Raw genomic sequence first — 57,671 nt, forward strand, 5'->3', positions numbered from 1 at the left:
CTATGTCTCGCGCTACAACATCAGCAGGCCTCACAGCTATAACGACTACAGGTCGCCGGTCGTGAAGGAAAGGTTGGCGGCGTGAACCGTAATCGGTGTCCAAGATTACTTGACCAGTTCAGCTTGCCCCCGATTGCAGTGTGACAGCCACAACTGCATCAGCTGACACACCGCCATCGAGAGCAAGCCAGCTCTTACACGTACCTGCTTTTGATCCAACCACTCAGGTCGGCTACTAGGCCGCCGTGCTCTTGCTTTTGATCTTGATCTTGATCTCAGGCGCCCCGTCAAACACGCTGGCCGAACGCAGGCTTGAATCCGTGGGTAACCCGGCAGGACGCCGGGTTAGCCGCCCCGCGCCATGGATGGCGCGTGGCGGCGGCCCACGGATTCAAGCCTGCGTTCGGGCACACCGAGCCTAAGCGAGGTGCCGAGTGTTGGGGCAAGAGCGCTTTGGTTACTTTCGCGCTTTTCGAAAGTGACCCGCCGTAAGGGCGGAACCATAAGCCGCCGTTACCCAAATAACGGATATGTACCCACATCCCCAATTGACTCCCCTCCCACCCCCATGCTCTCCTACACATCTTGTTTCGGGTGCCCTGCAAAGGGTGAAACGGGAAACCGGTGACTCATGCACACACGCATGACAGTCCGGTGCTGCCCCCGCAACGGTAAGCGAGCGAAACGTCATATCCACTGTGCCAGCCGGCATGGGAAGGCGACGTTTTCAGGCATTGAGCCCCTCGCAAGCCCGGAGACCGGCCCGAAAAAATCAGATAACAAACCCGCGGTGGGCGGGCGCTGTTCAGAACTCTGCGTGCCTGGCTCACGGGGTTTTCATGCGCTCGTTTCACCCTGACACCTGAAAGGGACGCGCCATGTCGATCATCAGCAGCACCTCGCACTCCGCCAGCAGCACCTCTACGTTGAGCCAACGCCTGACCGCCGCCATCGGCGCGTCGATCCTCGGCGCATGCCTGGTGTACTTCGCCGGTTTCTCGCACATCGAGGCCGTGCACAACGCCGCCCACGATACCCGCCACAGCGCCGCGTTCCCGTGCCACTGAGACCTGCCGACATGATCAAGCGTATTGCGCAAACCGCAGGTTTCACCGGTCTCCTGGCCGCCCTGCTGCTCACCCTGCTGCAAAGCTTCTGGGTCGCCCCGCTGATTCTGCAGGCGGAAACCTTTGAAAAGGCCCCAGCCGTCACTGAAGTGACGCATGAACACGCTGCCGGTGCTGCCGCGCATACCCACGACGCCGAAGCCTGGGAGCCGGAAGATGGCTGGCAGCGCGTGCTGTCCACCACGGGCGGCAACCTGGTGGTCGCCGTCGGTTTCGCCCTGATGCTGGCCGGCCTGTACACCCTGCGCGCACCGACCCGCACGGCTCAAGGCCTGCTCTGGGGCCTGGCCGGTTATGCAACCTTTGTACTGGCGCCGACAATGGGCCTGCCGCCCGAGCTGCCAGGCACCGCCGCCGCCGACCTGGCGCTGCGCCAGACCTGGTGGATCGGCACCGCCGCCTCTACCGCTGCAGGTATCGCTTTGATCGTGTTCGGTCGCAACGGGTTGCTGAAAGTGCTGGGCGTGGCGATCCTTGCAGTGCCGCACGTAATCGGCGCGCCGCAGCCTGAGGTGCATTCGATGCTGGCACCGCAAGCCCTGGAAGCACAGTTCAAGATCGCTTCGCAGTTGACCAACGTCGCGTTCTGGCTGGCCTTGGGCCTGATCAGCGCCTGGCTGTTCCGCCGCAACCGCGACGATCAATACTCCGCATGACCCTGGTGGTCGGCCTGGGCTGCCAGCGCGGCTGTGATGTTCATACCCTGCTGGGCCTGTTTGATGCCGCCCTCGCCGAGGGCGGTATCGAGCGCCAGCGCATCACCGCACTGGCCAGTATCGCGCGCAAACAGGATGAATCGGGGCTACTGGCACTGGCCGCGGCCCTGAACCTGCCGCTGCGTTGTTTCAGCGCAGAACAACTGGTGCCTTTCGCAGACCGCCTGAGCCACAAATCCGCGATCGCCTTTGCCCATACCGGCTGTTACGGCATCGCCGAAAGCGCCGCCCTAGCACTCGCCGAACACCTTGCTGACGCCCCTGCCCGCCTGCTGATCACGCGCAAAAAAACCGCGCAGGCCACCTTTGCATTGGCTTGCGCCGGCTGAAATCCCGATAATCGCCCTTCCCGATCATGAACAATATTCATGCTCGCCCGTTTTTCGACAGGAATCACCATGACCGTCTACTTCATCGGCGCAGGCCCCGGCGACCCGGAATTGATCACCGTCAAAGGCCAGCGGCTGATCCGCAGTTGCCCGGTGATCATCTATGCCGGCTCGCTGGTACCCGCTGCCGTGCTGGAAGGCCATCAGGCAGAAACCGTGGTCAACAGCGCCGAACTGCATCTGGAACAGATCATCGACCTGATCAAGACTGCCCATGCCAAAGGCCAGGACGTCGCCCGCGTGCACTCCGGCGACCCGAGCCTGTATGGGGCGATTGGCGAACAGATCCGCCATTTGCGCGAGTGGGGTATCCCGTTCCAGATCATCCCCGGCGTGACCGCAGTCGCCGCGTGTGCGGCGTTGTTGGAAACGGAACTGACCCTGCCCGACATCGCCCAGAGCGTGATCCTGACCCGCTACGCCGATAAAACCACGATGCCCGCCGGTGAAGACTTCGACAGCCTGGCGCGACATGGCACCACCATGGCGATTCACCTGGGGGTCAACCACCTGGAAAAGATCGTTGCCGAACTGTTGCCACACTATGGCGCCGATTGCCCGATTGCGGTGGTGCACCGGGCGACTTGGCCGGACCAGGATTGGGCGGTGGGCACGCTGAGTGACATTGCCGGGAAGGTGGCGGCGAAAGGGTTTCGGCGCACGGCGCTGATCGTGGTGGGCCAGGTGTTGGCAAGTGACAGTTTCAGCGAGTCGTCGCTGTACCGGGCCGGGCATGCGCATTTGTACCGACCATGACAATCAACATGCACTTTTAATCGCAACCAGCTGATTTAAATGAATAAATTAAAATAAAAATGCAAGAGCAGGCTTGCCCCAACAATTAATCTTTTTTATTAGATAGTTAACGCAAGCCATTGAATTTTAAGCATAAAAAACGGCGCTCACGGGGCGCCGTTTTTTCTGTCCGCAGTGAACACCTTACTCAGTAGTAGGCGTTTTCTTTCTGCGTGTGGTCGGTCACGTCACGGACCCCCTTGAGCTCCGGAATACGCTCGAGCAAGGTGCGCTCGATGCCTTCACGCAAGGTCACATCCGCCTGACCGCAGCCCTGGCAGCCGCCACCGAATTTGAGCACGGCGATACCGTCATCGACCACGTCGATCAGGCTGACCTGACCCCCATGGCTGGCCAGCCCAGGGTTGATCTCGGTTTGCAGGTAGTAGTTGATGCGCTCGTTGACCGGGCTGTCGGCGTTGACGTTCGGCACCTTGGCGTTTGGCGCCTTGATGGTCAACTGGCCACCCATACGGTCGGTGGCGTAGTCGACCACGGCGTCGTCGAGGAAGGCTTCGCTGAAGGCGTCGATGTACGCGGTGAAGCTTTTGAGCCCCAGGGCGGTGTCTTCAGGTTTCTCTTCCCCTGGCTTGCAGTAGGCAATGCACGTTTCAGCGTATTGGGTGCCGGGCTGGGTGATAAAGACGCGGATGCCGATACCTGGGGTGTTCTGCTTGGACAGCAGGTCAGCCAGGTAATCGTGGGCGGCGTCGGTAATGGTTATGGCAGTCATGGAAACTCCTCACAGGCTTGCCGGCAGTTTACGCCAAAATATTACGCAGGTACAAAGTCCTAGTGTTTTTGTCGGGATAGTGGGTTTTTTGATGGGTGTGCCTAGCTGTTATTTGTGTTTAACGGGCGCCTAAGATCAAAAGCAGGCTGATATCCACCTGATGCATGGAGATCAAACTGTGGGAGGGGGCTTGCTGCCGATGACGGTGTGTCAGTTGATGCCTCTATAGCTGTCCCACTGCTATCGGCGGCAAGCCCCCCTCCCACACTTTTAACCGAGTACGGCACACACAACACCGCTCGGCTTCAATGCCGCCGCGCTTTTGATCTTAGCCGCCCAGATCAATGTCGATTACGGGCACACCGAGCGTTGGGGCAAGAGCCTTTGGTTACTTTTCAAATAACGGATATGCCCCTGCACCCTCACAAATTCTCATACCGATTCATATCCAACACCCCCTCTTCCACCGGCGTGGTCTCACGGATGTACCGCGACAAATCATGGAAATATTGCCAAAAAAACGGATGACTACGCCGCACACCCCACCGATCCACAATCTTCTCAAACCGCTTGGCATCGTGAGCCTGCTCCATCTGCGCAACAAACTCCGGCACTTCCTGAGCCGGAATGTTGAACATGAAGTTCGGGTAGCTGCTGAGCACGCCCGGATAGAGGGTCAACGTGTCCAGGCCCGGTTGGTAGCGATACGCCTCCCCCAGCAGAAACGCCACGTTACTGTGGGCCCGGTTGCGCAGCATGCTGTAGACCACGCGCTTGCCGCCGGCCGTCTCGACACGCAGCATCGTGGCCTCGGGCAGTTGGTCGATAACCTTGAGCCCGGCGGCCGGGCGCGACGTCAAGCGGCTAAGCGCCTGCTCCGCATCCTGTAAGGCCGGATCAACACCGTCCCGGGAACAATACGCCCCCCTGCAACGGTTGATCGGATCCGGACTGGCGTTCAAATCGCCATAACGGCTAAGCAACTGCTTGGCAAAATCGCGCTTCGGGTCTTTTTCATCCAGATGCAAGCCGGTGGGCTTATCGTCATCAATTGCCTCGTAATCCAGCCACAACTTGAGCTTCCCGCTGTTCTGGTACCAGTCATCCATAAAGCCATCACGGGAATCAGCCGGCATCAGGCGCAGGAAGTTCTGCTCAGCGCCATTGCGGATCAAGTCGAAGTACAACCGCGTCTGGGCCTGGTGCGACACATTGCCGAACACATCGAAATTTACCGCCAACTGGTAATACGTACGCTCCAGCAGCGGGTAGTCGAACAGCCACATCGTCTGCGGCACTTCGCCGATCAGGCCTTTGGTCACCGAGGCACTGTCGAAGTGGCGGAAGATGCTCAGCAAGGCATTGTCATTGCCCGCCCACAGGCTCGACCAACTCGGCGGCGGCAGGTCGGCGTAGCTGTCACGGCGCAGGGCCTCGTACTCATTGCGTTTGTCACGGTAGGCCAGCCATAGGCTGAGTACACTGCCGACGTCATCGTTCTGCCCAGGCATGGCCAGCAATGGCGTGGCCTGGCCGCGATAGCGCGCATCAGTGATGTACAGGTCGTGGTCCGGGTCCTGGAACAGCGTCCAGAAGTTGTCGCGGATCACGTCCGTGGCGATCTGCCCACGGCACACCGGCCCGCGAATAAAGGTGCGTACGAAGTATTCGGCGTTATCCAGCATGAACTGGTAGCGCGCCTTGGCCGGGATGGCTTCGAAGGTTTCGAACGGGTTGGCGCGCCGGCCAGGGCCGTAGCCCGGCAAGGCGTTGACCTGCCAGTTATCGGCGTAGAACAACGCCTTGATGCGCGCCATCTTCTCGGCACTGAACGGGTACGTGATGTGGGTTTTATGCACGATCACGCCCTGCACCGGCCACAGGCGGTAATACACACGGGTGCCGGGGTCATCATTAGGGCGTCGGGTGGCAATCAGGTCGATCGGTTGACCGCTCGGCGTGCGCGAACGCACCCACTGGAAGAAATGCCCCGGCTCGCCGTTCTCAAAGTAGATATGGGCGAGGAACAAATGCTCGAACAACCAGCGCGCCACGAGGCTTTCGCGGGCCCCGGGCTGGTTGAACAGGTTCTCCCACTGTTGCACCTGCAGGGCTTCCTTGGCGCTTGGCGCCAGGCCTTGCTCATCAATCGGCGCGCCGGAAGCCAGCCAGCGTTGCAGGGTCTGGTATTGCTGGTCGGTCAGGCCGGTGACCGCCAGCGGCATGCCTTCCTTGGGATGGGCACCGGCGTAGGCATTGAACTCGCCGGGCATGGCGCACAGATTTTCGCGGTTCAGGCCCAGCACGATGTCATCCGGCAGCTTGGCATTGGGCGCCAGCGGGGCGTTATGGCCCAACTCCAGCATGCGCGCCATCAAGGCGGCCTGGCTGCCCTGGGCGTCCAGCACCGAGTAGAAGCCCTTCTGCTGCCAGGCTTGCTTGCCAAAGGCGTCATAGAACAACCGGGTGGTCGGGGCGGCCTGGCTGCGTTCGCCATCGTAGACCGGCATTTTGCTCGCTCCGCGCACCGCCCCCTCGGCACTGCCCAGGTTGAGTTGGCAGGCGGAGTCGTAGCAGGCATGGCAGGCCACGCATTTCTCGGTAAAAATCGGTTGAATATCGCGGGTGTACGAAATCGCCGGGGCGGGTCCGTCGGCCTGCGCAATGCAGGCGACCAGTGCCAGGACGGCGCTGGTGATGAGGCGAAGTGACATGTATCCGGTCCCGATTCAATGCGTGCGCTGAAAAATTGCCGTGATTCTACCGATGTCGACAGGCCACCAACTTGAACGATATTCATGCAAAACCTGGACATGCCGCAAATCGGCACAGGTTTGCTATGATCCACGCCCTCCGTAATGCCTGACCAGAGTAGTCCCATGTCCGATCGTAGCGTTCGTCTGCAAGCCCTTCATCAAGCCCTCAAGGAACGTATCCTGATCCTCGACGGCGGTATGGGCACGATGATCCAGAGCTACAAGCTGGAGGAGCAGGATTACCGTGGCAAACGCTTCGCCGACTGGCCAAGCGACGTCAAGGGTAACAACGACCTGCTGGTGATCACCCGTCCGGACGTGATCGGGGGTATCGAAAAAGCCTACCTGGATGCCGGTGCCGACATCCTCGAAACCAACACCTTCAACGCCACCCGCATTTCCATGGCCGACTACGGCATGGAAGAACTGGCCTACGAACTGAACGTAGAAGGCGCACGCCTGGCGCGCAAGATCGCCGACGCCAAGACCCTCGAGAACCCGGCCAAGCCGCGCTTCGTCGCCGGCGTGCTCGGCCCGACCAGCCGCACCTGCTCGTTGTCACCGGACGTGAACAACCCCGGCTACCGCAACGTGACCTTCGATGAACTGGTGGAAAACTACACCGAGGCCACCCAAGGCCTGATCGAAGGCGGCGCCGACCTGATCCTGATCGAGACCATCTTCGACACCCTCAACGCCAAGGCTGCGATCTTCGCCGTGCAAGGCGTGTTCGAAACATTGAATATCGAACTGCCGATCATGATCTCCGGCACCATCACCGACGCCTCCGGCCGTACCCTGTCGGGCCAGACCACCGAAGCGTTCTGGAACTCCGTGGCCCATGCCAAGCCGATTTCGGTGGGCCTGAACTGCGCCTTGGGCGCCAGCGAACTGCGTCCGTACCTGGAAGAGTTGTCGAACAAGGCCAGCACCCACGTTTCCACACACCCGAACGCCGGCCTGCCGAACGAATTCGGCGAGTACGATGAATTGCCGTCGGAAACCGCCAAGGTCATCGAAGAATTCGCCCAGAGCGGCTTCCTCAACATCGTCGGCGGCTGCTGCGGCACCACGCCGGGCCACATCGAGGCCATCGCCAAGGCCGTGGCCGGGTATGCGCCGCGTGTGATCCCGGACATTCCCAAGGCCTGCCGCCTGTCGGGCCTGGAGCCGTTCACCATTGATCGCAGCTCGTTGTTCGTCAACGTCGGCGAGCGCACCAACATCACCGGCTCCGCGCGCTTTGCCCGCCTGATCCGTGAAGACAACTACACCGAAGCCCTCGAAGTCGCCCTGCAGCAGGTGGAAGCCGGCGCCCAGGTGATCGACATCAACATGGACGAGGGCATGCTTGATTCGAAGAAGGCCATGGTGACCTTCCTCAATCTGATTGCCGGCGAGCCGGACATCTCCCGCGTCCCGATCATGATCGACTCCTCCAAATGGGAAGTGATCGAAGCCGGCCTCAAGTGCATCCAGGGCAAGGGCATCGTCAACTCCATCAGCATGAAGGAAGGCGTCGAGCAGTTCATTCACCATGCCAAGCTGTGCAAGCGCTACGGCGCCGCCGTGGTGGTGATGGCGTTCGACGAAGCCGGCCAGGCCGACACCGAAGCGCGCAAGAAAGAGATCTGCAAACGCTCCTACGACATCCTGGTGAATGAAGTCGGCTTCCCGCCGGAAGACATCATCTTCGACCCGAACATCTTCGCGGTCGCCACCGGTATCGAAGAGCACAACAACTACGCGGTCGATTTCATCAATGCCTGCGCCTATATTCGTGACGAATTGCCGTATGCGCTGACCTCCGGCGGCGTGTCCAACGTGTCGTTCTCGTTCCGTGGCAACAACCCGGTGCGCGAGGCGATCCACTCGGTGTTCCTGCTGTACGCAATCCGCAACGGCCTGACCATGGGCATCGTCAACGCCGGCCAACTGGAGATCTATGACCAGATCCCGGCCGAACTGCGCGATGCGGTGGAAGACGTGGTGCTCAACCGTACCCCGGAAGGCACCGATGCCCTCCTCGCCATTGCCGACAAGTACAAAGGCGACGGCAGCGTCAAGGAAGCCGAGACTGAGGAATGGCGTGGCTGGCCAGTGAACAAGCGCCTGGAACATGCGCTGGTCAAGGGCATCACCACCCACATTGTTGAAGACACCGAGGAGTCACGGCAGTCGTTCGCGCGTCCGATTGAGGTGATCGAAGGCCCGCTGATGTCCGGCATGAACATCGTCGGCGACCTGTTCGGCGCCGGCAAAATGTTCTTGCCCCAGGTGGTGAAATCCGCCCGCGTGATGAAACAGGCCGTGGCCCACTTGATCCCGTTCATCGAGCTGGAAAAAGGCGACAAGCCGGAAGCCAAGGGCAAGATCCTCATGGCCACCGTGAAAGGCGACGTGCACGACATCGGCAAGAACATCGTCGGCGTGGTGCTCGGTTGCAACGGTTATGACATCGTCGACCTGGGCGTGATGGTGCCCGCAGAGAAGATCCTGCAGGTGGCCAAGGAGCAGAAGTGCGACATCATCGGCCTGTCCGGCCTGATTACGCCGTCCCTGGACGAAATGGTGCATGTGGCCCGCGAGATGCAGCGCCAGGACTTCCACCTGCCGCTGATGATCGGTGGCGCCACCACCTCCAAGGCGCACACGGCGGTGAAGATCGAGCCCAAGTACAGCAACGATGCAGTGATCTACGTCACCGACGCCTCGCGCGCCGTGGGTGTGGCGACGCAGCTGCTGTCCAAGGAACTCAAGGCCGGCTTTGTCGAGAAGACCCGCCTGGAATACATCGACGTGCGTGAACGGACGTCCAACCGCAGCGCGCGGACTGAGCGCCTGAGCTACCCGGCGGCCATCGCCAAGAAGCCGCAGTTCGACTGGAGCACCTATACCCCGGTGGTGCCGACGTTTACCGGCGCCAAGGTGCTGGACAATATCGATCTCAAGGTACTGGCCGAATACATCGACTGGACGCCGTTCTTCATCTCCTGGGACCTGGCCGGTAAATTCCCGCGCATCCTCGAAGACGAAGTGGTCGGCGAAGCCGCTACCGCGCTGTATGCCGACGCCCAGGAAATGCTCAACAAGCTGATTGACGAAAAACTCATCAGCGCCCGCGCCGTGTTCGGCTTCTGGCCGACCAACCAGGTGCAGGACGATGACCTGGAAGTCTACGGTGACGATGGCCAGCCGATTGCCAAGCTGCACCACCTGCGCCAGCAAATCATCAAGACCGACGGCAAGCCGAACTTCTCCCTGGCTGACTTCGTAGCACCAAAAGACAGCGGTGTGACCGACTACATCGGTGGTTTCATCACCACCGCCGGCATCGGCGCCGAAGAGGTGGCCAAGGCATATCAGGACGCTGGCGACGACTACAACTCGATCATGGTCAAGGCCCTGGCCGACCGTCTGGCCGAAGCCTGCGCCGAGTGGCTGCACCAGCAAGTGCGTAAAGAGCACTGGGGCTACGCCAAGGACGAGCAACTGGATAACGAGGCGCTGATCAAGGAGCAGTACAGCGGTATCCGCCCTGCGCCCGGCTACCCGGCGTGCCCGGACCACACCGAGAAAGCCCAGCTGTTTCAACTGCTGGACCCTGAAGCCCGCGAAATGCAGGCGGGCCGCAGCGGCGTGTTCCTCACCGAGCACTACGCAATGTTCCCGGCAGCGGCGGTCAGTGGCTGGTACTTCGCCCACCCACAGGCGCAGTACTTTGCCGTGGGCAAGGTCGACAAGGACCAGGTGGCGAGCTACACCGCCCGCAAAGGCCAGGACCTGAGCGTGAGCGAGCGGTGGCTGGCACCGAACCTTGGGTATGACAACTGATCAGCCAGGCGCTTGCCGGGCTAGTTGCCCAGTTCGGCGATTTCGCGGGTGGAGAGTTCTCTTCTCAACCCGCGTAGCTCAACCTCATTGGCTTTTTGCAACGCATCGACTTGCTCGAGATACGCTGGATTGATGTCAGGATACTGCTCTTCCAGAGTCTCCGATTGGTCGGCCAGCGTCTGTTGCACCTTAGCGAACTCGGTTGGGTATTTTTCCTGCAGATAACTTTTCCAGTAGTCACGCGTGATCAGTTGCTCGATAAACGCCGGGGTCTGTTCCTCGGCCATCACGCTGGCGTAGGCCACGTCCAGGTCAGCAGCCTGTACCCCTGACACGCCGCGGTAGAGCATGGTAGAGGGCTGCGTTGGGAGATCCAGGCGTTGCGCCAACCCGGTTCGATACGCCAGGCGGATCTCCGCCGGGTCCGTGCCAGGGAAGCGCTGAATGCGCTTTCTCGCCAGCGCCTCAACCTCCCCCAGGCGAAACAGACGCCTGGAAAGCTTCAGTAACGTGCGGCCCTTATCGGAGGGATCCATGCGACGCAGGGCATTGAACTCATAGACCCCGACTTCCACATCGTTGAACAACAGTATTCGACCATCACCACAGGTCGCCTTATTCCTTGAGGTCCGTGCAATGAGCATCAGGCGTTCGCTCAACGCCGGGTCGCTGTGCGCAGCCTCCAGAACGTCCCAAACCCGCTCTGTCAGCCTGACGCGGTCCTGCTGAAAATCACTGGTGTGCTGAAGTTGCGCCAACATGTTCGAGAAATCCTGCGTGGTGTCCTGGGCCAACACTTCGCGCCATATCTGGTGCTTTTCCGAGTCGGCGGCCACGCCGTCGAACCATCGGGCTTTTTGCGCCTCAGGCGTCTCGAGATCAGGGTGAGCGTCAAAGTGCTCGTCGTCGGCTTCTGGCCCGTACCCCGCGATCATTTGGTCAATTTCCTGCGTGGTAAACCCAAGCCCTCGCCCGGTTTCGCGCTCGTATTCACGCAAGCGTATCAGCTCCTCCTCCAGCAACAGGTTATCGGACAAGTCCGTGCCCGCCATCAAACCGGCATGCTCGGGCAGAAAGGCCTCGAGCGGAATCCGCTGTATTTCCAAATTACTCCGCAAGTCCAGGCGAGTCAGTTGGGGTGACTGCAGCACGCCCACCGGCCAATCGCTAAGTCGGTTGCCACTCAGATTAAGGCTTTGCAACCGGTCAAGGCCGGTGACATCAAAGTCAGGCAGACGATTGCCTTCCAGGTCCAGCACCTGCAACAGGGGCAAAGCACGCAACTGGCGCTGCAACCGTTCTGCGTCGAGAAAACCGTTCTGGCTGGCGCCCAACCGAACAAGGCGTTCACACTGCGTTACCGCCTCCGGCAATGCGCCCAGCCCGTTGCCATTCAACGTCAGGCTGTTCAATCGTGGAAATGCGCGCAAAAACTCGTCCGAAGCGCTCGTTAGCCTGACGTTGCTCAGGTCCAGCGCACCGACATGGTTGAGCGTGACCGGCAGTGCTGGCACGTCGCCAAGGATCAAGCCGCTCAAATCCAGCGCATAGTCGCTAGGGATGTCCTGCGGGGCATGCACCTCGCGCAGTGTTTCGCGCCAGCACGCCAGAAGCTGGTCAGCGGCGCGGCGGCGGTCAACCGCGTTCACCCACCCGATGCGGGTGCGAACAGCAGGCGTGTCGATCCAGGCATTAAAGCGCTCGATCATGTGCGCCTGCTGTTGCTGCCACTGGCGCAGCGCTGTTTCAATTTGCGTGGCACCCACGCCCTGCCCCAGCCAGGCATCTATTCGTTCAATGGCTTGCGCCGCGCTCAACTGCGGATCCAGGCGTTGCAGCTGTTCGGCCGATGTCAGGGCTCCCCCACCCGCAGCGTCCAGCGGCAGCGGCAACAACAAGTCCGGTTGCTCCGAGGCCTCTATCGGGAAATACATCGGATCACCCCCAGTTCTCCCTGCGGCCAACACAGTGCGCTCAATGCCGAATGGCCTGGCATACATCGTTGCCAAGGGCGACCCAGGCGCGGTGTGGTTAGCGAACGTCTGCACCTTGCTCATCGCTTGCGGGCTCAACCGGCAACCCCGCAACGAGGTACCCGCCAGCAGGACATCGTGGCCAACCAGCGCAGCATCGGGAATCTCCGTAATAGCGCTGTGACTCAAATCCAGAAAACCCAGCTTTGGCAGGGTTAGCACACCCTCCGGCCAGGCCCGAACCTGGGTCTGCCCCAGGTTCAGCGACACCAGGTCCCTGAGCGAGCTGACGGTCAGGTTGCCGACTCGGTTCCTCGATAGGTCGAGCCTCTGCAAGGAGGTCAGCCGGTTCAACCGCGCCTGCATTGACGCGGTGATCGTCAGTTCATTCCCCGCCAGATTCAGTTCGCTCAGTTGCCCCAACGTCTCAAGGGCCCGTGGCAGCTCCGTCAGTTTATTGCCACTCAGGTTGAGCACCCGCAGCTCAGGAAAGCTGCGCAGGAAGTCATCGACCTGCGTTGCGGATAGCTTTGCATCCGACAGGATCAAGTGACGGATCTGGGGAAATACCTCATCCCCCAGCGCCGGCAGATCACCTGGCGCGCCATAGTTCGTCAGGTCCAATACCTCGTTCAACGGCTCGCGCCCCAGACCCGAGTACTCACGGTCCAACACTGTGCGCAGTGTCTGCGCACCGATACGAGACGGGCCAGCCACCGGCTCGCGCGACCCATACCGGGCAGCCAGCGCATCACGCCGACATTTGCGAATCCTATCGGCCAGCACCCGACGTTGTCTGACGAACATTTCCCCGCCATCGACGCGCACGGGCGACTCCTGCCACGTCACCAACGCCTCGTCCGTGACGCGATAGCGCTCAAGCAATGCCTCGACATGATCCAGCAGCGCGCGCCCCGCCAGTCCGTCCTGCTTGAACGCTTGCAAGGCGTTGCCTGCCATCCCTCGGTCCTGACTATTCAACGTGCGAAGGCGCTGGAGACAGTACTGCGTGACCATCTGCGACTCATCCACCAGATGAGCCGGGTTTTCGTGCACGTAGTCAAACGCCCGCCTGAAGGCACGTGGCTCCAGCGCCCCCCAGTTCAAGCGCAGGCTGCGCCATAACGCCTCGTGCCCACTGAACAGCGCATCGGGCAGCGAGGGGATATCCAGGCCTGACAGGTCCAACGACGCCAAGTCTGCATGCGCGAGAAGCCCCGTCGGCCATTGATTCGACGGCCCCGCCAGGGTCAAGTCCCGCAAGTTCGTCAACACACTGTAATCCAAGGCTGGAAGTTGACCGGTCAGGTGTAACTTCTTCAGTTGAGTCATCCCCTGCAGCGCTTGCACCAGGTCTGGCGAGTACTCTGCGGCCTCCAGCTTTAGCTCGGTGAGGGTGTCCAGCGTGGACAACTCACCCGCCAGGGCGGGCATGTCCGCAGCAACGAGTTGAAGATCGAGGCTTTCCAGCGCGGGAAACGCTTGCCTCAACGTGCCGTCGAGGAGTTGGGTGCTGTTTATCCGCAGCTTGCGCACATGCGAGAAGTCGGCCGCCCACTGCGGCAACGCTTCTGCGCCCAGTAGATCAAGCTCGAAAACCGGCGCCTGCCCGCGCCGCAAGCCGTTTCGCCAGCACCGGAGGATCTGCGCGGCATAAAAATTTCTGCGCAGCCCCGGAGCCCCTTGTGCGTCAGCATGGGCCCAGCTCAGCAGCACCCTGCAGAGCTCAACAAACTCCCGGCGGCGGTTTTCCAACAGGTGGAAAACCTGCTGTTCGGAGTCACCCGCACTCATGCGCTCCCTGATGAACTGCAAGGCCTGTTCATCAGACACATTAGGATAAACACTGCGCACCCTGGCGATCAGCGGCTCATCGGCAAAGCCCGCGACATCACCGCTGGCAGCGTAGCCAATCCGGCCAGAGGCTGTACGTACCAACCGCCCGGCCCCGCCCTTGAGCGGTTCGCGCTTGAGGATGCGGGACATGTCATCGCGGTGGCTGCGTGCATAGTCAGTCACCTGTTTGTGTAACGCCTCGCCCGGATGACCCGGCAATGCATCGCGCAAGGTATCGGGCAGCACCTCCACCAGCGATTCGAACAGATTCCGGCCGGCCTTGGGCACACTGTTCAACGCACGCCCTTCGCTATCGAAGGCACGGAAGGCGTCCTCGTTCCAGAGCAAATAAAAGCGCGTCGGCGCCTGCTCGCGGCCAATGCTGTCTACCAGCGGCCCTTTAAGGCCGCGGGCACGCACTTCGACGCGGATGTCCGCCGACCAGCCTGGCAAGCGTTCCAGGGTGTGCAGCGCCAACCGGTCACTGGCCGACGACGCCATGCTCTCCAGGTACAAACCGGCTAGCGCCCGACTCAAACTGCCTTGATGCAGGTGAACACGAATTTCTTTTGCCAGCCGCAGGGGAATGCGACCGGTGCTGCGGAGCTGGCTCAACTCCTCGGCATTCGCACCGCCCAGTACCTGCCCCGCCGCTTCCGGCGACAAGGATGGGAAACTGCGCTGAAGTGCCTGGGTATCGACATCGGGAGAGGCTTGTCGACTCATCAGGTTTTTTACCAAGGCCTGTTTTCTGAGCTGAGCCCGGTCGGCCAAACGGTCCCTGAACAGCTGCGTTCGATCTACGCCTTCTTTCGCACTTTCGCTGCCCAACAGTTGCCGGGTGCGCGCTTCGTCGAGGCCTGCCAATACGCGTTCCGGCAGCTTCCCGGCATCGACTTCGGCCTGGGTGATCTTGATGGTCGGCCTTGTATGGCTGGGCGCCGAAACCGAACCAAATCGCTGCGAGTCCCCCGCCAGCCCAGGACCGTTAAATACCTCGACGACTTCTTCAGCCGGCCAGCTCGGCATTTCCACGGCCAGCGGCACCATGAATTGGCAATGGCCCTCCAGGCACGCGCCTTGGCGAATCTGCCCGATCACCTCGTCTGCTTGCTGATCCACTTCAAACACCCGGACCATCTCCGACAACACCGGCGGCGGTGCGTGGTGATCGACGTGTAACGCTCGCAGCTCATCGTCACTGACCCCACTGGCATCGGCGATCTGCTCCAGTTGCGCATCGGAAAAACGCTCCATGTGCGGCCCTGTTCGCCGCAACAACGCGGTGCGGTTCCATTCCAGCGGACGTTCCAAGGTGTGGCGCCAGGCGCCGTGACCGTTGTGCTGCAGCATCGGCTGGTAGGCATCCGCGTCGGTCGGATGCTTGATTGCCCACTGGTCGAGTGTTGGGTCGAAGGTCTTTTCATAGACGTTGCCGTCAATATTGACGTAAGTCTTGCCCCCCACTTCAAATTGCCCCAAGGCATTGGGGGTGAGGCCCTCAAGGGAGACGCTGCTTTTGTAGGTCGCCAGGTCTGGATGCCACAAGCGCAGCTTGCCGAACGGCAGTGCGACCTTGGTCATGCCATTGACGAACCTCGACGGCACGATGGGCGGCGCTTTACCCGCCACCGCGCCCAATGCCGCCATGAAGGCGACGTTCGCCATCACCGACTTAAGGTGCGCCCACGCCTCCTCGGCGTCGCCATGCCGCCACGACTGCACGCCTTGGTACACCTCGTAGCTCAGTTGCACAGCCGTGACAGCCAGCATCACCTCACCCAACCCAGGCACAAAGAACGCCGCCACGTTGAGTACGTTGAAGCCCCATTCGGCGTAGTGCTTGAGCCGCTCGATCCAGGCCTTGTGGTCAACATCGGCGGTCGGTATGGCCAGCAATTTGGCGTTGGATTTTATCCTGGCGAGATGAAAGTCATAACGCGCGTCGAACACTTCACCGTCGATGAAGTCCTCCTCCATCCCCAGGTTCAGCGCTTCGTTCCAGACTTCCTCATAAATCCCGCCGGCATAGGCGCCGGGGTTGTAAGAGGAGCCCGGGTAGACCGGGTGCGGGTTCCAGCGATAGACCTTGAGTTGGCTTTTGAGCCGGCGGAAAAACTGTACCGATTCATCCTGAGGCACAAAGCCTGAGAAAAAATGCTGATACTGGGGAGATCGCAGCTTGATCGCCAGGTCCTTGGAGAATTCGCTGACCGTGGCGTATTCCTTGACGGGACTGACCGGATCCCCGGGGATATACACAATGAAGCGCGTCTCGGGAGGTGTCGACTCTTGGACCAGACCACTGCCGGGTAATAGATTAAGCCAGGGGTTGTTGAGGAGCGCTCTGGTTCGGCGGGAGCTTGCCCCGATTATCAGCACATCGCTCAATGCTGAACCCAACACCTCCAAGCGACTGAACGCGACCGGCTTGCCATCAAGCTTGGCTTGGCCCTTGCCCTCCAACACCGCCAACAGCAGGGTAAAGGCCGCTTCATCAATGGCCGACGTCATCCGCGCAATGTGGGCCTGCACGCGCAAGCGGTCCTTGTTTGCCATGATCGTGTGTTGGCGTACGGTGGCAGCGTTGTCCGGCGCCTCGAACACCTGGCTCAGGTGCTCCTGGTATTGCCTGCCCAGGTCCAGTTCCCGGCACAGGCTGGCGAACGCCGCGGGTTTGATCGATAACTTATCGCGAATGCTGTAGCGGGTTTTGCCGAACGGGTAAGTCCTGGTCTCGTCATAGAGGTGCATCTCCAGCGAGCCCTCGGGGGCGAGTGCGCTGGTCTCCTGCAGGGAGACTTCGTCAAAGGGCTCATCGGCCTCGAAGTTGCGCAGTGCTGCTTGTAACAGCGATTGCTGGTCGACGATGTTCGGCGCGCGCAGATGAAACAGATGGGTTGCCACCGGATCAGGCGCTTGCCCGAATGTGTTGCGCAAGGCCTGCGCCAGCAGCGGCTTGCAGAATTCGGTGATGCCTTGGAAATCCTTGAGGGTCTTGGCCAATTGCTGGCTTGAGGTGCTGCTTTGCATCTGGCTGTCGAGCAACCCTTGACGCAGCACCGAGGAGGCCTGGGCGAAAACGGCCGGGTGGGCCTTGATAAACCGTTGGGCGGGATCACGCGCCCTGGTCATGGCCTGCAGGTGAGCGCCGTGCAAATGCCGCGTCCAGTCAGGCAGGCGGCTCTTGATAAATGGGACATGAAGCCCCTTGGAAGGTGTTGGCATGGGGTTATTCCTGATGCTTCATAGAGAGGCATCAGGAAATCACCGCCACCTGCCGTCAAGGCGGTAGATGTTTAGGCCGTCGCTGCCGGCAAGCCGCTGAGCCTTTAGGGCTTTACTGGCCGATCTCGGTGCGTTCCAGCCTGGTCAATTCAAGTGTGAGGTTGACGGCTTCAATTTGAAGTTCCAGGTCGCAATGGATCAAGGCCTCCCGATAGCGCTCGCCAAAGTCGGGATACAGGTTTTCCAGGCGCACATGCTCCGCCTCTCGACGGGCTTGCAGCGCGACGAACCGGCTGCGGTATTTGATCTTCAGGTGGTCCGACCAAAACCCACGCGCTATCAGGTCCTGGAGCAGCTCTTCACCCTGCTCCGCCTGGGTCACATGGGCGAACATGACATCGAGGTCTGCCGGCGTCACGCCGGACGCCCCGACATACAACATCCCCCGCGGCTGCTCGGGTAATTGCAGGCGCTCGGCCAGACCGACACGGTAAGCCATGCGAATCTCCGCCGGGTCGATTCGCGGCTTGCGCCGAATGACCTCACGGGCCAATGCCTCGACTTTATCCAGACGAAACAACCCTTTACCCAGTCGCAGCAGTACGGGCCCTTCCTGCCCGGCTTCGACGTTTTTCAAAGCATTGAACTCCAACGCCTTGAGGGTCAGGTCGGTAAAGTTGAGCATCCGCCCGTCACCGCAGGTGTAATCCGCATTCGCTTGGGCAAACAGCAACTCCCGGAGCGCGTCGTCGCTGTGGGCAGCCTCCAGCAATCGCCACACGCGTGCGGTGAGCCCACGCCGATCAGTGGTGAAGTCACGGGTTTCCTTGAGTTCGGCAATGACACTGAAGAAGTGTTGGTGACCTTCACGAGCCTTGAGTGCCCGCCAAATAAGCTGTTTTTGAGGCGCATCGGTTTCAGCGCTGCCAAGCCAACGGTCGAGCTGATGGGCCTCTTGCTCGGTCACGTCCTCAGGCTCACTGTCACTGTCGGCTTCACTCACTTCATAGGAGGTCGTCTCGGTATCCGCGCCCTCGAAACCATGCTCAAGCTCACGCGAGGTGAAGCGAAAGTTGATGTGAGTGTCCTGCCAGTAGTCATAGATCTGCGCCATGGTTTCACGGGACAGCAGGTTGTCCCGCAGGTCGGTGCCACGCATCAACGGGTCATGACCTTGCAGGGCTTCTTCGGGGATGCTCGTCAACTGGTTGTTGCGCAGGTCCAGGTACTTGAGTTCCGGGGCCTGAAGGACGCCGTGGGGCCATTGAGTCAATTGATTGCTACGCAAATCCAAGGACTCCAGCCGGGTAAATGCACTGAAATCCAAGCCTTCCAGGCTGTTCCAGCCCAGATTGAGTCGTTGCAGTTCGGGCAGGCTGCCCAGCCCTTGTTGCAACGCCGGCGTGTGGGTCAGGTAGTTATTGGAAACATCCAGTTGGACCAAGTGTTGCAGGCTGCTGACCGCGTCGGGCAACTGATCGAGCCCATTACCGCCCAGGTCAAGGTGGCGCAGATTGGGGAACGCCTTGAGAAAATCATTGGAGCCCTGCTCACTGATCCTGGCCATGTTCAAGCTCAGGGACGTGACCTGTTCCAGTGTTGCGGGCAACGCGGGCAAATCGCCCACATGCGCCCGCGACAAATCCAGGGTGAGTTCCCGCGCAGGCATTTGCGCCAGGTTTTCTTGGCGCCATACACTCAGAATCGCGTCGGCAGCCCTTCGCCGTAACGTCGGCGTTACCCTTTCGTCGAGCAACTGGAAAGGCTTGATATCGATCCAGGTGTTGAGCGCGCTTCTGAATGCCTGGTACTCCTGGCGCCACGCCGAAATGCGTGCGTCGATTTGCAGCAACGTGAAGTGCTGGCTGCGCAAACGGTCAACGATCTGCTGCGCTTCCCTTTCGCCCATTGCCGGGTCCAGCAGGCGCAACCTTGCCGGGGCGCTCATTGACGGCTCACCCTCAAGGGGTTCGGGTGAAAGCTGAGGTAACACGCTCGAGGAGAAAAGTTCGTCGTCAGGCGCCGGGTAATATTCCCGTTCACCCCAATTTGTTCGTGCCTGTAACACGTGTGAGGTCACGGACGAACCCTGCGTGGTGCTGAAGCGCGCGATAATCTCGTCGCGCTGTGAAAAAGCGGCGTCGGTCAGTGGGCAGCCTCGCAGGTTAGCTGTAGCCACAAGTCGGACCTGGTGGGGTTGTTCCACCGCAGGAACCGTCGTGATGCCACTGCGGCCAAGGTTCAGTTGTTGCAGGTGCGGTAAGTCAAGCCCCCCCGTCGGCCACTCGACGATAGCCGTGGCACTCACGTTCAGCGATTTAAGCCCTCGCAGGGCACTGACATCCAGTGTGCCCAGTCGGTTTCGGCTCAGGTCGAGGCGCTCAAGGGCCGTCAGTTGATTCAGACGAGCCTGCATCTCAGCGGTAACAGTCAAATAATTGCCCTGCAGCTCCAATGCTTTAAGCTGCCCCATGCCTTCAATCGCCGACGGCAGATCATGCAGCCGCATCCGGGATAGATCGAGCGTTTCGACCTGGGGGAATTTGCGCAAAAACGTGCTGAGTTCAGGCTCGGTCAGACTCAATCCACTGAGGGACAAACTGCGAATGTGCGGAAAAGCGCCTCCAGGCAAATGCGGCAGGTCGCTCAGCCTGCCGCCTGACAGGTAAAGCACTCGGTTAACCGGCGGTCGCTCACGCACATCACCGAAACGCTCCAGCAAGCCGTTGCGCCAGCACGCTAATAGCCGGTCAGCAACGTCCTCCCGGTGGTAGCGGTCAGCCGCATAGCGTTCGACCCTGACCGCCTTGACCCGCCACTCACCCAACTCGCGGACCAGGTCAGCGTACGCCTGACGCAAGGTGCCGATTTCATCGAGCATGGCCTCAGCCGAAATTCCCGGCGCCCGTAAACCCACCGGATAATGCGCTCTGGCCGTGTTCAATAACCCGTCCAAACACTCTACGCGGTACATTTCGGTCATGCTCTGGACGTCCGCCAAGTGAGCGGGATGCTCAAACAGGTAGCGATACACCGACATGAACGACGCGTGGTCGAGCCTTGACCACCCCAGGCTCAACCCGCGCCATAAGCGCTCGTGGCCGACGAATAACGGCGCCGGCACGCTTGCAATCGGGTTGCCGTCCAGCCTCAATGCTTCCAGCTGTGGTAGGTCCAGCACACCTGTCGGCCAACGAGTCAGTTGGCAAAACGTGAGGTCCAGCGACTTGAGCTTCTTTAGTTCACTGACGTCGATGCCCTCCATCGTGCCTCTCAGGCTCAAGTGTTCAAGGTGCGCCATGCCGTTCAACTGCTGCTGCAGTGCCGCCGAGTACGCCAGGTTGTCGCCGTGCACATGCAACGCGGTGATGGCAGCGTTGCGCGCAATAGCCGGCGGCAGCGCGTTGCCTTCGGCCAGTGATACCGACAGGCGGCTGACCGATGGGAATTGCTCGAGCAACGCCGCACCGGCGGGCCCCTCCAAATCGGCAGCGTTCACTGTCAGCCTGACCACATGGGAAAAATCCGCCTCCAGCCGGGGCAGGTTTTCGACGCCCGATAAATCCAGGTGTTCGTTGACAGCTACGCCACGATAGGGCGTCGAGCGCCAACAGTTGATCAACTCACTGGCCAGCGCACGCCTCATGAGGCGCAGACCTTCGGCCACGATGCGCTCAGGCGACTGCTCCACCGTGGCCTGAAAACGCTCTGTAGGCTCGTTCGCCCCGACCCACTGTTGCAGCGTGCCCTGTAAGCGCTCCAGCACACTCTGGCGACTGCTGAGCAGGCTGAACATTTGCTGATCGGTTTGACCGGCCAGTGACTGCCCCTGGACAAATTGGATGGCCGAGCGGTGGTCAATCTGCGGATAGATATCACGCACCCTGGCCACCCATTGCGGGTTGACCGGGAACCCTGCGTAGCCGGTGTAACCAGGCTGCAGCCGCTTGAAGCGCGGTTTGATCGGCTGCTGGCCCAAGGCACGGGACATCGTCTCGCGATGCCCCACTGCGTACTCCGCCAGGGCTTTTTGCAGCTCGCCGGACTGGCCCACATGGGGCAGCCCCAAATCACCGCGCGCGCCGTCCGGCAACGCGTGCAGGATGGATGCAAACAGATTGCGTCCGTGCCGGGGCACGCTGTTCAACGCGTTGCCGTTATCGTCGAAGGCCTGGAATTGATTGTCGTGCTTGACCAGGTATTTTCGCTGCGGTGCCGTCTCGCTGCCGATACTGTCCAGCAACGGCCCTTCCACGCCGGTCTCTCGCACTTCAAGGCGCACCGCGTCGGACCAACCTGCCAGATGCTCCAGGGCGTGCAGTGCCAGGCGGTCGCTGTCGGTGGAGGCCAGGCTTTCCAGATAGAGCCCCGCGCACGCGCGACTCAAGCGGTCCTGCTGCAACAGGATCCGGGCCCGTTCCGCCATCTTCAGCGGCAGGCGCTTGGTCTGCGACAGGTGCACGTGTTCAGCTGGCGTAGCGTTGGCCAATACCTCGCGCGCCGCTGCGGTCGAGAGCCCGCGAAAGCTGCGCCGCACGTCCTCCAACGCGGGCACGACGGGCTCGGTACCGCGCGCGATGCTGTCGAAGATCGTCGCCTTCTGGGTTTGCAGAAAATCGGCAATCTGCTCCCTGAACACCGCGACCCGCTCAGCGACCACCCGTGCGCCCTCACCGCCAAGCAAACCGGTAATTTCCGGCTCATCCAACGCCGCCAGAATCAGCTCGGGCAGTTGGCTGCTGGACACTTGCAGGTGCGTGACCTGAATCACCGGTTTGACGCCCCCGACCGACGTGCCCCACCGGCTTGACTTGCCCGTGAGTCCAGGCCCGTCGAACACCTCGATACAGCGCCCGCGCGGCCAACGTGGCATGTCGACGACCAGTGGCGGCACATAGTTGTAGCGGTTGTCCGGCACGCGCTGCCCCGCGCGCGCCTGGTCAATCAGTTCATGCACCTGCCGATCAATCCGAAATTGCTTCAGGGTTTCCGCCAACTGTGCAGGCGGCGCCTTTTGATCACTATGCATCCGGCGCAAAGCGTCGTCGTCGACACCGCTGATTTCGGCGACCTGCAGCAGCTGCGCATCACTGAAGGCATCGGTCGACGGCCCTATCCGGCGCAACAACGTCAAACGATCCCAGGTGTGTGGCCGTTCGAAGCGGTGGCGCCAGGCGCCCGCGTGGTTGTGGCTCAACACCGGCTGGTAGGCGTTGGGATCGCTGGGGTGCTTGATCCGCCACTGGTTGAGCGTGGCGTCGAAGGTCTTTTCATACACCTGGCCCTGCAGACGAATGTAAGTCTTGCCGCCGACCTCATACTGGCCCAGGGCGTTTGGCTTAAGGGCGGGAGGCAGCATGACTGCGCTTTTGTACGCACGCAGGTCGGCGTTCCACAGGCGTGTTTCACCAAAAGGCAGCTTGACCCTGTGCAAACCGTCCACAAAAGCACTGGCCTTGACCACCGGAGCCCTGGCCGCCACCGCACCCAGCGCTGCCATGAAGACAACGTTCTGCAACACCGACGCCAACTGCTGCCAGGCCTCATCGGCATCCCCCACCTGCCAGGCCTCGACGCCCTGGTACACCTCGTACGTCAGTTGGGCGGCGGTCACCGCCAGCATCACTTCCCCAAGGCCCGGCACGAAAAACGCCGCGACATTCAGCACGTTCAGGCCCCACTCGGCATAGTGCTTGAGCCGTTCGATCCAGGCCTTGTGGTCGACCTCTGCGGTGGGTACCGCCAGCAACCTGGCATTCGCCTTGATCCGCTCCAGATGGCGGTCATACAGCGTGGAAAAAATCTCGGGCTTGTGAAATGTCTCGTCGGGGTGCAGATCGAGTTCGTCGTTCCAGACTTCTTCGAAGATGCCATCGACGAACGCGTCAGGGTTATAGCCAGGCCCAGGCGGTTTCGGGTTTGGGTTCCAGCGGTACACCTTGAGCTGACGCCTGAGGCGGTGGAAAAAGTTCGCCGACTCGTCCTGGGGCAAGAACCCCGCAAAGAAGCGCTGATAAGTCGGCGAACGCAGCTTGACGGCCAATGCCTGGGCAAACGCCTTGAGTGACGGGTACTCCTTGACTGGACTGGCCGGATCACCCGGGATGTAGACGATGATGCGTGTATCACGTACCAGGTACTCACCCGCAGGCGGTACCGGCAAATGCGTGGGAAAGACCAGCGTAGTCCCAGGCTTGCGTGGGGCTGAGCCGATAATCAGCACATCGCTCAATGCCGCGCCCAGCACGGTCAATTGGCTGTACACCACCGGGTAGCCATCCAGCATTGGCCCAGGGTGGTCATCGAGTATCGCCAGTAAGGTCGCGTAGGCCGTTTCATCAAGATTGGATTGCAAGCGCGCAATGTGCGCCTGCAAGCGCAAACCGGCCTTGTTGGCCGCGATTGTCTGCCGGCGTACCTCGTCGGCCGTGGCCGGGGTTTCAAACACCGCGCCAATGTGGTCCTGATACTGCGTGCCCAGGTCCAGTGTGCGACACAGTTGGGCAAATGCTTCAGGCTTGATCGCCAGCTTGTCACGAATGCGGTAACGCACCCTGCCAAACGGGTAGTGCTCAGTTTCATCGTAGCGGTGTTGTTCCAGTGCATCTTCTGGCGCCAAGGCGCTGGTTTCCTGCAGCGCCACCTCATCGAACGGCTCATCGGCCTCGAAGTTGCGCAGTGCCGCCTGCAACAGGCTCTGGGCGTCGGCACGATTGGGCGCGCGCAGATGAAAAAGCTGGGTTTTGTTGACGTCCGGTGCCAGGCCAAAAGTGTCGCGCAACGCCTGGTTGAGCAACGGTGTGGCGAAGTCGGTGAGGGTCTTGAAGCTCGCCAGGGTCTTGGCCAGGGTTTGACTGGCGGACAAGTAGCCGGCCTGGCTATCCAGCAATGCTCGGCGCAACGCAGGCCGGGCACTGGCAAAAAGCTCAGGCTGGGCGGCTGTTAACGCCTGCAGCGGGTCGCGCGCGCGATGCAATCGCGGGATGTCGGCGGTCGTCAGTTGTTCGAGCCACTTGGGCAGGCGTCCTTTGATAAAGGAGACGTGAAGCCCCTCGCTGATGGGGCTGTCGAGTGGTGACATGAGGCATGGGTTCCTGATGCTGTTTAGGGAGCCTCAGGACATCACGCGGATCAACGGGCGAAGCGGTGCATAGTTGCGCGGGTTCTGTTGTGTTGGTTTCGCTGCGGTCATTGCCGCGGAACTGACTATGCTGGATACACAGGGCGCTAACCCTGAACCGGGAGGGTGTTATGGACGACTCAGGCAACAAACCGCCAACGTTCTGGCAAATGCTCCACAGCGTGGTCGCTGCCGCCTTCGGCGTGCAAAGCGGGAAGAATCGCGCACGTGACTTCACGCACGGCAAGCCCAGCCACTTTGTCGTCCTAGGCATTCTGTTCACGGCCGTGTTCGCCTTGACGCTGTTCGGCATCGTCAAGCTGGTGTTGCACTTGGCGGGGGTGTAGAGCACGCGGAATAAGGGAACGAGCGGGCCGTTCCCTTATTCCGGATGTTACGGGTCCTGCTGCGGATCTCGCCCTCTTCCTACTGATGGCTGACCCAGAACACGGCGGTTCCCACCACCAGGATGATCAGAAACAGAATGGCCCAGGCATCAACGGTGCTGTCGGGTTTACGGGCTTTTGTCGAATTGCTCATCGCATCGCCTCTTGTCGGTTTTATAGGTGATTGCATTAAGACTCGACCACAGTAAAGTCCACACTTGCCCCTATGACAAATGTGGATATCGAGATAATCAATCTCATTAGTCGATTTGGTTCTTTGCATATACTCAAACATCACTTTTGCGCATAAACGCAAACTGGTATCGTGCCCCCGCTCCGTTGGGAGTGCGCGGCCGTGCGCGCAGATTTGCCGAGAACAGGACCTATATGTACGTATACGACGAATACGATCAGCGCATCATCGAGGACCGCGTCAAGCAGTTCCGTGATCAGACCCGACGCTACCTAGCAGGTGAACTGAGCGAAGAAGAGTTCCGCCCTCTGCGCCTGCAAAATGGCCTTTATGTTCAGCGCTTTGCGCCGATGCTGCGGGTGGCCGTGCCTTATGGCCAACTGACTTCGCGCCAGACGCGCATGATGGCCAAGATTGCCCGTGACTTCGACAAAGGCTATGCCCACATCAGTACCCGCCAGAACGTACAGTTCAACTGGCCGGCCCTGGAAGATGTGCCGGACATCCTGGCTGAACTGGCGACCGTGCAAATGCACGCCATTCAGACCAGCGGTAACTGCCTGCGCAACGTGACCACCGACCAATTCGCCGGCGTGGCCGCTGACGAACTGATCGACCCACGCCCCTGGTGCGAAATCGTCCGTCAATGGACCACCTTCCACCCAGAATTCGCCTACCTGCCGCGCAAGTTCAAGATCGCCATCAATGGCTCGACCTCGGACCGCGCTGCCATCGAAGTGCACGATATCGGCCTGGAGCCGGTGCACAACGCGGCCGGCGAGCTGGGTTTCCGTGTACTGGTCGGCGGTGGCCTGGGCCGTACGCCCGTGGTCGGCGCGTTTATCAACGAGTTCCTGCCGTGGCAGGACCTGTTGAGCTACCTCGACGCCATCCTGCGGGTCTACAACCGCTATGGCCGTCGTGACAACAAATACAAGGCCCGGATCAAGATCCTGGTAAAAGCGCTGACCCCTGAGGTTTTCGCCCAGAAAGTCGACGCCGAGATGGAACACCTGCGCGGCGGCCAGACCACCCTGACCGAAGCCGAAGTGCACCGCGTCGCCAAACACTTCGTCGACCCTGAGTACAAGGCCCTGAGCAATCAGGACGCCGAGCTCGCAGCGCTGGATAAAGAGCATCCAGGCTTCGCCCGCTGGCGCACCCGCAACACCCTGGCGCACAAGAAGCCGGGTTATGTGGCGGTCACCCTGTCGCTGAAACCGACCGGTGTTGCACCGGGCGATATCACCGACAAGCAGCTGGACGCCGTGGCCGACCTGGCCGAGCGCTACAGCTTCGGCCAACTGCGCACCTCCCACGAGCAGAACATCATCCTGGCGGACGTGGAACAGAGCCAACTGTTCACCCTGTGGGGCGAGCTGCGCGAAGGCGGTTTCGCCACGCCGAACATCGGCCTGCTGACCGACATCATCTGCTGCCCGGGCGGCGATTTCTGCTCCCTGGCCAACGCCAAGTCGATCCCGATCGCCGAATCGATCCAGCGCCGTTTCGACGACCTGGACTACCTGTTCGACATCGGCGAGCTGGACCTGAACATCTCCGGTTGCATGAACGCCTGTGGTCACCACCACGTCGGCCACATCGGCATCCTGGGCGTGGACAAGAAAGGCGAAGAATTCTACCAAGTGTCCCTGGGTGGCAGCGCCAGCCGCGATGCGAGCCTGGGCAAGATCCTCGGCCCGTCCTTCGCCCAGGAAGCCATGCCCGAGGTGATCGGCAAGCTGATCGACGTGTACATCGAACAGCGCACCGAAGATGAGCGTTTCATCGACACCTACCAGCGCATCGGCATTGACCTGTTCAAGGAGCGCGTCTATGCAGCGAATCATTAAGAACAACGAAGTCCTCGACGAAACCTGGCACCTGCTGCCCAAGGACGCGAGCTTCGACGGCATCTCCAACTGCGACGACCTGATCGTGCCGTTGGCACTGTGGCGCGAACACGGCCACGCCCTCAAGGCCCGCGATGGCGGCCTGGGTGTGTGGCTGGACGCCGATGAAGAAGCCGAAGAAATCGGTGAGGACGTGGAACACTTCCAAGTCATCGCCCTGAACTTCCCGGCCTTCACCGACGGGCGTAACTACTCCAACGCACGCCTGCTGCGCGACCGTTACGGTTACAAAGGCGAGCTGCGCGCGATTGGCGACGTGCTGCGCGACCAACTGTTCTACCTGCGCCGCTGCGGGTTCGATGCCTTCGCCCTGCGCGCCGACAAAGACCCGTACGAAGCGCTGGAAAGCCTCAAGGACTTTTCGGTGACGTACCAGGCGGCAACGGATGAACCGCTGCCGTTGTTCCGTCGGCGCTGAGTCTCAAATGTGGGAGGGGGCTTGCCCCCGATGGCGGTGGATCAGTCAATGAATCTGTTGACTGGCCCTCTGCTATCGGGGGCAAGCCCCCTCTCACATTGGCATCTACTTGCTCTGTAGACCGGTCTTGATCGACGCCAGCACCTGCTTCTGCCCCATCGAACACGGCACGCCTTCCGGCTGCGCCCGCACTGCCTCGATCACCCCCAGCAACTGCGCCTTGCTGTGGGCTAACTGCGCCTGCATCTCTTCGATCTGCACGACCTTGCATTCCAGTGCCTCAATCAACGCCTCGCGCTTGTGCTCGCCCGGCGCAGGCATCAGCGCCTTGAGTTCCTGCAAGGTAAAACCTGCCTGCTGCGCGCTCTGGATCAGTTGCAGGGTTTGCAGCGCCTCCGGCGCGTAACGCCGGTAACCGTTTGCCTGGCGCCCCACCTGGCTGATCAGCCCTTCGGCCTCATAAAAGCGGATCCGCGACGCCGCCAGCCCGCTCTGCTTTGCCAGCTCACCAATATTCATCACCGCACCTGCTTGACATTAAAGTTAACTTTAAGCTTAGCCTGAGACCTCCCCTGCCCAGGAGTCAACCCATGTCACCCTTTGAAGCCCTGCAACTGCCCAATGGCCAAGTCCTCTCCAACCGCATCGCCAAAGCGGCGATGGAAGAAAACATGGCCGATGGCAATCAGGCGCCGTCCCGTGAATTGAAGCAGCTTTACAAAGCCTGGGCCGCCGGTAATCCCGGTTTGTTGATCACCGGCAACGTGATGGTCGACCGCCGCGCCATGACCGGCCCCGGCGGCGTGGCCCTTGAGGATGAGCAATACCTGGCGAGCTTCAGTGAGTGGGCCGACGTCGCCCGCGGCAACGGCGTGCACTTCTGGGTACAACTCAGCCACCCAGGCCGCCAGACGCCGGCCAACCTACGCCAGCAAGCCATTGCACCGTCCGCCGTGGCACTCGACCTCGGTGGTTTCTCGAAGATGTTTGCCACGCCCAAGGCCATGACCGAAGACGACATCCAGGACGTGATCCAGCGCTTTGCCACCAGCGCACGCCTGGCCGAAAAAGCCGGGTTTACCGGCGTGCAGATCCACGGCGCCCATGGCTACTTGCTCAGTCAGTTCCTGTCGCCACTGAGCAACCAACGCATCGACCGCTGGGGCGGCGCCCTGGAGAACCGCGCACGCCTGTTGCTGGAAGTGATCCGTGCGGTACGCGCCAGCGTCAGCCCGTCGTTTTGTGTCGCCGTCAAACTCAACTCTGCCGACTTCCAACGTGGCGGTTTTGCAGAAGCCGATGCACGTGCCGTGGTCGAAATGCTCAACCCGCTGCCCATCGACCTGCTGGAGTTATCCGGTGGCAGTTACGAAGCACCCGCCATGCAAGGCGAGGCGCGTGACGGCCGCACCCTGGCGCGTGAGGCGTACTTCCTTGAGTTCGCCAGTCAACTGGCGACCATCGCCAAGATGCCGGTGATGGTCACCGGCGGCATCCGGCGCCTGCCCATCGTGCAACAGGTACTGGACAGTGGCGTCGCCATGGCCGGGATCGCCACCGCCCTGACGCTGGAACCCCACTTGATCCAGCACTGGCGCGAAGGCCGCGACCCCAACCCGCAACTCAAGCCTATCGACTGGCAACGCAAGCCCCTGGCCTCCCTCGCCATACTCGCCGTGGTGCGCTACCAGATGCGCCGCCTCAGCCGCGGCCATTCGCCCAAAGCCAACGTCGTGCCGTGCATGGCGCTGGTGCGCGACCAATGGTTTCTGGCGCGGCGCACGCGGCAGTACCGGGCGGCCATGACGCAATCTTCACATTAAAGGCGGAGCATTCGCCGTGATCGAACTGTCCCCTATTGATCAGCAGTTTTTAACCTCACTGACGATTGGAGTTCTTCATGGCGAAAATCAACCTGGCCCAGCAATTGGCGACCACCCTTGAACAGGCGGGCATCAAGCGTATCTGGGGCCTGACCGGCGACAGCCTCAACGGCCTCACCGACGCCCTGCGCACCATGGACAGCATCGAGTGGATGCACGTGCGCCACGAGGAGGTGGCGGCCTTCGCCGCCGGTGCCGAAGCAGCGGCCACGGGTGAACTGACGGTCTGCGCCGGCAGCTGCGGGCCGGGTAACCTGCACTTGATCAATGGCTTGTTCGATTGCCATCGCAACCATGTGCCGGTGCTGGCGATCGCCGCACAGATTCCGTCCTCGGAGATCGGCCTGAACTATTTCCAGGAAACCCATCCCCAAGAGTTGTTCAAGGAGTGCAGCCACTTTATCGAGCTGGTCACCAACCCCGAGCAGATGCCCCACGTGCTGCACCGCGCCATGCGTTCGGCGATCCTCAATCGCGGCGTGGCAGTGGTGGTGATTCCGGGTGACGTATCGCTGCTGGAAGTGGAGGACAAGCTCAAGCCCTGGCCAGCCCTGCACGCGCCGCGCACATTGCCTGCGGAACAAGACCTGCAACGCCTCACCGAGCTATTGGAAAGCAGCCAGAAGGTCACCCTGCTGTGCGGCAGCGGTTGCGCCGGCGCCCATGACCAAGTGGTGGCCCTGGCTGACGCGCTGGGCGCACCCGTGGTGCATGCCCTGCGCGGCAAGGAACATGTGGAGTGGGACAACCCGTTCGATGTGGGCATGACCGGCCTGATCGGCTTCAGCTCCGGTTACCACGCCATGCTCGGCTGCGACACGTTGATCATGCTCGGCACCGACTTTCCTTATCGCCAGTTCTACCCCACTGACGCCAAGATCATCCAGGTTGACCGCAACCCGCAGGCCCTCGGCCGCCGCGCCACGCTGGACCTGGGCATCGCCGCCGATGTCAGTGAAACCATCGACGCCCTGCTGCCGCGCTTGACGCGCAAGACCGATCGCAGCTTTCTCGAGACCTCCTTGAAGCAGTATGAAAAAGCCCGCCAAGGGCTCGATGACCTGGCTCAACCGTCGAAGGCCAATCGGCCGATCCACCCACAATACGTGGCGCGTTTGCTCAGCGAGTTGGCGGATGACGATGCAATCTTTACCGCCGACGTCGGCTCACCGACCGTGTGGGCTGCGCGATATTTGAAGATGAACGGCAGGCGCCGCCTGATCGGTTCGTTCAACCACGGCTCGATGGCCAATGCCATGCCCCAGGCCATCGGCGCGCAGGCGGCCTTCCCGGATCGCCAGGTGATTTCGATGTCCGGTGACGGCGGCTTTGCCATGTTGATGGGGGATTTCATTTCCTTAGCGCAGTTGAAACTGCCGGTGAAAGTCATCGTGTTCGATAACGCCTCGCTGGGCTTTGTCGCGATGGAGATGAAAGCCGCAGGCTACCTGGACGCCGGTACCGAACTGAAAAACCCGGACTTCGCCGCCATGTCCAACGCCATGGGCATCCTCGGCATTCGCGTGGAGCAATCCGAAGACCTGGAGCCCGCCCTGCGCCGCGCCCTGGCCCATGATGGCCCGGTGCTGGTGGATGTGGTCACCGCCACCCAAGAGTTGGTGATGCCGCCGACGATCAAGCTGGAACAAGCCAAGGGCTTCAGCCTGTACATGCTCAAGGCGGTGATGAGCGGCCGGGGCGATGAAGTGATCGAACTGGCGCGCACCAACTGGTTGCGCTGACCCTCATTGGCGCAAGGAAGCGCCATACCTGTGGCGAGGGAGCTTGCTCCCGTTGGACTGCGTAGCAGTCCCAGTCTTTTCAAACAAAGGCCTGGGGCCGCTTCGTGGCCCAACGGGAGCAAGCTCCCTCGCCACATTAAGAGTAAACAGCTTTAAGTGGGCGGGTAATCAGCCGTGCTGCTTGGCCACCCACTTGGCGTAAGCATCAATAAACGCCTGCAGGAACGGCTGGGTCTTTTCAGACACCTTGCCCGCGTCGTCAAATACACTGCCCGCGCCGCCCAGGTAGGCCTCCGGCTGCTGCATGCAGGGCACATCGAGAAACACCAGGGACTGGCGCAGGTGATGGTTGGCGCCAAAACCACCAATCGCCCCCGGCGACACGCTGATGATCGCCCCCGGCTTGCCACTCCAGGCGCTCTGCCCGTAAGGCCGAGAACCTACGTCGATGGCATTTTTCAAGGGCGCGGGCACGGAGCGGTTGTATTCCGGGGTCACGAACAGCACCGCGTCGGATGAGCTCACGTGTTGACGGAAAGTACTGTAGGCTGCCGGCGGTGTCGCACCGTCAATGTCTTCGTTGTAGAGCGGCAAGTCGCCAATTTCCACAATGTTCAACTTCAGGTTAGCAGGGGCCAGTTCGGCCAATGCCAGCGCGACCTTGCGGTTGATCGAGTCTTTTCTCAAGCTGCCAACCAGGACGGCTACGGTGTAGACCTTGCTCATTGGGGGTTCCCGACGTCTGACTAAAGGAGCTTGTAGTTATAGAGTCTTCGCGGCGTGTTCACCAGAAGGTTTTGATAATCCTCCGGGCATTTGCATCACGCAGTGACATGTAGGAATCATCTGAAAAGATAAGCGAATAGTATTTTTATTCCGTAAGTAAACTACCCCGCTCCCTGACGGTCTACAGAACCGCAAATCGAGTGTTTATCTCCAGAGGTTCTAAACAGATGGCAGCAGTACTAGTCGGACAGTTTCATGCCAGAGACGCAGAAGGACGTGTGTATTCGGTGCATGAGTTCCAGGAATCCAACCCGGCGCAAGGCGACCTGGCTGGCTCGGCACCTACCACCACCTACAAGCTGGCCATTGGCGATCGTGTAGAAAAGCTGGAAGGCGACGAATTCAAGTTGATTCAATCGGGCACGATTCTCGTGCGCGAGTCGCAAACCACCCTCGCGTCATAAGATCACGCCTTATCCACCTGCTCAGTCCTGGCCATTGATGGCGTCGACTGGGCTGGGGTGATCACGGCCGGCGAATCTCCGTGACCTCAATGCCCTGCTCCCCCTCGACCTTCTTCAAGGTCACCATCAAGCGTCCCCGCTCGCCCTCCACGGCAAACATCGAACGCTGGTAGCCCGCGCTGTGGTAACCCGGATACGCGACCACCTGCCTGACCAATGCCACTTCCAGGACTGCCCCCACCTGTTCGGCCACCTGTTCCTGGGAACGGATGAACGTTTCAAGTGCCAGGTTTTCCGGCGTGCTTTCGTTTTGAGCGTTGAAGAGATAAGCAGCCACGCACCCGACGGTCACCAAGACCAGCAGTTGCTTGGCCGTTACCCCGAGGATCGAGGGTAGAGGCATGTGAGACCAGACCTGTTTTTGTTGTTAATGCCGGCAGCCGGCTTTGGTCGTTGATGATCAGCGCAGCCATTCTATTGAATCCCCGGCGCGCTGCACATAGACTCCGGCGATGCGTTTACGTCATATCGAAGTGATTCAAGCCATCTTGCAGACCGGACACCCAGGCTTGGCCGCCGAGTGGTTGCAACTCTCCGTGGGCGATGTGGACGCGGCGCTCAAGGAGGCCGAGGCGCAATTGGGCTTTATGCTGTTCGCCAGCGTCCGTGGACGCTTGCAGGCGACACGGGAAACCCTGGAGCTGCAGGCGGAAATCGCCCACGTGTATGAGGCGCTGGAACCGGTGCAACGCCTCGCCAGCCGCCTGAAACACCATCACGCCCCGACCCTGCGCGCTCTCTGCACCCCGCCCCTGGCCAATCAACTGTTGCCGCAAAGCATTGCGCTGCTGCGCCGACGCTTCCAGGACACGCCGTGCAACCTGTCAAGCCAGCCGACCCGCGAGATCGTCAGGAGCCTGCTGCTGCACGAAGCCGACGTAGGCCTGAGCCTGCATGACCCGGAACACCCACAGATCCACAGCACCGTGCTGGCCCAAGGCAAGCTGCAATTGCTCGCGCCGCATGGCTGGCTCAAACCCAAGCAGAAGTACATCGCGCTGCAGGACCTGGCCGGGCAAGCGATGATCGGGCTCGAAGGCCAGGACCCGCTCAGCCGCTTGCTGGATGCCAAGCTGCAAGCCCTGCGCCCGCTGCCGGTGGTGCAGACGCGCGTACAGACTTACCAGATGATGCGCAGCATGGTGGAAGCGGGAGAAGGCCTGGCGGTGGTCGACCCTTTCACCGCGTTCGGCGCACGCGAGGCCGGGCTGGATGCGTGCCCGGTGTCGCCGCCGATCATGGTCAGCCTGTATGCGCTGACCCTCAAGGAGGGCGTGACCTCCCCAGCGCTGAATGCACTGCTGGAGATCGTGACGCAGAAGGCCGAAGGGCTGTTGGCGGGCTAAGCCTTGTCGACTTCGTTCTTGAACAGCCGATACCAGAAAATCGCCACTTCGCGGGTTTGCGGATCAATGCCGCGATAGCGCAGGTGGTCGATGCCGCCCATCACGTAGCCGCAGCGCTCGTACAAACGGCAGGCCCCGAGGTTGTTGTTCTGGGTTTCCAGCATCATGCCGGGCAGGTTTTTCTTGCGGCTCCAGAACTGCGCCACATCCAGCAGCGCCTTGGCCACGCCATGGCGCCGGGCGGGCAAGGCCACGGCCAATTCGTCGACATGGGCAAACCCGTTCCAATTGGTGCTGACCACGATGTGTCCTACCGGGCGGTCGTCCAAGTAAGCCATGAAGATCGCGCTGTCGGGCGCGTCGCGAAAACTGGCGAACTCTTCCGGATCGATGCCATAGCACTTGCGGTACGGCAAGATGCGCTCCACAGGCCATTGATCGACCCGCTTGCCCATCTGCGGCTCACCGTAGGCGCTGACTTCAAAGCTGAAATCATTGCCCCACACATAGGCGTCAAAGCCTTCGTCGGCGACCCGTACACTGAGCCCTGGATACTTCGGGTTCATTACAGCTTGCATAAACATTCTTAACCCTTGATGCAATCGACGGTGTAACAACGACCACTGCCGTCATCTTCGTGTTGTAACCCATGAACATCGGCGACAAAACCGGGGAAACTGCTATCGAACGTCCGGGCAAAGGCCAGGTAGTCGATAATCGAACGCGTCGACTCGGTGAAGCGCTCGCCCGGCATGATCAGTGGAATACCGGGCGGATAAGGCACCAGCATCACGGCTGCGATGCGCCCTGGCAAGGCATCGATGGAAACCGCTTCCACTTCACCCCTGACCAACTGGTCGTAGGCATCGGCGGGTTTCATCGCGATTTCCGGCAGAACGGTATACATCCGTTTAAGGTGCTTTGCAGTGGCGTTGCTACGGTAACAGCTATGCAGTTGGTCGCACAGGTCGCGCAGGCCCAGGCCTTGATAGCGCGTGGGGCCTTGGGCAAACACCGATGGCAAACAACTGGCCAGGCTCACATTGGCGTCGTAGCTGCGCTTGAACTCCAGCAATTCGGTGAGCAAGGTACTCCATTTGCCTTTGGTAATACCCATGGAGAACAGCACGAGGAAGGAATACAACCCGGTCTTTTCCACCACCAGACCACGCTCCCAGAGGAACTTGCTGACCACGGCAGCCGGAATCCCGCAATCGCTCAGGGCGCCGCCGGCGTTGAGGCCGGGCATCACCAGCGTCACTTTGATCGGGTCCAACAGCACGTAGTCCTCGGCGACCTCGCCAAAGCCATGCCAGTCAGCCTGGGGATGCAACAGCCAATCAGCGGTGACGACGCGGTCGATGCCCGCCACCGACGGTGGTTGCCAGATGGTGAACCACCAATCCTCGGCGGCAATGTGCTGGCGCAGGTTGGCCAGCGCCCGACGGAAGCTCAGGGCTTCGTCGAACATTTCCTGCAACAGCGAACGCCCGGCCGGACCTTCCATCATCGCCGAGGCCACATCCAGCGAAGCAATGATGCTGTACTGCGGCGACGTCGAGATATGCATCATGAAGGCTTCGTTGAAACGGTCACGGTCCAACTGACGCGCGCCGCCGTCCTGCACGTGGATCATCGAGGCCTGGCTGAACGCGGCCAGCAGTTTGTGGGTGGAGTGGGTGGTGAACACCAGCGGGCTGTCCGGCGTGCGCGAAGTGCCCATGCCGTAGCGCCCGGCGAAGAATTCATGAAACGCCGCGTAGGCGTACCAGGCCTCATCAAAATGCAGCACCTCGACGCTGTTGCCCAATTGCTGCTTGATCAGTTCGGCGTTGTAGCACAGGCCGTCATAGGTGGAATTGGTGACCACCGCCATCTTGACCTTGGGCGCCCGGCCACGGGTCAACGGGCTGGCGTCGATCTTGGCGCGGATCGACTCGGGGCTGAATTCGCTCAAGGGAATCGGGCCGATGATCCCCAGTTCGTTGCGCTCCGGGCAGAGGTACAACGGGATGGCGCCGGTCATGATGATCGAGTGCAACACCGACTTGTGACAGTTGCGGTCCACCAGCACCAGGTCATCGCGCCCGACCATGGAATGCCACACGATCTTGTTGGCGGTGGACGTGCCGTTGATCACGAAGAAAGTGTGGTCAGCGCCAAAGTTGCGGGCGGCGCGGGCCTCGGCTTCTGCCAGCGGCCCGGTGTGGTCCAGCAGCGAGCCCAGTTCGGGCACCGACACCGATAAGTCCGAACGCAGGGTGTTTTCCCCGAAAAATTGATGGAACGCCTGCCCCACCGGGCTTTTGCGGTAGGCCACGCCGCCGCCATGGCCGGGGGTGTGCCAGGAATAGTTGGAATCAGCGGTGTGCTGCACCAGCGCCTTGAAGAACGGCGGCAACAGGCCATCCAAGTAAGTGCGCGCCGCACGGGCAACTTGCCGGGCGAGAAACGGCACGGTGTCTTCGAACAGGTACAGAATGCCGCGCAGCTGGTTAAGCTCGCTCATGGCGTCAGCCGGCGCATTTTCCAGGGTGACTTGCTCGCCCAAGGCAAAGATCGGCAGATTCGGCGCCCGCAACCGCGCGAGCCGGATCAGCTCGACCATGTTCTGCAACAGATGGGTATTCTCGCCCGCGCCTTCGGCGGCGATCAGCATGCACGCCAGGCCATGATGGGTGGAGGCCACCAGCCGGCCCTCGGCGTAGTCCACTGCCGAGAAAATACTGAAGCCCTCCTGTTCCAGCTCTCGAGCGATGCCTCGGACCCGGTCACCGGCGACGGTGTCGGCCTTGATATCGCGGTGCACGATAAGGACGGGGAACTTCAGGTCTTTGTACATGAGTGCTTGTCGTCCTGAGGGTTATGCACTCAAGGGTAGAAGCTGGGAGTGGATGTGGCGAATGAAGATTTCGCAGGCAGATGGAGATCAACGGTGGGAGGGGCAAGCCCCCTCCCACCTTTGGATTGCGTGCAGCCAGGCTATTGCTGGGTCAGTTGAGTCCACAACGCCGGCGCACCCGCCGACTTGGCAATCGCTTCCAACCTTGCCGCATGCTCGGCCAAGTCTTGCTCACTGGCACGAATAATAGGCGTGGGCTTGCGATCAGCCGGCAGCCGGCGGATTTCCGAAGGACGGTTACCCGAGCCTTCCGCCGAGCCCGTGCCATCCGACGCGTTGCCCGCCAGGGACAGGCTGGTCTGCCCGCCGGTCATGGTCAGGTAGACGTCGGCGAGGATCTCGGAGTCGAGCAAGGCGCCGTGCAGTTCACGGCCGGAGTTGTCGACGCCATAACGTTTGCACAAGGCATCGAGGCTGTTGCGCTGGCCGGGGTGACGCTCACGGGCCATCATCAAGGTGTCGAGGATCGAGCAGTGCTTGGAAATGTCTGCGCGATCGGTCTGCCCCATCAGGGCGAATTCGTTGTTGATGAAGCCGACGTCGAACGCCGCGTTATGGATGATCAACTGGGCGCCGTTGATGAACTCGAAGAACTCATCGGCGACTTCGGCAAAACGCGGCTTGCCCTTGAGGAATTCGTCAGTGATACCGTGGACGCCGATCGCGCCTTCGTCACTGTCGCGGTCCGGTTGCAGGTAGACGTGGAAGTGACGACCGGTGAGGCGGCGACCCATCAATTCGACACAGCCGATTTCAATGATCCGGTGGCCGTCGGTCACCGGCATGCCGGTGGTTTCGGTATCGAGTACAACAGATCGGATGGCCATCAGGGTTCAGCTCTCAACGGTGTGGTGTGCAGTGTGGTGTGCGTCAACGGGCGCGATCTTAACACGTGAGTCGCCATCAGCTCTGCTTGTAGCCGCGCACTTCGTCCACGCCCCGGTTGGCCAACTGATCGGCGCGCTCGTTGCCAGGGTGGCCGATGTGACCGCGTACCCATTTCCAGGTGATGTCATGGCGATTGCATTGCTCGTCCAGCAGCTGCCACAGGTCGGCATTTTTCACCGGTTCCTTGGCCGCAGTCTTCCAGCCACGCTTCTTCCAGTTGACCATCCACTCGTTGATGCCCTTCATCACGTATTGCGAGTCGGTCACCAGCAGCACGTTGCAGCGGCGCTTGAGTTCTTCCAGGCCACGAATGGCGCCCATCAGTTCCATGCGGTTGTTGGTGGTGTTGGCTTCACCGCCCCACAACTCTTTCTCCACGCCCTTGCACACCAGCAACGCGCCCCAGCCGCCAGGGCCCGGGTTGCCTTTGCAGGCGCCATCGGTGAAGAGTTCTACGCTATCGGTCATCGGTTACTCGGTATTCATTCAAGAAGAGGGTTGCGCATCGCTTTGCTTGCGGTTGACCTTGGCCATCGGCATCGGCACCAGTTTGCCCATCGGCTCACGGCGCACCTGCTGCACCGGCCGCAGCCCAACCACGATCTTGCGCGCCACCAGCAGATAGAAGCCGCCACCCGCCAACTGCCAGGCACCTGCGCGGCGCTCCCAACCGGCCAGGCGGCCTTGCCACTTGGTCGACGCAAGCGGCGGACGATAGCACCCGAAGCGGCGTTTCTCCAGCGCGAAGCCCAGCAGGTTAAGCCAGTCGCCCACCCGCTGCGGCGAGATGCAACGCGCCTGGCGCAGGCCATCGTGGGCGAACGCATGGCGCAGGCCCCAGCTGCTCCAGGGGTTGATCCCCACAATCAGCAAATGGCCACCCGGCCGTACGCTGCTCGCCGCTTCGCGCAGCAAGCCATGGGGTGACAGGCAGAAATCCAGGCCATGCTGCAACACCACCACGTCGGCGGCGTGCTCGCTCAAGGGCCACGCCTGTTCTTCGCAGACGATCTCCACCCCCGGCAACGGCGCCCCCAAGCGCACATTGCGCTGCACTTGGGGCGCACACGGCGGCGTTTCGGCCGAAGGGCCGTAATGCACCAGATAGCCACCAAAGAACCGGCCCAGCTCGTCTTCGAGCATGCGCCGTTCTTCGTCCAGCAGAAATTGCCCGATGGGACCGGACAGCCATTCGCGGGCGGCGCTGATCAGGGCCAGCCACTCAGGATCGGCCTGGGCGAACGCTTTATCAGTCATTGCATTCTCCAACTCGCCTAGACGTTCTAAGATGCACCAATGTGTTCAGCTTGGCGAATCGAAGAATGATACAGATCAGTGCCCTGCCCGCCTTCACCGATAACTACATCTGGTTGTTACAGGACCCGCACACCCAACGCTGCGCCGTGGTCGACCCCGGCGATGCCGCCCCGGTCCTGGACTGGCTCGAACAGAACCCAGGCTGGGCCCTCAGCGACATCCTGGTCACCCACCATCACCATGATCATGTCGGCGGCGTCGAACAGCTCAAAGGTGCTACCAACGCCAAGGTCTACGGCCCGGCCAACGAGAAGATCCCCGCACGGGACGTGGCCTTGAACGATAACGACCGCATCACGGTACTCGGCTGGGACTTCGACATTTATACAGTGCCCGGCCACACCCTGGGCCATATCGCCTTTTATCACAGCGGTGTGCTGCTGTGCGGCGACACCCTGTTCGCCGCCGGCTGCGGGCGCCTGTTCGAAGGCACGCCGGAACAGATGTACACCTCCCTTGAACGGTTGGCCGCCCTGCCCGCCGACACCCGGGTGTACTGCACCCACGAATACACACAAAGTAACCTCAAGTTCGCCCAAGCGGTGGAACCGGATAACGCCGATATCGCCGAACGAGTGGAAAGCGTCCGCCAACTGCGCGCCCGTGGCGAGATCACATTGCCTTCCAACCTGGCCCTGGAGCGGCTGACCAACCCTTTCCTACGTACCTCTGAAACATCCGTTAAACAAAAAGCGGACGAACGGAATGGCCGCGACCACCGCTCTGGGGCCGAGGTGTTTGCTAGCTTGAGGGCGTGGAAAGATAAGTTCTAACCAGAAGCAATCTGATACGTAATTTCTGAATGGTTGACCGGAACCGAACGGGTTTCTAGAATCGCCCGACATTTTTGCCCGGAACTTACTTCCAGCCAATGTCGTCATCTATTCGTAAATCCAACCATTCAGACGCATTGACCCGCCTGGCTCAAGCTGTGGCGGTGGCTGTGTCCGCCACGCTGGCGGGCTGCCAATCAAGCAATTTCACCGCACAATCCACCGCACAATCCACCGTGCAACCCAAGCCGAACCTTAGCGCCAAGATCAAACAGAAACCCGTCATCTGGCTGTCAGAGAAGCCTGCACCCGAAGTGCCCCAGGACGTCTGGGAACGCATGCGACGGGGCTTTCAATTGCAGGAAGGCCTAGGCGTCAACCCGCGCATCGAGCAACAGCGCCTGTGGTTCGCCAGCAACCCTTCCTTCCTGGAGAACGCCGGAGAACGCGGCAGCCTCTACATTCACTACATCGTCGAACGCCTTGAAGAACGCAACATGCCCCTGGAGCTGGCGCTGCTGCCGGTGATTGAAAGTGCCTACAACCCGATGGCCTATTCGCGCAGCGATGCGGTCGGCCTGTGGCAGTTCATCCCCTCCACCGGGCGCTACTTCAACCTGCGCCAGACCCGCGCCTACGACGGCCGCCGCGACATCACCGCCTCCACCACCGCCGCCCTCGACTACCTGACCCGCCTGCACGACATGTTCAACGGCGACTGGCTGTTGGCCCTGGCCGCCTACAACGCCGGCGAAGGCACGGTGAGCCGGGCAATCGAGCGCAACGAGAAGCTCGGCCTGCCGACCGACTACTGGAACCTGCCCCTGCCCCAGGAAACCAAGGACTACGTGCCCAAGTTCCTGGCACTGTCCCAGGTGGTGCTGGCGCCCGAGGCCTATGGCGTCAACCTGAACCCGATCGCCAACACGCCGTACTTCGAAGTGGTTGAAGTCAAGCAGAGCATGGACCTGTCACGGGTTGCCGCGCTGGCCGAGATCGACGAAGACGAACTGTTCCAGCTCAACCCTGCCCTGAAACAACGCACCACCCTGGACGGTCCCCAGCATTTGCTGGTGCCCAGCTCCAAGGCGCAACTGCTCACCAGCACCCTGTCGACGATGAAGCCGGAAGAATTACTGGCGATGCGTCCGAAAAAGCAGGTGTTCGACGAAGTCGAGACCGCCCGGGTGGCCGGCCGCAGCCGCAGCTACAAAGTGCGCAGTGGAGACAACCTCACGCTCATCGCCAAGGCCAACAAGGTCGACGTGCATGACCTGCAACGCTGGAACAAGCTCAACGGCCAGGCCCTCAAGGTCGGCCAGACGCTGGTAATGCAGGACACGCGCAAGCTGGTGGCCAAGGCCGACAGCAAGAAGCCAGTGCAGTACAAAGTCAAGAAAGGCGACTCGCTGTACATCGTCGCCAAGCGCTTCAACGTTGAGATGCAACATCTCAAGCGCTGGAACCCGCGCACAGGCCAGGCGCTTAAGCCAGGGCAGATGCTGGTGGTTTCCGGGCCACGCTAACTGACAAACCAGCCTGTTTGTGTGAACAGGCTTGTATGGTGAACAGGCTTGCTGTGTTGAACGGGCTTCTGTGGTGAGCGGGCTTGCCCCGCGCTGGGCTGCGAAGCAGCCCCAATGGCTACACGCATTCCTCCAGACAAAACTCACCGCCTGGTTCCAGGGCTGCTCCGCAGCCCAGCGCGGGGCAAGCCCGCTCACCACAACAAGCCCGCTCCCACATAGGTTTATCGCCGATTTCAAGATGCTTTTTCCAACCGGAACAAGCTGTTACTGTACCGATCATAAAGCCCAAGCCGCCTGGATCGGATCTCTGACTTGAAGCGTCCCCTCCTTCTACTAATAAGTCTGGCCTTGAGCTTTGGTGCGAACGCGACGATTACCGAGAGCCACGGTTATACGCAGTTCGGCAGCCTCAAGTACCCGGCCAAATTCACCCACTTCGATTGGGTAAACCCTGCAGCGCCGAAAGGCGGGACATTGCGGGTCATGGCATTTGGTACCTTCGATACCCTCAATCCCTATACCTTCAAGGGCTCAAGCCCGGTTTCCACGCCCAATTTCCTGCAATACGGCGTGAATGAGCTGAATGAGCCATTGATGGTCGGCACGGGCCTTTATGCGCCGTCCGGCGATGAACCCACCTCCAGTTATGGGCTGATCGCGCAGTCGGTAGAGTACAGCGAGGACCGCAGTTGGGTGGTGTTCAACCTGCGCCCCCAGGCGCGCTTCCACGATGGCAAGCCAATCACCGCCTACGATGTGGCGTTTTCCTATCGCACGCTGCTGACCGAAGGCCACCCGCAATACCGCACCAACCTGCAGGAAGTGGCACGGGTGGATATCCTCAATCGTCACCGCATCCGCTTTGTGTTCAAGCGCGCCGGCAACCCGTTGCTGATCCTGCGCCTGGGCGAATTGCCGGTATTGCCCCAGCACTATTGGAAGAACCGCGACTTCAAGGCCACCACCTTCGAACCGCCGCTGGGCAGCGGGCCATACCGCATCACCAAGGTTAGCCCGGGGCGGCAACTGGTGTTCGAACGGGTCAAGGACTACTGGGGCAAGGACCTGCCGGTCAACCAGGGTTTCTATAACTACGACAAGGTCGAAGTGGAGTTCTACCGCGACAGCGACGTGGCCTTCGAAGCCTTCAAGGCCGGCGAGTTCGATATCTATATCGAGCACCAGGCCAAGAACTGGGCCAACGGCTACACCTTCCCGGCAGTGAACCGGGGTGATGTGATCAAGGCGCAGATCGCCCACCAGATCCCGACCCAAAGCCAAGGCCTGTTCATGAACACCCGGCGGCCGACCTTCAGCCAGACCAAGGTGCGCGAAGCCCTGGGGCTGATGTTCGACTTCGAATGGACCAACCGCACCCTGTTCAGCAGCGCCTATAAACGCACCTTGAGCTACTACCCCAACAGCGAGTTCGCCGCGACCGGCGTGCCCACCGGGCATGAATGGCTGATGCTCTCGCCGTACCGCGAGCAGTTGCCGGCCAACCTGTTTACCCAGCCGTTCAGCCTGCCCCAGACCGACGGCCGCGGCATCCCCCGCGAGACCCTGCGCCACGCCCTGGCGTTGCTCGGCGAGGCCGGTTGGAAACTGTCAGGCCAACGGCTGCTGAACAAGGACGGCCAACCCCTTCGCTTCGAGATCCTGCTGGTCAACCCGAACCTGGAGCGCATCCTGCAGCCCTACGTCGAGAACCTGATCAGCATCGGCATCGACGCACGCCTGCGGACCGTCGACCGCGCCCAGTACAAGCAGCGCCTGGATCAATTCGACTTCGACATGATCCTGATCACCCTCAACCAGACCTTGAGCCCCGGCCTTGAGCAGTGGCAGTACTTCCACTCCAGCCAGGCCGCGATCAAGGGCAGCAAGAACTACGCAGGCATCGCCAACCCGATTGTCGATCACCTGCTGGAACAACTGCTGGCCGCCAAGACCCGCGAGGAGCAACTGGCCGCCGGCCGTGCCCTGGACCGCGTGCTGCTGTGGCAGCACTACAGCATTCCCAACTGGTACCTCAACTATCATCGCTTGGCGTACCGCAACCGGTTCGCCTTTGTCACCACGCCGCCCTACAGCCTGGGCCTGAGCGCGTGGTGGCTGAAAGCTTCGGAGAAAGCCCAATGATGTATTTGCGTACTGCCCTGCTCGGCAGCCTGCTGCTGTGCACCGTGGCCCAAGCCGCCCCGCAACATGCGTTGACGCTGTACAACGAACCGCCGAAATACCCCGCCGACTTCAAGCACTTCGACTACGTCAACCCGGACGCCCCCAAGGGCGGCACGTTCCGCGAGTCGGCCATGGGCGGCTTCGACAGCCTCAACCCCTACATCAGCAAAGGTGTGCCGGCCGATAACCTGAGCCTGATCTACGACACCCTGGCCATGCAAAGCCTGGACGAGCCCATCACCGAATACGGCCTGGTCGCCGGCAAGATCGAAAAAGCCCCGGATAACAGCTGGGTGCGGTTCTACCTGCGCCCCGAAGCACGCTTCCATGATGGCCACCCGATCCGTGCCGAAGACGTGGTGTTCACCTTCCAGGAACTGATCAAGGAAGGCTCGCCGATCTATCGCACGTATTACGCCGACGTCGACGAAGTGGTCGCCGAAGACCCGCTGAAGGTGCTGTTCAAGTTCAAGCGCACCAATAACCGCGAATTGCCGCTGATCCTCGGGCAACTGCCGGTACTGCCCAAACATTGGTGGGCGACCCGCGACTTCGCCAAGGGCAACCTGGAAGTGCCGCTGGGCAGCGGGCCGTACAAGGTGGCCGAGGTCAAGGCTGGGCGCATGATCCGCTATGAGCGAGTCAAGGATTACTGGGCCAAGGACCTGCCAGTCACCCAAGGTTTCTACAATTTCGATAACCGCATCACCGACTACTACCGCGACAGCACCGTGTCGCTGGAGGCGCTGAAGGCCGGGCAGTTCGATTACTGGCTGGAATTCAGCGCGAAAAACTGGGCCAATGCCTACAACATCCCGGCAGTGACTGAGGGCCGCTTGATCAAGGAAGAAATCCCCAACGGCAACCCCACCGGGATGCAGGGCTTTGTGTTCAATACGCGCAAGCCGATGTTCCAGGACGTGCGCGTGCGCAAGGCCATCAGCCTGTTGCTGGATTTCGAGTGGAGCAACAAGCAGCTGTTCAATGGGGCCTATACCCGCACCCGCAGTTATTTCGAAAACTCGGAAATGGCCGCCACCGGCCTGCCCGGCCCGGACGAGCTGGCGATTCTCGAACCGCTGCGCGACAAGATCCCGCCCGAAGTCTTCACCCAGGCCTTCGAACCCTCCAAGACCGATGGCAGCGGCATGATCCGCAACCAACAGCGCGAGGCGTACCAGTTGCTGCAGGACGCCGGCTGGCGGATCGTCGATGACAAGATGGTCGACACCACCGGCAAGCCGGTGAAAATCGAATTCCTGCTGGCCCAGACTGAGTTCGAACGCATCCTGTTGCCGTTCAAGCGCAACCTGGCCGACCTGGGCATCGACTTGGTGATCCGGCGAGTGGACGTCTCGCAATTCGTCAACCGGATCCGCTCGCGGGATTTCGACATGCTGGTGGGCAGCTTCCCCCAGTCCACCTCACCGGGCAATGAACAACGGGAATTCTGGAAATCCTCCAGCGCCGACAAACCGGGCAGCCGCAATTACATGGGACTCAAGGATCCAGCCGTCGACCAACTGGTAGAAGAACTGATCGATGCACACTCGCGAAAAAGCCTGGTGGCCCACGCCAAGGCGCTGGATCGCGTACTGCAATTTGGCTACTACGTGATCCCCAACTGGCACATCAAGACCTACCGCGTGGCGTATTGGAATCACCTCGGGCACCCCAAGGTCCCGCCGCGCTACGACGTCGGCACCGCGACCTGGTGGGCCAAACCCAACGTCAAACCGGCTATTCCTTTAGACACAAGCACCAACGCCGATCCGGCGAGCGGAGGCGATTAAATGCTGGCCTATATCTTTCGCCGCCTGTTGCTGATCATCCCGACGCTGTTCGGGATCCTGCTGATCAACTTCGTCATCATCCAGGCCGCCCCCGGTGGCCCCGTGGAGCAGATGATCGCCAAGCTCGAAGGCTTTGAGGGCGCCACCAGCCGCATTGCCGGCGGCGGGGCCGAAGTGTCGGTGGCCGGCTCCAGCAGTTACCGTGGCGCCCAGGGCCTGGACCCGACGCTGATCAAGGAAATCGAAAAGATGTACGGTTTCGACAAATCGGCGCCGGAACGCCTGTGGATCATGGTCAAGAACTACGCCCAGCTGGATTTTGGCGACAGCTTCTTCCGTGACGCCAAGGTCATCGACCTGATCAAGGAAAAGATGCCGGTGTCCATCTCCCTCGGGTTATGGAGCACGCTGATCATGTACCTGGTGTCGATCCCCCTGGGGATCGCCAAGGCCACCCGACATGGCAGCCATTTCGACGTGTGGACCAGTTCGGCAATCATCGTCGGTTATGCGATCCCGGCGTTCCTGTTTGCGATCCTGCTGATCGTGGTGTTTGCCGGCGGCAGTTATTTCGACTGGTTCCCCTTGCGCGGGCTGACGTCGAACAACTTCGACGAGTTGAGCTGGGGCGGCAAGGTCCTCGATTACTTCTGGCACCTGGCGCTGCCGATTACCGCGCTGGTGATCGGCAACTTCGCCACCATGACCCTGCTGACCAAGAACAGCTTTCTCGACGAGATCAACAAGCAGTACGTGATCACCGCCAAAGCCAAGGGCCTGACCAACCACCGTGTGCTGTACGGCCATGTGTTCCGCAACGCCATGCTGCTGGTGATCGCCGGTTTCCCCTCGGCGTTCATCGGCATCTTCTTCACCGGTTCATTGCTGGTGGAGGTGATTTTCTCCCTCGACGGCCTGGGCCTGATGAGCTTTGAAGCGGCGATCAACCGCGACTACCCGGTGGTGTTCGGCACGCTGTTCATCTTCACCCTGCTGGGGTTGATCGTGAAACTGATCGGCGACCTCACCTACACCCTGGTCGATCCACGTATCGACTTTGCCAGCCGGGAGCATTGAGATGAACCTGTCCCCCCTCAATCGCCGCCGGTTCGAGCGGTTCAAGGCCAACAAGCGCGGCTGGTGGTCGCTGTGGCTGTTCCTGATCCTGTTCGTGCTGAGCCTGGGCGCCGAGCTGATCGCCAACGACAAGCCGCTGGCCGTGCACTACGACGGCGGCTGGTATTTCCCGGCGCTCAAGCGCTACCCGGAGACCACCTTTGGCGGTGAATTCCCGCTGGAGGCCAACTACAAGAGCCCGTATATCCAGGAACTGCTCAAGGCCAAGGACGCCTGGACGTTGTGGGCACCGATCCCGTTCAGCTACCAGAGCATCAACTACGACCTCAAGGTGCCCGCACCGGCACCGCCCTCTTCGGTGAACTTGCTGGGCACCGATGACCAGGGCCGCGATGTGTTGGCGCGGGTGATCTACGGGTTCCGCGTGTCGGTGCTGTTTGCCCTGACCCTCACGGTGCTCAGCTCGATCATCGGCGTGATCGCCGGGGCCTTGCAGGGCTTCTATGGCGGCTGGGTCGACCTGGCCGGGCAGCGCTTCCTGGAAATCTGGTCTGGGTTGCCGGTGCTGTACCTGTTGATCATCCTCGCCAGTTTCGTGCAGCCCAACTTCTGGTGGCTGCTGGGGATCATGCTGCTGTTTTCCTGGATGAGCCTGGTGGACGTGGTGCGCGCCGAGTTCCTGCGCGGGCGCAACCTCGAATACGTGCGCGCGGCCAGGGCCTTGGGCATGCAGAACGGCGCGATCATGTTCCGCCACATCCTGCCCAACGCGATGGTCTCGACCATGACCTTCATGCCGTTCATCCTCACCGGCGCCATCGGCACGCTCACCGCCCTGGACTTCCTCGGCTTTGGCTTGCCGGCCGGCTCGCCGTCGTTGGGTGAGCTGGTGGCCCAGGGCAAATCCAACCTGCAAGCGCCGTGGCTGGGCATGAGTGCCTTTGCCGTGCTGGCGATCATGTTGAGTTTGCTGGTGTTTATCGGCGAGTCCGCTCGCGATGCCTTCGACCCGAGGAAATGAGATGAATCAGGACAATCTGATCGAAATCCGCGACCTCTCCGTCGAGTTCGTCACCGGCGACCATCACCAACGCGTGGTGAACAACGTCAGCTTCGACATCAAGCGCGGCGAAACCATCGCGCTGGTGGGCGAAAGCGGCTCGGGCAAATCGGTCACCGCCCACTCGATCCTGCGCCTGCTGCCCTACCCGCTGGCGCGGCATCCTTCCGGCACCATCAACTATGCCGGGCAGGACCTGCTGACACTGAAAGAAAAAACCATCCGGCATATTCGCGGCAACCGCATTGCGATGATCTTCCAGGAGCCGATGACCTCGCTGAACCCGCTGCACAACATCGAGAAACAGATCAACGAAGTGCTGGGCCTGCACAAGGGGCTCACCGGCAAGGTCGCCACCCAGCGCACCCTGGAGTTGCTGGAATTGGTGGGCATCCCCGAGCCGCACAAGCGCCTCAAGGCCCTGCCCCATGAACTCTCCGGCGGCCAGCGCCAGCGGGTGATGATCGCCATGGCGTTGGCCAATGAACCCGAACTGCTGATTGCCGATGAGCCGACCACGGCCCTCGACGTGACGGTGCAGTTGAAAATCCTCGAATTGCTCAAGGAGCTGCAGGCACGGCTAGGCATGGCGCTGCTGCTGATCAGCCATGACTTGAACCTGGTGCGGCGCATCGCCCATCGCGTGTGCGTGATGCAAAAAGGCTGCATCGTTGAACAGGCCGATTGCGAGACGCTGTTCCAGTCGCCCCAGCACCCCTACACCCAGGAACTTCTGGCGGCGGAACCCAGCGGCGGCCCGGCGACCAATGTGATTGGCCCGCCGTTGCTGGAAGTCGATGACCTGAAAGTGTGGTTTCCGATCAAGAAGGGCTTTTTGCGCACCACCGTCGATTACGTCAAGGCGGTGGACGGCATCAACTTCAGCCTGCCCCAGGGACAGACCCTGGGCATCGTCGGCGAAAGCGGCTCGGGCAAATCCACCCTGGGCCTGGCGATTCTGCGGTTGATCGGCAGCAAGGGCGGCATTCGTTTTGAAGGCCAGCAACTGGATCGGCTCACCCAGCAACAGGTGCGACCGTTGCGTCGGGAAATGCAGGTGGTCTTTCAGGACCCGTTTGGCAGCTTGAGCCCGCGGATGTGCGTCAGTGAGATCGTCGGCGAGGGGCTGCGCATCCACAAGATGGGTACGCCTGCCGAGCAGGAGGCGGCGATTATTGCGGCGCTCAAGGAAGTGGGGCTGGATCCGGAATCGCGGCACCGGTACCCGCATGAGTTCTCTGGCGGTCAGCGGCAGCGTATTGCCATTGCCCGGGCGTTGGTCCTCAAGCCACGCCTGATTCTGCTGGACGAGCCGACCTCGGCGCTGGATCGCACGGTGCAGCGGCAGGTGGTCGAGTTATTGCGCAGTTTGCAGGCTAAGTACAACTTGACCTATCTGTTTATCAGCCATGATTTGGCGGTGGTTAAGGCGTTGAGTCACCAGTTGATGGTGGTGAAGCATGGGCAGGTGGTGGAACAGGGGGATGCAGCGGGGATTTTTGCTGCGCCGCAGCATGGGTATACGCGGCAGTTGTTGGAGGCGGCGTTTTTGGTGCCTGCTGCTCGCGTTGATTGACGCAGTACCTATCCGTTAATGGGGGATGCCTGTCCGCCCTTACGGCGGGTCACTTTTGAAAAGAGCCGGGATACCGGCCCAGCCAAACGTATCGACGTGATGTAGGGAGATCAATCAGCTCTGCTTTTGATCTACACCGCGCCATGCCGAGCCTAGGCGAGGCAGCGAGTAGTGGGGCGAAGCGTTTTTGGCGCGCTTCCAAAAGTGCCCCGCTGTAAGAGCAGAACCCTAAGTAGCCGTTACCGAAGAATCGGATATGTACGCCAATCCCATGGAACTTTGCCAGGAAATAACCGCCTGAATCCGGTACGCTCACCCTTTTTACTCAAGGAGTTACTCCCCATGGCCAAAGCCACCGCCCGTCACATCCTCGTTTCCACTGAAGACAAGTGCAACGAACTCAAGGCCCAAATCGAAGGCGGCGCCGATTTCGCAGAAATCGCCAAAGCCAACTCCAGCTGCCCTTCCAGCCGCGACGGCGGCAACCTGGGTTCGTTCGGTCCAGGCCAGATGGTCAAGGAATTCGACACCGTCGTCTTCAGCGCCCCGGTCAACACCGTGCAAGGCCCGGTGAAAACCCAGTTCGGCTACCACCTGCTGGAAGTCACCAGCCGCCAGGACTGATCCTGCCTGTGCTGATGCTATAAACAACGGCCCGCCTTTTGGTGGGCCGTTGTGCATGTGATGACTGGCGACGCTGATGCCGTTAGCGTACAAATCCCTTTTCTTCTTCACACGGCGTTCAAGGCTGACAATGCGATTGGCTTTTTCCTACATGCTGAGCTCGACCCTGGCCCTGCTGCTGGCCAGTTCCGCCGTGATCGCGGCGCCCCAACCCTACCTGACGGTGTACGGCGAACCGGCCAAGTACCCCGCCGGCTTTACCCATTTCGACTACGCCAACCCCAACGCTCCCAAAGGCGGCAGCCTGCGCCGCTCGGCCATCGAGATTGGGCGCTTCGACCATGTGCTGCCGTATATCGACAAAGGCATCGGCGTGTCCCAGGTCGACGGCTGGCTCTACGCGCCCCTGGCCCAGCGCTCCCTCGACGAGCCCTACACGGTCTACGGCCTGGTCGCCGAGAAGATGGAACGCGCCGACGATGGCCTGTCGCTGCGCTTTTTCCTCAACCCCAAGGCACGCTTTGCCGACGGCAAGCCGATCACCGCCGAAGACGTGCGCTACAGCTTCGACCTGTTGATGACCCAAGGCAGCCTGCGCTTTCGCACCCTGTTCGCCGACGTCAAGCACGTCGAGGTCGAGGGCGAGCGTCAGGTACGCTTCGATTTCTCCAGCAATGAAAATCGCACCCTGCCCCTGGATATCGCCACCCTGCCCGTCTTCCCGGAGCACTGGTGGAAGACCCGCGACTTCGCCAATGGCGGCGGCTATGAAGCGCCTCTGGGCAGCGGCCCGTACAAGGTCAGCAAGATCGACTCCGGCAGCACCATCACCTTTACCCGCGACCCGAACTGGTGGGGCAAGGACTTGCCCGTCAGCCGTGGTCTGTACAACTTCGATCACTTGAGCCTGGAATATTTCGGCGACACCGAAGTGGCCCGCCAGGTACTGCGCGGCGGCGCCTATGATTTCAACCGCGAATTTTCCGCCACCGGCTATTCCATCGGTTACAACGGCCCGGCCCTGGATGACGGTCGCCTGCAACGCGCGCACCTGGCCAAGGAGATGCCGCAACCGGCCCAGGGTTATGTGTTCAACGTGCAAAAACCAGTCTTCAAGGACCGCCGCGTGCGCCAGGCCCTCGCGATGCTGTGGGACTTCGAATGGGCCAACCGGCAGATGATGCGCAATATGTATATCCGCCAACAAAGCTTCTTTTCCAATAGCCCGTTGGCGGCCAGCCAGCCGCCGACCCAAGAAGAACTGGCGATTCTTGAACCGTTGCGCGGCCAAGTGCCCGACGAGGTGTTCACCCAGGTGTTCAAGGCGCCGGTTACCGACGGCAGCGGCATGATCCGCGACAAACAGCTGCAGGCACTGGCCTTGTTGGAAGAGGCCGGCTGGAAACCGGACGGCGACAAGCTGGTTAACGCCGAGGGCGAGCCGCTGGAGTTTACCTTCCTCAATGCCCAATCTGGCCTCGAACGCCTGTTGCTGCCGTACAAACGCAACCTGGCGCAGATCGGTATCACCCTGAATATCCGCCGTATCGACGCCTCCCAATATGTGAACCGGGTGATGGCACGGGACTACGACATGATCGTCACCGGCTTCCCGGTCACCACCTCGCCGGGCATGGAGCTCTACAACTATTTCGGCTCGGCCGCCGCTTTTGACCCCGGCGCCAACAACTACATGGTGCTCAAGGACCCGGCCGTCGACAGCCTGATCAAGGGCCTGGTCAAGGCCGACACCCAGGCGCAGATGCTCACCTACGCCCACGCACTGGACCGCGTGCTGCAATGGAACTACCTGTGGATTCCCAATTACTACCCGCCCGGCACGTCCGCCGCGTGGTGGAACCGCTTCGGCCGCCCGGCCATCGAGGCGAAAAACGACGAAGCCCTGGAAACCTGGTGGGAAATCAGCCCCACGCCCCTGACCAACGAGCAAATGAAGGCTGAGCTGAACAAACGCGGAGGTGCACGCTGATGTTTGCCTATATCGTGCGGCGCCTGCTGCTGATCATCCCGACGCTGGTGATCATCCTGTTGGTGAATTTCGTGATCGTGCAGGCCGCTCCAGGCGGGCCGGTGGAACAAGCCATCGCCCACCTGCAAGGGATTGGCGGCGGTGGCGTCGGCGGTTCATCCGGCGAAAGCATCAGCGGCGGCTCCCGTGCCAGCCGTGGCCTGGACCCGAAGCTGATCGCCGACATCGAAAAACAGTACGGCTTCGACAAGCCCGCGCCGGAACGCCTGTGGCTGATGCTCAAGAGCTATGCGCAGTTGGACTTCGGCAACAGCTTCTTTCGCGGCAAGACCGTGATCGACCTGATCCTGGAAAAAATGCCGGTGACCATTTCCCTCGGCCTGTGGGCCACGCTGATCACCTACCTGGTGTCGATACCCCTGGGAATTCGCAAGGCGGTCCGCCATGGCAGCAGCTTCGACGTATGGAGCAGCACCGCGATTGTGATCGGCTATGCCATGCCTGCGTTCCTGTTCGCGATGTTCCTGATCGTGGTCTTTGCCGGCGGCACCTCGCTTAACTGGTTCCCGGTGCGCGGGCTGGTGTCGGAAAACTTCGAAGAGCTGAGCACCGTGGGCAAGATCGCCGACTATTTCTGGCACCTGGTCTTGCCGGTCACCTCGCTGGTCATCGGCGGGTTCGCCACGCTGACCATCCTGACCAAAAACTCGTTTCTGAATGAAATTACCCGCCAGTACGTGGTGACGGCGCGCGCCAAGGGCTTGAGCGAACGGCGCGTGCTGTACGGGCATGTGTTTCGCAACGCGATGTTGCTGGTGATCTCGGGCATTCCGCAGGCGTTTATTGCGGTGTTCTTTGCCGGCTCGCTGCTGATCGAGGTGATCTTCTCCCTCGACGGCCTTGGCCGCATGAGCTACGAGGCCGCGGTGTCCCGCGATTATCCGGTGGTGTTCGGTTCGCTGTTTATCTTTACGTTGTTCGGCCTCTTGATAAAACTCATCGGTGACCTCTGCTACACCCTGGTGGACCCGCGTATCGACTTCGCCGCGAGGAACGCCTGATGCTTAATCTGTCTCCCGTGGCGCGTCGGCGTTTCGAGCGGTTCAAGAAGAACCGTCGCGGCTGGTGGTCGCTGTGGCTGTTTATCGGCCTGTTTATCCTGACCCTCGGCGGCGAGTTGATCGCCAATGACAAGCCCTTGGTGCTGAGTTTCAAGAACGAGCTGTATTTCCCGGTGTTCAAGCGTTACACCGAGCAGCAGTTCGGCGGCCAGTTGCCGTTCCAGGCCGACTACCGCAGTGACTACGTGCAAAAACTGATAGAGCAGGACGGCGGCTGGATGCTGTTCCCACCGATCCCGTTCAGCGACGACACGCCCAACTACGAACTGACCCGCCCTGCCCCCAGCCCGCCCTCGGCGGTGAACTGGCTGGGCACCGATGACCAGTCGCGGGATGTGCTGGCGCGGGTGATCTTTGGCGCACGCGTATCGATTCTGTTTGCCTTGGCGCTCACCGCGATCAGCGCTGCCATCGGCATTGCCGCCGGTGCATTGCAGGGCTATTACGGCGGCTGGGTGGATTTGATCGGCCAGCGCGTGCTGGAGGTGTGGTCCGGGCTGCCGGTGCTGTACCTGCTGATCATCCTGTCGGGTTTTGTGGAGCCGAATTTCTGGTGGTTGCTGGGGATCATGGCGCTGTTTTCCTGGCTGGCCTTGGTGGACGTGGTGCGCGCCGAGTTCCTGCGCGGGCGCAACCTGGAATACGTCAAGGCCGCACGGGCCCTGGGCTTGGGCGACGGCAAGATCATTCGCCGGCATATCCTGCCCAACGCCATGACCGCTACGTTGAGCTACCTGCCGTTTATCCTGACCGGGGCGATTTCCACCTTGAGCGCCCTGGATTTCCTCGGTTTTGGCATGCCAGCGGGCAGCGCGTCGCTGGGTGAACTGATCGCCCAGGGCAAGCAGAACCTGCAAGCGCCGTGGCTGGGCCTCACGGCGTTCTTCACCTTGGCGCTGATCCTGTCGCTGCTGGTCTTTATCGGCGGGGCGTTGCGTGACGCCTTCGACCCCCGTTCATGAGTGCCTCCCCTATGAACCTGATCGAAATCCGCGACCTCAACGTCGCTTTCAGTGGCCAGACCGTGGTCCGCCACCTGAGCCTGGACGTTCGCCCCGGCGAGTGCCTGGCGCTGGTGGGTGAGTCGGGCTCGGGCAAGTCGGTGACGGCCCATTCGATCCTGCAACTGCTGCCGGAAGCGGGCACCGACACCACCGGCTCCATCACGTATCGCGGCCAGGAGTTGATCGGCGCCTCGGCCTCGACGTTGCAGAAACTGCGCGGTGACCGCATTGCGATGATCTTCCAGGAGCCGATGACCTCCCTGAACCCGCTGCACAGCATCGAAAAGCAGATCGGCGAAACCCTGCTGCTGCACAAGGGCTTGGGCGGCAAGGCGGCGCAGGCGCGCATCCTCGAATTGCTCGAGCTGGTGGGCATCCAGAAACCCCAGGAACGCCTCAAGGCTTATCCGCATCAATTGTCCGGCGGCCAACGCCAACGGGTGATGATCGCCATGGCCCTGGCCTGCGAGCCGGAGCTGTTGATCGCCGACGAACCTACCACCGCCCTGGATGTGACCGTGCAGCGCAAGATCCTGCTGCTGCTCAAATCCCTGCAACAACGCCTGGGCATGTCGCTGCTGCTGATCAGCCATGACCTCAACCTGGTGCGCAGCATCGCCCAGCGCGTGTGCGTCATGCGCGCCGGCGAGATCGTTGAGCAGGCCGACTGTGAGACCTTGTTCACCGCGCCGCAGCATCCTTACAGCCAACTGCTGCTGGATGCGGAGCCGGCCGGTGATGCGCTGTGCAGCGATGCGCGCGAGACGGTGTTGCAAGTGGATGACCTGACCGTGCAATTCCCCCTTGGCGGCGGATTGTTCCGCCGCAAGACCTACCTGCGTGCGGTGGACGGTATCAGCCTCAGCGTGCAGCGCGGCAAAACCCTGGGGATTGTCGGCGAGTCCGGCTCGGGCAAGTCCACGCTGGGCCAGGCGATCCTGCGTTTGCTCGACTCCACCGGCAGCATCCGTTTCCAAGGCGAAGCGCTCGACCCGTTGAATAACCAGCAAATGCGCCCTTGGCGTAAGCAGATGCAGGTGGTGTTCCAGGACCCCTACGGCAGCCTCAGTCCGCGCATGACCGTGGAACAGATCATCAGCGAAGGCCTGGACGTGCACGCGCCGTGCAGCCTGGCCGACCGCGATGCGCAGGTGATCCAGGTGCTCAAGGACGTCGGCCTCGACCCGGCCAGTCGCCACCGCTACCCGCATGAATTTTCCGGTGGGCAGCGTCAACGCATCGCCATCGCTCGCGCCCTGGTACTCAAGCCGGCGCTGATGCTGCTGGATGAACCGACCTCGGCCCTCGACCGCACCGTGCAGAAGCAAGTGGTGGCATTGCTGCGTGAGCTGCAGGAAAAATACGGCCTGACCTACCTGTTTATCAGCCATGACCTGGCCGTGGTGCGGGCCATGGCCCATGACATGATTGTGGTCAAGGACGGTAAGGTGGTGGAGCGCGGCGCCAGCCATGAGGTGTTCGATGCACCGCAACACCCGTACACCCAAGAGCTGCTGGCAGCGGCGCACATCCCCTTGTAAACACGCCCGCTCCCACAAGGATCGCGATTCCATGTCCAATTTGTGTTGGTGGCCTAAACATGAACATCACCGATAACCTCAAGGACTACCAACAGGTTCGTGGCCTGGCCATCCAGTCGCTGTTCGAGATCATCGAGCAGTCCAGCGAAGGCACGGTGATTGTCGACCGCGACGCCAATATCGTCTGGATGAACGAGCGCTACGCCAAGCGCTTCGGCCTGAAAAGCGCCGACGAAGCCATCGGCCAGCCATGCGAGCAGGTGATTTCCAATAGCCTGTTGCGCCAGGTGGTGCGCAATGACCAGCCGATCCTGCTGGATATCCAGGACACGCCCAAGGGGCCACTGGTGGTGATGCGCTTGCCGATCCACAACGAGGCCGGCGCGGTGATCGGCGCAATCGGGTTCGCCTTGTTTGATGAGCTGCGCAACCTGTCGCCGCTGATCGAGCGCTACCTGAGCATGCAGCAAGAGCTGGCCTCGACGCGCTCGCTGCTGCGTTCACGCCAGAGCAAGTACAACTTCGCGCATTTCATCGGCACCAGCGCTGCCAGCCTCGAGGTGAAACGCCGGGCGCGGCGCAGTGCGAGTGCCGAATCGCCGGTATTGCTGCTGGGCGAAACCGGCACCGGCAAGGAATTGCTGGCCCAGGCGATTCACGGTGCCTCCACGCGGGCGCACAAGGCCTTTGTCAGTATCAACAGCGCCGCGATTCCCGCTGACCTGCTGGAGGCCGAGTTCTTCGGCACCGCACCGGGCGCGTTTACCGGCGCCGACCGCAAGGGCCGTCCGGGCAAATTCCAGATTGCCCAGGGCGGCACCTTGTTCCTGGATGAAATCGGCGACATGCCGCTGCCGCTGCAAAGCAAACTGCTGCGGGTGCTGCAGGAAAAGGAATTCGAGCCGGTCGGCTCCAACGAGATGCTGCACAGCGATGTGCGCGTGATCGCGGCCACGTCCATGGACCTGGAAGCGGCGATCAAGCGCGGGGAGTTCCGCGCCGACCTGTATTACCGGCTGAATGTGCTGCCGATCCAGGTGCCGCCGTTGCGTGAACGGCTGGACGATATTCCGGCATTGAGCGAGGCGATCCTGGAGGAGCTGCGCAGCCAGCATGAACTGGACCACGCGGCGTTGGCCTTGCTGGCACAGCATGCGTGGCCGGGGAATATCCGTGAACTGCGCAATGTGCTGGAGCGGGCGGCGTTGCTGAGTGATGACCTGGTGCTGAATGCCGGTGAGATTCGTGCGGCGATTGGCACCTTCACCCCCGTGGAGCGTGGCAGTGCCGTGCCGGCGGTTGAGGGTGAGTCGTTCAGCGCAGCGCGGGAGCGGTTTGATCGGCAGGTGATTGGCGCGGCGTTGAGGGCGTGCGAGGGGAATGTGGTGGAAGCGGCCAAGCGGTTGGGGCTTGGGCGGTCGACGCTGTACAAGAAGATGGTGGCCCTGGGCATCGACTGATCTCTAAAAAGAGACACCATTATCAATATAGAGACTTTTCAATGTGTGAGGGGGCTTGCCCTCGATGGCAGTGTGTCAGTCAACTCACAAGCAACTGAAACACAGCCATCGGGGGCAAGCCCCCTCCCACATTGGCTCATCATTTGTCTCAATTTAGAGACAGTAGCTGAAACGGCACACCACCCACCAAAGATTATCTATATTTTTCAACCACTTAAATAATTGGCACACATCTCGCTATAGCCCTTAACCAAAGCCTCACCCCACAAAAATAACAATTCGATGGAGACACACCATGAGTGTGATCATTGCCCTGGCAGCCCTCGCGCTGCTGATGCTGGCTGCTTACCGTGGCTATAGCGTTATCCTGTTTGCCCCCATCGCCGCCCTCGGCGCTGTCCTGCTCACTGACCCTTCCGCCGTCGCCCCTGCGTTTACCGGGGTGTTCATGGAAAAGATGGTTGGCTTCATCAAACTCTACTTTCCGGTGTTCCTGCTTGGCGCGGTGTTCGGCAAGCTGATCGAGCTGTCGGGCTTTTCACGCTCGATCGTGGCGGCGGCGATCCGCTTGCTCGGCACGCGCCAGGCGATGCTGGTGATCGTGCTGGTCTGCGCCCTGCTCACCTACGGCGGCGTGTCGCTGTTCGTGGTGGTGTTTGCGGTGTACCCGTTCGCGGCGGAGATGTTCCGCCAGAGCAATATCCCCAAGCGCCTGATCCCGGCGACCATCGCCCTCGGCGCGTTCTCGTTCACCATGGACGCCCTGCCCGGCACGCCGCAGATCCAGAACATCATCCCCAGCACGTTCTTCAACACCACGGCCTGGGCCGCGCCCTGGCTGGGGTTGATCGGTACGATCTTCGTGTTCTGCGCCGGCATGCTGTACCTGGCGCGCCAGCGCAACAAGGCGCAACGTGCCGGTGAAGGTTATGGCACCGAGCTGCGCAACGAGCCGGAAACCGCCGAAAACCTCACCCTGCCCAACCCGTGGATCGCGCTGTCGCCGCTGATCCTGGTGGGCGTGATGAACCTGTTGTTCACCCACTGGATCCCGCAGTGGTACGGCAAGACCCACAGCCTCAGCTTGCCGGGGATGAGCACGCCGGTGACCACCGAAATCGCCAAGCTGACGGCGATCTGGGCGGTGCAGGCCGCACTGCTGGTGGGCATCGTCATGGTGCTGGTGTTTGGCTG

At 61.1% G+C, this 57,671-nt stretch carries 38 protein-coding genes and 1 riboswitch (1 of these 39 running past the window's edge); of the genes, 26 read left to right on the forward strand and 12 right to left on the reverse strand.

Annotation, left to right across the window (positions count from 1 at the left end; genetic code table 11):
* Positions 1 to 575: 575 nt before the first annotated feature.
* A riboswitch (cobalamin riboswitch) is annotated at positions 576 to 782 on the forward strand.
* Between the two features lie 96 nt (positions 783 to 878).
* From QCBJ_RS05865 to cobM, 4 genes are all read left to right on the forward strand, one after another.
* Positions 879 to 1,067, forward strand: coding sequence for a CbtB-domain containing protein (locus tag QCBJ_RS05865; RefSeq protein ID WP_012723860.1), 189 nt, complete (start codon positions 879 to 881; stop codon positions 1,065 to 1,067).
* 11 nt (positions 1,068 to 1,078) lie between these two features.
* Positions 1,079 to 1,783, forward strand: coding sequence for a CbtA family protein (locus tag QCBJ_RS05870; protein ID WP_043205253.1), 705 nt, complete (start codon positions 1,079 to 1,081; stop codon positions 1,781 to 1,783).
* Entirely contained in the window at positions 1,780 to 2,172 is a 393-nt protein-coding gene (locus QCBJ_RS05875; RefSeq protein ID WP_102060294.1) for a cobalamin biosynthesis protein, read from the forward strand. The genes QCBJ_RS05870 and QCBJ_RS05875 overlap by 4 nt, the downstream gene beginning before the upstream one ends.
* 69 nt (positions 2,173 to 2,241) lie before the next feature.
* Positions 2,242 to 2,988, forward strand: coding sequence for a precorrin-4 C(11)-methyltransferase (gene cobM, locus QCBJ_RS05880; protein ID WP_102060295.1), 747 nt, complete (start codon positions 2,242 to 2,244; stop codon positions 2,986 to 2,988).
* 187 nt (positions 2,989 to 3,175) lie between these two features.
* Here the strand turns inward: cobM and nfuA are convergent, their stop codons facing one another.
* Both nfuA and QCBJ_RS05890 read right to left on the reverse strand, forming a co-directional pair.
* Positions 3,176 to 3,760 carry a Fe-S biogenesis protein NfuA gene (gene nfuA, locus QCBJ_RS05885; protein WP_003190728.1) on the reverse strand — a complete coding sequence of 195 codons (585 nt, stop codon included), beginning with the start codon at positions 3,758 to 3,760 and terminating at the stop codon, positions 3,176 to 3,178.
* A gap of 422 nt (positions 3,761 to 4,182) precedes the next feature.
* Positions 4,183 to 6,474 carry a fatty acid cis/trans isomerase gene (locus QCBJ_RS05890; protein WP_102060296.1) on the reverse strand — a complete coding sequence of 764 codons (2,292 nt, stop codon included), beginning with the start codon at positions 6,472 to 6,474 and terminating at the stop codon, positions 4,183 to 4,185.
* A 165-nt stretch (positions 6,475 to 6,639) separates the two neighbouring features.
* Between QCBJ_RS05890 and metH the strand changes: the two genes are divergently transcribed.
* Positions 6,640 to 10,350 carry a methionine synthase gene (gene metH, locus QCBJ_RS05895; RefSeq protein ID WP_102060297.1) on the forward strand — a complete coding sequence of 1,237 codons (3,711 nt, stop codon included), beginning with the start codon at positions 6,640 to 6,642 and terminating at the stop codon, positions 10,348 to 10,350.
* A gap of 20 nt (positions 10,351 to 10,370) precedes the next feature.
* Here metH and QCBJ_RS05900 read toward each other — a convergent pair whose 3' ends face one another.
* Positions 10,371 to 17,387 (reverse strand): NEL-type E3 ubiquitin ligase domain-containing protein, encoded by a 7,017-nt coding sequence (locus QCBJ_RS05900; RefSeq protein WP_102060298.1) that lies wholly within the window; start codon positions 17,385 to 17,387, stop codon positions 10,371 to 10,373.
* 112 nt (positions 17,388 to 17,499) lie between these two features.
* On the reverse strand, positions 17,500 to 24,468 hold the full coding sequence (locus QCBJ_RS05905) for an NEL-type E3 ubiquitin ligase domain-containing protein (RefSeq protein ID WP_102060299.1): 6,969 nt from the start codon (positions 24,466 to 24,468) through the stop codon (positions 17,500 to 17,502).
* A gap of 170 nt (positions 24,469 to 24,638) precedes the next feature.
* Here QCBJ_RS05905 and QCBJ_RS05910 point away from each other — a divergent pair, with 170 nt between their 5' ends.
* From QCBJ_RS05910 to QCBJ_RS05925, 3 genes are all read left to right on the forward strand, one after another.
* Positions 24,639 to 24,854 carry a DUF2970 domain-containing protein gene (locus tag QCBJ_RS05910; protein ID WP_012723854.1) on the forward strand — a complete coding sequence of 72 codons (216 nt, stop codon included), beginning with the start codon at positions 24,639 to 24,641 and terminating at the stop codon, positions 24,852 to 24,854.
* A gap of 426 nt (positions 24,855 to 25,280) precedes the next feature.
* Positions 25,281 to 26,939 carry a nitrite/sulfite reductase gene (locus QCBJ_RS05920; protein WP_012723853.1) on the forward strand — a complete coding sequence of 553 codons (1,659 nt, stop codon included), beginning with the start codon at positions 25,281 to 25,283 and terminating at the stop codon, positions 26,937 to 26,939.
* A complete protein-coding gene (locus QCBJ_RS05925; protein ID WP_012723852.1) occupies positions 26,923 to 27,417 on the forward strand; it encodes a DUF934 domain-containing protein in 495 nt (164 codons plus the stop codon). The genes QCBJ_RS05920 and QCBJ_RS05925 overlap by 17 nt, the downstream gene beginning before the upstream one ends.
* A 105-nt stretch (positions 27,418 to 27,522) precedes the next feature.
* Here QCBJ_RS05925 and QCBJ_RS05930 read toward each other — a convergent pair whose 3' ends face one another.
* Complete coding sequence (locus QCBJ_RS05930) at positions 27,523 to 27,936, reverse strand: MerR family transcriptional regulator (RefSeq protein ID WP_043205247.1); 414 nt, start codon at positions 27,934 to 27,936, stop codon at positions 27,523 to 27,525.
* A 71-nt stretch (positions 27,937 to 28,007) separates the two neighbouring features.
* Here QCBJ_RS05930 and QCBJ_RS05935 point away from each other — a divergent pair, with 71 nt between their 5' ends.
* A complete protein-coding gene (locus tag QCBJ_RS05935) occupies positions 28,008 to 29,240 on the forward strand; it encodes an NADH:flavin oxidoreductase/NADH oxidase family protein (protein ID WP_102060301.1) in 1,233 nt (410 codons plus the stop codon).
* Positions 29,241 to 29,317: 77 nt separating this feature from the next.
* Positions 29,318 to 31,042 carry a ubiquinone-dependent pyruvate dehydrogenase gene (gene poxB, locus QCBJ_RS05940; protein ID WP_102060302.1) on the forward strand — a complete coding sequence of 575 codons (1,725 nt, stop codon included), beginning with the start codon at positions 29,318 to 29,320 and terminating at the stop codon, positions 31,040 to 31,042.
* A gap of 168 nt (positions 31,043 to 31,210) precedes the next feature.
* Here the strand turns inward: poxB and QCBJ_RS05945 are convergent, their stop codons facing one another.
* A complete protein-coding gene (locus QCBJ_RS05945; protein ID WP_102060303.1) occupies positions 31,211 to 31,768 on the reverse strand; it encodes an NADPH-dependent FMN reductase in 558 nt (185 codons plus the stop codon).
* Between the two features lie 227 nt (positions 31,769 to 31,995).
* Here QCBJ_RS05945 and QCBJ_RS05950 point away from each other — a divergent pair, with 227 nt between their 5' ends.
* On the forward strand, positions 31,996 to 32,232 hold the full coding sequence (locus tag QCBJ_RS05950) for a hypothetical protein (protein WP_016979714.1): 237 nt from the start codon (positions 31,996 to 31,998) through the stop codon (positions 32,230 to 32,232).
* 61 nt (positions 32,233 to 32,293) lie between these two features.
* Here the strand turns inward: QCBJ_RS05950 and QCBJ_RS05955 are convergent, their stop codons facing one another.
* Positions 32,294 to 32,635, reverse strand: a complete 342-nt coding sequence (locus QCBJ_RS05955; protein ID WP_102060304.1) for a hypothetical protein — start codon at positions 32,633 to 32,635, stop codon at positions 32,294 to 32,296.
* A gap of 109 nt (positions 32,636 to 32,744) precedes the next feature.
* On the opposite strand from QCBJ_RS05955, the gene QCBJ_RS05960 reads away from it, so the two are divergent.
* Positions 32,745 to 33,638 carry a LysR substrate-binding domain-containing protein gene (locus QCBJ_RS05960; RefSeq protein WP_012723845.1) on the forward strand — a complete coding sequence of 298 codons (894 nt, stop codon included), beginning with the start codon at positions 32,745 to 32,747 and terminating at the stop codon, positions 33,636 to 33,638.
* Here QCBJ_RS05960 and QCBJ_RS05965 read toward each other — a convergent pair.
* From QCBJ_RS05965 to QCBJ_RS05985, 5 genes are all read right to left on the reverse strand, one after another.
* Positions 33,635 to 34,216, reverse strand: coding sequence for a GNAT family N-acetyltransferase (locus QCBJ_RS05965; protein ID WP_043206225.1), 582 nt, complete (start codon positions 34,214 to 34,216; stop codon positions 33,635 to 33,637). The genes QCBJ_RS05960 and QCBJ_RS05965 overlap by 4 nt on opposite strands.
* A gap of 8 nt (positions 34,217 to 34,224) precedes the next feature.
* On the reverse strand, positions 34,225 to 36,480 hold the full coding sequence (locus tag QCBJ_RS05970; RefSeq protein ID WP_012723843.1) for an Orn/Lys/Arg decarboxylase N-terminal domain-containing protein: 2,256 nt from the start codon (positions 36,478 to 36,480) through the stop codon (positions 34,225 to 34,227).
* A gap of 140 nt (positions 36,481 to 36,620) precedes the next feature.
* On the reverse strand, positions 36,621 to 37,361 hold the full coding sequence (gene dnaQ, locus QCBJ_RS05975) for a DNA polymerase III subunit epsilon (protein ID WP_163825756.1): 741 nt from the start codon (positions 37,359 to 37,361) through the stop codon (positions 36,621 to 36,623).
* An 82-nt stretch (positions 37,362 to 37,443) separates the two neighbouring features.
* The gene (rnhA, locus tag QCBJ_RS05980; protein WP_003173571.1) at positions 37,444 to 37,896 is read right to left on the reverse strand and encodes a ribonuclease HI; all 453 of its coding nucleotides are present in this window, start codon (positions 37,894 to 37,896) and stop codon (positions 37,444 to 37,446) included.
* A gap of 18 nt (positions 37,897 to 37,914) precedes the next feature.
* Positions 37,915 to 38,685, reverse strand: a complete 771-nt coding sequence (locus QCBJ_RS05985; RefSeq protein WP_043205244.1) for a class I SAM-dependent methyltransferase — start codon at positions 38,683 to 38,685, stop codon at positions 37,915 to 37,917.
* A 65-nt stretch (positions 38,686 to 38,750) separates the two neighbouring features.
* On the opposite strand from QCBJ_RS05985, the gene gloB reads away from it, so the two are divergent.
* The 14 genes from gloB to QCBJ_RS06055 all read left to right on the forward strand — a co-directional run.
* Positions 38,751 to 39,518, forward strand: coding sequence for a hydroxyacylglutathione hydrolase (gene gloB / locus QCBJ_RS05990; protein ID WP_102060305.1), 768 nt, complete (start codon positions 38,751 to 38,753; stop codon positions 39,516 to 39,518).
* A gap of 98 nt (positions 39,519 to 39,616) precedes the next feature.
* Complete coding sequence (locus QCBJ_RS05995; protein ID WP_102060306.1) at positions 39,617 to 41,044, forward strand: lytic transglycosylase domain-containing protein; 1,428 nt, start codon at positions 39,617 to 39,619, stop codon at positions 41,042 to 41,044.
* Positions 41,045 to 41,359: 315 nt separating this feature from the next.
* Positions 41,360 to 43,189, forward strand: a complete 1,830-nt coding sequence (locus QCBJ_RS06000) for an extracellular solute-binding protein (protein ID WP_102060307.1) — start codon at positions 41,360 to 41,362, stop codon at positions 43,187 to 43,189.
* Entirely contained in the window at positions 43,186 to 45,024 is a 1,839-nt protein-coding gene (locus QCBJ_RS06005; protein WP_093545295.1) for an extracellular solute-binding protein, read from the forward strand. Before QCBJ_RS06000 ends, QCBJ_RS06005 begins: the two co-directional genes overlap by 4 nt.
* A complete protein-coding gene (locus tag QCBJ_RS06010) occupies positions 45,025 to 46,101 on the forward strand; it encodes a microcin C ABC transporter permease YejB (protein WP_012723836.1) in 1,077 nt (358 codons plus the stop codon).
* 1 nt (position 46,102) lies between these two features.
* Positions 46,103 to 47,122: an ABC transporter permease gene (locus QCBJ_RS06015; RefSeq protein WP_012723835.1), complete on the forward strand. Its 1,020-nt coding sequence runs from the start codon at positions 46,103 to 46,105 to the stop codon at positions 47,120 to 47,122.
* A gap of 1 nt (position 47,123) precedes the next feature.
* Positions 47,124 to 48,737 carry an ABC transporter ATP-binding protein gene (locus QCBJ_RS06020; protein ID WP_012723834.1) on the forward strand — a complete coding sequence of 538 codons (1,614 nt, stop codon included), beginning with the start codon at positions 47,124 to 47,126 and terminating at the stop codon, positions 48,735 to 48,737.
* A 342-nt stretch (positions 48,738 to 49,079) separates the two neighbouring features.
* Positions 49,080 to 49,361 (forward strand): peptidylprolyl isomerase, encoded by a 282-nt coding sequence (locus QCBJ_RS06025; protein ID WP_010210937.1) that lies wholly within the window; start codon positions 49,080 to 49,082, stop codon positions 49,359 to 49,361.
* Positions 49,362 to 49,491: 130 nt separating this feature from the next.
* On the forward strand, positions 49,492 to 51,351 hold the full coding sequence (locus QCBJ_RS06030) for an extracellular solute-binding protein (RefSeq protein WP_012723833.1): 1,860 nt from the start codon (positions 49,492 to 49,494) through the stop codon (positions 51,349 to 51,351).
* Positions 51,351 to 52,412 carry a microcin C ABC transporter permease YejB gene (locus QCBJ_RS06035; RefSeq protein WP_012723832.1) on the forward strand — a complete coding sequence of 354 codons (1,062 nt, stop codon included), beginning with the start codon at positions 51,351 to 51,353 and terminating at the stop codon, positions 52,410 to 52,412. Before QCBJ_RS06030 ends, QCBJ_RS06035 begins: the two co-directional genes overlap by 1 nt.
* Positions 52,412 to 53,434 (forward strand): ABC transporter permease, encoded by a 1,023-nt coding sequence (locus QCBJ_RS06040; RefSeq protein WP_177410644.1) that lies wholly within the window; start codon positions 52,412 to 52,414, stop codon positions 53,432 to 53,434. Before QCBJ_RS06035 ends, QCBJ_RS06040 begins: the two co-directional genes overlap by 1 nt.
* 11 nt (positions 53,435 to 53,445) lie before the next feature.
* Positions 53,446 to 55,017, forward strand: a complete 1,572-nt coding sequence (locus tag QCBJ_RS06045) for an ABC transporter ATP-binding protein (protein WP_012723830.1) — start codon at positions 53,446 to 53,448, stop codon at positions 55,015 to 55,017.
* 59 nt (positions 55,018 to 55,076) lie between these two features.
* Positions 55,077 to 56,477, forward strand: a complete 1,401-nt coding sequence (locus QCBJ_RS06050) for a sigma-54-dependent Fis family transcriptional regulator (RefSeq protein ID WP_102060309.1) — start codon at positions 55,077 to 55,079, stop codon at positions 56,475 to 56,477.
* 295 nt (positions 56,478 to 56,772) lie between these two features.
* Positions 56,773 to 57,671, forward strand: the 5' portion of a protein-coding gene (locus QCBJ_RS06055) for a GntP family permease (protein ID WP_046034062.1). It continues 493 nt past the right edge of the window; 899 of the gene's 1,392 nt are visible here — the first part of the coding sequence; it begins with the start codon at positions 56,773 to 56,775; its stop codon lies beyond the right edge, outside the window.

This window comes from Pseudomonas sp. QC2 (genome assembly GCF_002859085.1).
GTDB lineage: Bacteria > Pseudomonadota > Gammaproteobacteria > Pseudomonadales > Pseudomonadaceae > Aquipseudomonas > Aquipseudomonas petroselini.

Coding starts and splice junctions, on each gene's coding strand:
- QCBJ_RS05865 (WP_012723860.1), top strand. CDS start 879: ATGTCGATCATCAGCAGCACCTCGCACTCCGCCAGCAGCACCTCTACG.
- QCBJ_RS05870 (WP_043205253.1), top strand. CDS start 1,079: ATGATCAAGCGTATTGCGCAAACCGCAGGTTTCACCGGTCTCCTGGCC.
- QCBJ_RS05875 (WP_102060294.1), top strand. CDS start 1,780: ATGACCCTGGTGGTCGGCCTGGGCTGCCAGCGCGGCTGTGATGTTCAT.
- cobM (WP_102060295.1), top strand. CDS start 2,242: ATGACCGTCTACTTCATCGGCGCAGGCCCCGGCGACCCGGAATTGATC.
- nfuA (WP_003190728.1), bottom strand. CDS start 3,760: ATGACTGCCATAACCATTACCGACGCCGCCCACGATTACCTGGCTGAC.
- QCBJ_RS05890 (WP_102060296.1), bottom strand. CDS start 6,474: ATGTCACTTCGCCTCATCACCAGCGCCGTCCTGGCACTGGTCGCCTGC.
- metH (WP_102060297.1), top strand. CDS start 6,640: ATGTCCGATCGTAGCGTTCGTCTGCAAGCCCTTCATCAAGCCCTCAAG.
- QCBJ_RS05900 (WP_102060298.1), bottom strand. CDS start 17,387: ATGCCAACACCTTCCAAGGGGCTTCATGTCCCATTTATCAAGAGCCGC.
- QCBJ_RS05905 (WP_102060299.1), bottom strand. CDS start 24,468: ATGTCACCACTCGACAGCCCCATCAGCGAGGGGCTTCACGTCTCCTTT.
- QCBJ_RS05910 (WP_012723854.1), top strand. CDS start 24,639: ATGGACGACTCAGGCAACAAACCGCCAACGTTCTGGCAAATGCTCCAC.
- QCBJ_RS05920 (WP_012723853.1), top strand. CDS start 25,281: ATGTACGTATACGACGAATACGATCAGCGCATCATCGAGGACCGCGTC.
- QCBJ_RS05925 (WP_012723852.1), top strand. CDS start 26,923: ATGCAGCGAATCATTAAGAACAACGAAGTCCTCGACGAAACCTGGCAC.
- QCBJ_RS05930 (WP_043205247.1), bottom strand. CDS start 27,936: ATGAATATTGGTGAGCTGGCAAAGCAGAGCGGGCTGGCGGCGTCGCGG.
- QCBJ_RS05935 (WP_102060301.1), top strand. CDS start 28,008: ATGTCACCCTTTGAAGCCCTGCAACTGCCCAATGGCCAAGTCCTCTCC.
- poxB (WP_102060302.1), top strand. CDS start 29,318: ATGGCGAAAATCAACCTGGCCCAGCAATTGGCGACCACCCTTGAACAG.
- QCBJ_RS05945 (WP_102060303.1), bottom strand. CDS start 31,768: ATGAGCAAGGTCTACACCGTAGCCGTCCTGGTTGGCAGCTTGAGAAAA.
- QCBJ_RS05950 (WP_016979714.1), top strand. CDS start 31,996: ATGGCAGCAGTACTAGTCGGACAGTTTCATGCCAGAGACGCAGAAGGA.
- QCBJ_RS05955 (WP_102060304.1), bottom strand. CDS start 32,635: ATGCCTCTACCCTCGATCCTCGGGGTAACGGCCAAGCAACTGCTGGTC.
- QCBJ_RS05960 (WP_012723845.1), top strand. CDS start 32,745: ATGCGTTTACGTCATATCGAAGTGATTCAAGCCATCTTGCAGACCGGA.
- QCBJ_RS05965 (WP_043206225.1), bottom strand. CDS start 34,216: ATGCAAGCTGTAATGAACCCGAAGTATCCAGGGCTCAGTGTACGGGTC.
- QCBJ_RS05970 (WP_012723843.1), bottom strand. CDS start 36,480: ATGTACAAAGACCTGAAGTTCCCCGTCCTTATCGTGCACCGCGATATC.
- rnhA (WP_003173571.1), bottom strand. CDS start 37,896: ATGACCGATAGCGTAGAACTCTTCACCGATGGCGCCTGCAAAGGCAAC.
- QCBJ_RS05985 (WP_043205244.1), bottom strand. CDS start 38,685: ATGACTGATAAAGCGTTCGCCCAGGCCGATCCTGAGTGGCTGGCCCTG.
- gloB (WP_102060305.1), top strand. CDS start 38,751: ATGATACAGATCAGTGCCCTGCCCGCCTTCACCGATAACTACATCTGG.
- QCBJ_RS05995 (WP_102060306.1), top strand. CDS start 39,617: ATGTCGTCATCTATTCGTAAATCCAACCATTCAGACGCATTGACCCGC.
- QCBJ_RS06005 (WP_093545295.1), top strand. CDS start 43,186: ATGATGTATTTGCGTACTGCCCTGCTCGGCAGCCTGCTGCTGTGCACC.
- QCBJ_RS06010 (WP_012723836.1), top strand. CDS start 45,025: ATGCTGGCCTATATCTTTCGCCGCCTGTTGCTGATCATCCCGACGCTG.
- QCBJ_RS06015 (WP_012723835.1), top strand. CDS start 46,103: ATGAACCTGTCCCCCCTCAATCGCCGCCGGTTCGAGCGGTTCAAGGCC.
- QCBJ_RS06020 (WP_012723834.1), top strand. CDS start 47,124: ATGAATCAGGACAATCTGATCGAAATCCGCGACCTCTCCGTCGAGTTC.
- QCBJ_RS06025 (WP_010210937.1), top strand. CDS start 49,080: ATGGCCAAAGCCACCGCCCGTCACATCCTCGTTTCCACTGAAGACAAG.
- QCBJ_RS06030 (WP_012723833.1), top strand. CDS start 49,492: ATGCGATTGGCTTTTTCCTACATGCTGAGCTCGACCCTGGCCCTGCTG.
- QCBJ_RS06035 (WP_012723832.1), top strand. CDS start 51,351: ATGTTTGCCTATATCGTGCGGCGCCTGCTGCTGATCATCCCGACGCTG.
- QCBJ_RS06040 (WP_177410644.1), top strand. CDS start 52,412: ATGCTTAATCTGTCTCCCGTGGCGCGTCGGCGTTTCGAGCGGTTCAAG.
- QCBJ_RS06045 (WP_012723830.1), top strand. CDS start 53,446: ATGAACCTGATCGAAATCCGCGACCTCAACGTCGCTTTCAGTGGCCAG.
- QCBJ_RS06050 (WP_102060309.1), top strand. CDS start 55,077: ATGAACATCACCGATAACCTCAAGGACTACCAACAGGTTCGTGGCCTG.